Annotated in this window: 50 protein-coding genes and 2 pseudogenes; 25 read left to right on the top strand and 27 right to left on the bottom strand. The window is 43.7% G+C overall.

Going from position 1 to position 55,996, the window contains the following annotated elements; translation table 11 throughout:
* The 5 genes and pseudogenes from LYNGBM3L_RS41985 to LYNGBM3L_RS38980 all read right to left on the bottom strand — a co-directional run.
* A partial coding sequence (locus LYNGBM3L_RS41985) for a hypothetical protein (RefSeq protein WP_143764241.1) occupies positions 1 to 262 on the bottom strand: 262 nt, incomplete at its 3' end.
* Between the two features lie 25 nt (positions 263 to 287).
* Complete coding sequence (locus LYNGBM3L_RS27955) at positions 288 to 1,712, bottom strand: FAD-binding domain-containing protein (RefSeq protein ID WP_008189337.1); 1,425 nt, start codon at positions 1,710 to 1,712, stop codon at positions 288 to 290.
* A complete protein-coding gene (locus LYNGBM3L_RS27950; RefSeq protein WP_008189336.1) occupies positions 1,705 to 2,256 on the bottom strand; it encodes an NUDIX hydrolase in 552 nt (183 codons plus the stop codon). The genes LYNGBM3L_RS27955 and LYNGBM3L_RS27950 overlap by 8 nt, the downstream gene beginning before the upstream one ends.
* 100 nt (positions 2,257 to 2,356) lie before the next feature.
* Positions 2,357 to 2,542, bottom strand: coding sequence for a hypothetical protein (locus tag LYNGBM3L_RS27945; protein WP_044495103.1), 186 nt, complete (start codon positions 2,540 to 2,542; stop codon positions 2,357 to 2,359).
* Between the two features lie 172 nt (positions 2,543 to 2,714).
* Positions 2,715 to 3,848: pseudogene (locus LYNGBM3L_RS38980) on the bottom strand (IS630 family transposase).
* A 783-nt stretch (positions 3,849 to 4,631) separates the two neighbouring features.
* Here LYNGBM3L_RS38980 and LYNGBM3L_RS27930 point away from each other — a divergent pair.
* Positions 4,632 to 5,111 carry a 4-Cys prefix domain-containing protein gene (locus LYNGBM3L_RS27930; protein ID WP_008189333.1) on the top strand — a complete coding sequence of 160 codons (480 nt, stop codon included), beginning with the start codon at positions 4,632 to 4,634 and terminating at the stop codon, positions 5,109 to 5,111.
* Between the two features lie 250 nt (positions 5,112 to 5,361).
* Here the strand turns inward: LYNGBM3L_RS27930 and LYNGBM3L_RS27925 are convergent, their stop codons facing one another.
* Positions 5,362 to 6,225, bottom strand: coding sequence for a helix-turn-helix domain-containing protein (locus LYNGBM3L_RS27925; RefSeq protein WP_161603197.1), 864 nt, complete (start codon positions 6,223 to 6,225; stop codon positions 5,362 to 5,364).
* Between the two features lie 165 nt (positions 6,226 to 6,390).
* Positions 6,391 to 6,537, bottom strand: coding sequence for a hypothetical protein (locus LYNGBM3L_RS44480; protein ID WP_154659943.1), 147 nt, complete (start codon positions 6,535 to 6,537; stop codon positions 6,391 to 6,393).
* A gap of 233 nt (positions 6,538 to 6,770) precedes the next feature.
* On the opposite strand from LYNGBM3L_RS44480, the gene LYNGBM3L_RS27920 reads away from it, so the two are divergent.
* The 4 genes from LYNGBM3L_RS27920 to LYNGBM3L_RS27900 all read left to right on the top strand — a co-directional run bounded on the left by LYNGBM3L_RS27920 (position 6,771) and on the right by LYNGBM3L_RS27900 (position 13,693).
* Positions 6,771 to 7,400, top strand: coding sequence for a hypothetical protein (locus tag LYNGBM3L_RS27920; RefSeq protein WP_143764240.1), 630 nt, complete (start codon positions 6,771 to 6,773; stop codon positions 7,398 to 7,400).
* Positions 7,401 to 7,829: 429 nt separating this feature from the next.
* Positions 7,830 to 8,999 (top strand): cysteine desulfurase family protein, encoded by a 1,170-nt coding sequence (locus LYNGBM3L_RS27915; protein ID WP_044495099.1) that lies wholly within the window; start codon positions 7,830 to 7,832, stop codon positions 8,997 to 8,999.
* Between the two features lie 2,079 nt (positions 9,000 to 11,078).
* Positions 11,079 to 13,067 (top strand): ribonuclease E, encoded by a 1,989-nt coding sequence (rne, locus tag LYNGBM3L_RS27905; RefSeq protein ID WP_008189318.1) that lies wholly within the window; start codon positions 11,079 to 11,081, stop codon positions 13,065 to 13,067.
* A complete protein-coding gene (locus tag LYNGBM3L_RS27900; RefSeq protein WP_008189316.1) occupies positions 13,064 to 13,693 on the top strand; it encodes a ribonuclease HII in 630 nt (209 codons plus the stop codon). Before rne ends, LYNGBM3L_RS27900 begins: the two co-directional genes overlap by 4 nt.
* Before the next feature lie 34 nt (positions 13,694 to 13,727).
* Here the strand turns inward: LYNGBM3L_RS27900 and rppA are convergent, their stop codons facing one another.
* Complete coding sequence (rppA, locus tag LYNGBM3L_RS27895) at positions 13,728 to 14,402, bottom strand: two-component system response regulator RppA (protein ID WP_008189315.1); 675 nt, start codon at positions 14,400 to 14,402, stop codon at positions 13,728 to 13,730.
* A 296-nt stretch (positions 14,403 to 14,698) separates the two neighbouring features.
* On the opposite strand from rppA, the gene LYNGBM3L_RS27890 reads away from it, so the two are divergent.
* The 6 genes from LYNGBM3L_RS27890 to LYNGBM3L_RS27865 all read left to right on the top strand — a co-directional run bounded on the left by LYNGBM3L_RS27890 (position 14,699) and on the right by LYNGBM3L_RS27865 (position 19,082).
* Complete coding sequence (locus LYNGBM3L_RS27890; RefSeq protein WP_008189312.1) at positions 14,699 to 15,406, top strand: SDR family oxidoreductase; 708 nt, start codon at positions 14,699 to 14,701, stop codon at positions 15,404 to 15,406.
* A 171-nt stretch (positions 15,407 to 15,577) separates the two neighbouring features.
* Entirely contained in the window at positions 15,578 to 16,000 is a 423-nt protein-coding gene (locus tag LYNGBM3L_RS27885; RefSeq protein WP_008189310.1) for a FolB domain-containing protein, read from the top strand.
* A complete protein-coding gene (gene folK / locus LYNGBM3L_RS27880; protein WP_008189308.1) occupies positions 15,997 to 16,458 on the top strand; it encodes a 2-amino-4-hydroxy-6-hydroxymethyldihydropteridine diphosphokinase in 462 nt (153 codons plus the stop codon). The genes LYNGBM3L_RS27885 and folK overlap by 4 nt, the downstream gene beginning before the upstream one ends.
* Before the next feature lie 215 nt (positions 16,459 to 16,673).
* Complete coding sequence (gene hisG / locus LYNGBM3L_RS27875; RefSeq protein ID WP_008189306.1) at positions 16,674 to 17,333, top strand: ATP phosphoribosyltransferase; 660 nt, start codon at positions 16,674 to 16,676, stop codon at positions 17,331 to 17,333.
* A 431-nt stretch (positions 17,334 to 17,764) separates the two neighbouring features.
* Positions 17,765 to 18,205, top strand: coding sequence for a hypothetical protein (locus LYNGBM3L_RS27870; RefSeq protein ID WP_008189304.1), 441 nt, complete (start codon positions 17,765 to 17,767; stop codon positions 18,203 to 18,205).
* 103 nt (positions 18,206 to 18,308) lie between these two features.
* Positions 18,309 to 19,082, top strand: coding sequence for a DUF1350 family protein (locus tag LYNGBM3L_RS27865; protein WP_008189302.1), 774 nt, complete (start codon positions 18,309 to 18,311; stop codon positions 19,080 to 19,082).
* Positions 19,083 to 19,113: 31 nt separating this feature from the next.
* Here the strand turns inward: LYNGBM3L_RS27865 and LYNGBM3L_RS41975 are convergent, their stop codons facing one another.
* The 10 genes from LYNGBM3L_RS41975 to LYNGBM3L_RS27820 all read right to left on the bottom strand — a co-directional run bounded on the left by LYNGBM3L_RS41975 (position 19,114) and on the right by LYNGBM3L_RS27820 (position 33,697).
* Positions 19,114 to 19,344 (bottom strand): hypothetical protein, encoded by a 231-nt coding sequence (locus LYNGBM3L_RS41975; protein ID WP_075873598.1) that lies wholly within the window; start codon positions 19,342 to 19,344, stop codon positions 19,114 to 19,116.
* A gap of 52 nt (positions 19,345 to 19,396) precedes the next feature.
* Complete coding sequence (locus LYNGBM3L_RS27860) at positions 19,397 to 21,919, bottom strand: serine/threonine-protein kinase (RefSeq protein ID WP_008189300.1); 2,523 nt, start codon at positions 21,917 to 21,919, stop codon at positions 19,397 to 19,399.
* 586 nt (positions 21,920 to 22,505) lie between these two features.
* Positions 22,506 to 23,309: a hypothetical protein gene (locus LYNGBM3L_RS27855; RefSeq protein ID WP_008189298.1), complete on the bottom strand. Its 804-nt coding sequence runs from the start codon at positions 23,307 to 23,309 to the stop codon at positions 22,506 to 22,508.
* Between the two features lie 19 nt (positions 23,310 to 23,328).
* Positions 23,329 to 23,568 (bottom strand): group II intron maturase-specific domain-containing protein, encoded by a 240-nt coding sequence (locus tag LYNGBM3L_RS27850; protein ID WP_229414744.1) that lies wholly within the window; start codon positions 23,566 to 23,568, stop codon positions 23,329 to 23,331.
* Between the two features lie 412 nt (positions 23,569 to 23,980).
* A complete protein-coding gene (locus LYNGBM3L_RS27845) occupies positions 23,981 to 24,226 on the bottom strand; it encodes a DUF4278 domain-containing protein (protein WP_008189294.1) in 246 nt (81 codons plus the stop codon).
* 1,035 nt (positions 24,227 to 25,261) lie between these two features.
* Complete coding sequence (locus LYNGBM3L_RS27840) at positions 25,262 to 27,709, bottom strand: GH116 family glycosyl hydrolase (RefSeq protein ID WP_008189290.1); 2,448 nt, start codon at positions 27,707 to 27,709, stop codon at positions 25,262 to 25,264.
* 14 nt (positions 27,710 to 27,723) lie between these two features.
* A complete protein-coding gene (locus tag LYNGBM3L_RS27835) occupies positions 27,724 to 29,760 on the bottom strand; it encodes an ABC transporter ATP-binding protein (protein WP_008189288.1) in 2,037 nt (678 codons plus the stop codon).
* 162 nt (positions 29,761 to 29,922) lie between these two features.
* Complete coding sequence (locus LYNGBM3L_RS27830) at positions 29,923 to 31,080, bottom strand: glycosyltransferase family 4 protein (RefSeq protein WP_044495134.1); 1,158 nt, start codon at positions 31,078 to 31,080, stop codon at positions 29,923 to 29,925.
* A gap of 845 nt (positions 31,081 to 31,925) precedes the next feature.
* Complete coding sequence (gene galE / locus LYNGBM3L_RS27825; protein ID WP_044495096.1) at positions 31,926 to 32,957, bottom strand: UDP-glucose 4-epimerase GalE; 1,032 nt, start codon at positions 32,955 to 32,957, stop codon at positions 31,926 to 31,928.
* Positions 32,958 to 33,415: 458 nt separating this feature from the next.
* The gene (locus tag LYNGBM3L_RS27820; protein ID WP_008189281.1) at positions 33,416 to 33,697 is read right to left on the bottom strand and encodes a hypothetical protein; all 282 of its coding nucleotides are present in this window, start codon (positions 33,695 to 33,697) and stop codon (positions 33,416 to 33,418) included.
* A 241-nt stretch (positions 33,698 to 33,938) separates the two neighbouring features.
* On the opposite strand from LYNGBM3L_RS27820, the gene LYNGBM3L_RS27815 reads away from it, so the two are divergent.
* Both LYNGBM3L_RS27815 and LYNGBM3L_RS47960 read left to right on the top strand, forming a co-directional pair.
* Complete coding sequence (locus tag LYNGBM3L_RS27815; protein WP_008189279.1) at positions 33,939 to 35,153, top strand: DUF790 family protein; 1,215 nt, start codon at positions 33,939 to 33,941, stop codon at positions 35,151 to 35,153.
* A 479-nt stretch (positions 35,154 to 35,632) separates the two neighbouring features.
* Positions 35,633 to 35,840, top strand: a pseudogene (locus LYNGBM3L_RS47960) (helix-turn-helix domain-containing protein); the annotation flags it as partial.
* 76 nt (positions 35,841 to 35,916) lie between these two features.
* Here LYNGBM3L_RS47960 and LYNGBM3L_RS27805 read toward each other — a convergent pair.
* Positions 35,917 to 36,726, bottom strand: a complete 810-nt coding sequence (locus LYNGBM3L_RS27805; RefSeq protein ID WP_008189274.1) for a PQQ-dependent sugar dehydrogenase family protein — start codon at positions 36,724 to 36,726, stop codon at positions 35,917 to 35,919.
* A 322-nt stretch (positions 36,727 to 37,048) separates the two neighbouring features.
* On the opposite strand from LYNGBM3L_RS27805, the gene LYNGBM3L_RS27800 reads away from it, so the two are divergent.
* The gene (locus LYNGBM3L_RS27800) at positions 37,049 to 38,317 is read left to right on the top strand and encodes a GTP cyclohydrolase II (RefSeq protein WP_008189272.1); all 1,269 of its coding nucleotides are present in this window, start codon (positions 37,049 to 37,051) and stop codon (positions 38,315 to 38,317) included.
* A gap of 92 nt (positions 38,318 to 38,409) precedes the next feature.
* The gene (locus LYNGBM3L_RS47955) at positions 38,410 to 39,846 is read left to right on the top strand and encodes a URC4/urg3 family protein (protein WP_008189270.1); all 1,437 of its coding nucleotides are present in this window, start codon (positions 38,410 to 38,412) and stop codon (positions 39,844 to 39,846) included.
* A 104-nt stretch (positions 39,847 to 39,950) separates the two neighbouring features.
* Here the strand turns inward: LYNGBM3L_RS47955 and LYNGBM3L_RS27790 are convergent, their stop codons facing one another.
* On the bottom strand, positions 39,951 to 41,078 hold the full coding sequence (locus LYNGBM3L_RS27790; protein ID WP_008189269.1) for a site-2 protease family protein: 1,128 nt from the start codon (positions 41,076 to 41,078) through the stop codon (positions 39,951 to 39,953).
* A 155-nt stretch (positions 41,079 to 41,233) separates the two neighbouring features.
* Positions 41,234 to 41,500, bottom strand: coding sequence for a hypothetical protein (locus LYNGBM3L_RS27785; protein ID WP_008189267.1), 267 nt, complete (start codon positions 41,498 to 41,500; stop codon positions 41,234 to 41,236).
* Between the two features lie 34 nt (positions 41,501 to 41,534).
* On the opposite strand from LYNGBM3L_RS27785, the gene LYNGBM3L_RS27780 reads away from it, so the two are divergent.
* Positions 41,535 to 42,065: a 2TM domain-containing protein gene (locus LYNGBM3L_RS27780; RefSeq protein ID WP_008189265.1), complete on the top strand. Its 531-nt coding sequence runs from the start codon at positions 41,535 to 41,537 to the stop codon at positions 42,063 to 42,065.
* On the opposite strand, the gene LYNGBM3L_RS27775 is transcribed toward LYNGBM3L_RS27780, so the two are convergent.
* Together LYNGBM3L_RS27775 and LYNGBM3L_RS27770 are read right to left on the bottom strand one after the other, a co-directional pair.
* Positions 42,055 to 43,110 carry a tetratricopeptide repeat protein gene (locus LYNGBM3L_RS27775; protein WP_008189262.1) on the bottom strand — a complete coding sequence of 352 codons (1,056 nt, stop codon included), beginning with the start codon at positions 43,108 to 43,110 and terminating at the stop codon, positions 42,055 to 42,057. The two genes, LYNGBM3L_RS27780 and LYNGBM3L_RS27775, sit on opposite strands and share 11 nt — an antisense overlap.
* Before the next feature lie 87 nt (positions 43,111 to 43,197).
* Entirely contained in the window at positions 43,198 to 43,863 is a 666-nt protein-coding gene (locus LYNGBM3L_RS27770; protein WP_008189259.1) for a sigma-70 RNA polymerase sigma factor region 4 domain-containing protein, read from the bottom strand.
* Between the two features lie 207 nt (positions 43,864 to 44,070).
* On the opposite strand from LYNGBM3L_RS27770, the gene LYNGBM3L_RS27765 reads away from it, so the two are divergent.
* The 3 genes from LYNGBM3L_RS27765 (at position 44,071) to LYNGBM3L_RS27755 (ending at position 46,475) form a co-directional block, all read left to right on the top strand.
* Complete coding sequence (locus LYNGBM3L_RS27765) at positions 44,071 to 44,289, top strand: hypothetical protein (protein ID WP_008189258.1); 219 nt, start codon at positions 44,071 to 44,073, stop codon at positions 44,287 to 44,289.
* A 45-nt stretch (positions 44,290 to 44,334) separates the two neighbouring features.
* Complete coding sequence (locus tag LYNGBM3L_RS27760) at positions 44,335 to 44,931, top strand: hypothetical protein (protein WP_008189255.1); 597 nt, start codon at positions 44,335 to 44,337, stop codon at positions 44,929 to 44,931.
* Between the two features lie 500 nt (positions 44,932 to 45,431).
* Positions 45,432 to 46,475, top strand: a complete 1,044-nt coding sequence (locus LYNGBM3L_RS27755) for a hemolysin family protein (protein WP_008189254.1) — start codon at positions 45,432 to 45,434, stop codon at positions 46,473 to 46,475.
* Positions 46,476 to 46,659: 184 nt separating this feature from the next.
* On the opposite strand, the gene LYNGBM3L_RS27750 is transcribed toward LYNGBM3L_RS27755, so the two are convergent.
* The gene (locus tag LYNGBM3L_RS27750) at positions 46,660 to 46,938 is read right to left on the bottom strand and encodes a hypothetical protein (protein WP_008189253.1); all 279 of its coding nucleotides are present in this window, start codon (positions 46,936 to 46,938) and stop codon (positions 46,660 to 46,662) included.
* 286 nt (positions 46,939 to 47,224) lie between these two features.
* On the opposite strand from LYNGBM3L_RS27750, the gene LYNGBM3L_RS41955 reads away from it, so the two are divergent.
* The gene (locus LYNGBM3L_RS41955) at positions 47,225 to 47,470 is read left to right on the top strand and encodes a hypothetical protein (protein ID WP_131826919.1); all 246 of its coding nucleotides are present in this window, start codon (positions 47,225 to 47,227) and stop codon (positions 47,468 to 47,470) included.
* 347 nt (positions 47,471 to 47,817) lie between these two features.
* Positions 47,818 to 47,961, top strand: coding sequence for a hypothetical protein (locus tag LYNGBM3L_RS47950; protein WP_154659942.1), 144 nt, complete (start codon positions 47,818 to 47,820; stop codon positions 47,959 to 47,961).
* A gap of 562 nt (positions 47,962 to 48,523) precedes the next feature.
* Here LYNGBM3L_RS47950 and LYNGBM3L_RS27745 read toward each other — a convergent pair.
* Both LYNGBM3L_RS27745 and LYNGBM3L_RS27740 read right to left on the bottom strand, forming a co-directional pair.
* A complete protein-coding gene (locus LYNGBM3L_RS27745) occupies positions 48,524 to 49,435 on the bottom strand; it encodes an MBL fold metallo-hydrolase (protein ID WP_008189251.1) in 912 nt (303 codons plus the stop codon).
* Positions 49,436 to 50,474: 1,039 nt separating this feature from the next.
* On the bottom strand, positions 50,475 to 50,987 hold the full coding sequence (locus LYNGBM3L_RS27740; RefSeq protein ID WP_008189248.1) for an inorganic diphosphatase: 513 nt from the start codon (positions 50,985 to 50,987) through the stop codon (positions 50,475 to 50,477).
* Positions 50,988 to 51,473: 486 nt separating this feature from the next.
* Here LYNGBM3L_RS27740 and alr point away from each other — a divergent pair, with 486 nt between their 5' ends.
* The 4 genes from alr to LYNGBM3L_RS44470 all read left to right on the top strand — a co-directional run bounded on the left by alr (position 51,474) and on the right by LYNGBM3L_RS44470 (position 55,032).
* Complete coding sequence (gene alr / locus LYNGBM3L_RS27735) at positions 51,474 to 52,700, top strand: alanine racemase (RefSeq protein WP_008189245.1); 1,227 nt, start codon at positions 51,474 to 51,476, stop codon at positions 52,698 to 52,700.
* Between the two features lie 465 nt (positions 52,701 to 53,165).
* A complete protein-coding gene (rpsB, locus tag LYNGBM3L_RS27730) occupies positions 53,166 to 54,005 on the top strand; it encodes a 30S ribosomal protein S2 (protein WP_008189244.1) in 840 nt (279 codons plus the stop codon).
* 158 nt (positions 54,006 to 54,163) lie between these two features.
* Positions 54,164 to 54,820: a translation elongation factor Ts gene (tsf, locus tag LYNGBM3L_RS27725; RefSeq protein ID WP_008189236.1), complete on the top strand. Its 657-nt coding sequence runs from the start codon at positions 54,164 to 54,166 to the stop codon at positions 54,818 to 54,820.
* 14 nt (positions 54,821 to 54,834) lie between these two features.
* Positions 54,835 to 55,032 (top strand): hypothetical protein, encoded by a 198-nt coding sequence (locus tag LYNGBM3L_RS44470; protein ID WP_154659941.1) that lies wholly within the window; start codon positions 54,835 to 54,837, stop codon positions 55,030 to 55,032.
* A gap of 410 nt (positions 55,033 to 55,442) precedes the next feature.
* Here LYNGBM3L_RS44470 and LYNGBM3L_RS27715 read toward each other — a convergent pair.
* A partial coding sequence (locus tag LYNGBM3L_RS27715) for a DUF2887 domain-containing protein (RefSeq protein ID WP_131827313.1) occupies positions 55,443 to 55,996 on the bottom strand: 554 nt, incomplete at its 5' end.

Here is a 55,996-nt window from a genome sequence, read left to right as displayed (position 1 = left end):
CTGATCGGGCTTCAAGGTAAGTTCGCGAAATATTTCGCCAACAGCATCCGCCCCGTAACGCACCACCTTTGGCATTGGCATTGCTGAATCTTGGAATCAATAGGAGTAGAGTGGGCATCCTGCCCGCTCGAAAATAAGGAGGAAACTGGCAAGATGCCAGTTCTACACAAGATGCCAGTTCCACGCCTGATGCCCATTCCACAGGTGCGACCCAAGGCCGGGTTCCCCGGCCTAGGAGGCGCGCACCTACTCTTAAAATCATTCCATTATTAAGCAACGCCTTGGCATCACTGCAATTCCTTATATAATTCCTTAAACCGACGCTGCTGCTGATTATGATCGACAATTGGTGCTGGATACCCACACATTTCGCGTCCGCTTTCAGGAATCTTCCCACTCACCACATACTCCGTATCCACAGAACTCAACTCCGGTAACCATTCCCGAATATACTCACCGTCCGGGTCAAACTTTTTAGCCTGACTAGCTGGGTTAAAAATTCGCAATGGTTTAGGATCCATCCCACTAGAGGCACTCCATTGCCAACCACCATTATTAGCACTAAGGTCTCCATCCGATAACCGCTGCATAAAATACTTTTCCCCCCACTGCCAATTAATAATCAAATCCTTAGTCAGAAAACTAGCAACAATCATCCGACAGCGGTTATGCATCCATCCGGTTTGATTTAACTGCCTCATCGCAGCATCAACGATCGGGTAGCCAGTCTTGCCCTCACACCAAGCTTGAAAGAATTCTGGATTATTATCCCAGGGAAAATCTTGGAATTTCTGGCGATAAGGTCCTTGTGCTAATTCTGGGAAGAAATACATAGCATGTTGGTAAAACTCCCGCCAAGCCAGTTCCTGTTGCCAAGTTTGGATACTTTGGCGAGCTTCATCACTGCGACTCAAATTATAAGCATTCTGAGCGGCCTGCCAAACCCTGCGAATCCCAATCACACCAAACTTGAGAGCAGCACTAAGTTTCGAGGTACCATCCACCCCTGGGAAATTACGTTGTTCGTGATAATCCCCAATAGTGCGATCGCAAAATTCCTCCAGTATCTCTTGGGCTACCTTTTCCCCTGGTGGCACTAACAGTTCATTCTCCCAGACATACCCCAAATCTATAGCACTAGGTAAATCAGTCACCCCTGCTGCTAGGGCATTGTCTTGTTCTATTTCCGTCAAGGATTCAACCCTAGTCAAAGTTGCCACAGGTTCTGCCTTAGATTGACCTTGCCAATTTTTCCAGAAAGGAGTGTAGACACTATAGGGATTGCCAGACTTAGTGAAAATTTCTCCTGGTGCGTGTAATAACTGATCCCAATAGTTATAGACAGCAATACCCTTTTCCTTCAACCCTGCTGCTACATCTTGATCCCGTTCCTTAGAATAAGGTTCCACATCCCAATTCCAACAAACAGCCTTAGCCTCCAGAGCAGCAGCTAAATTAGGAATTCCTTGCCTAGGGTCTTGATGTAGGATTAATAGTTGACTACCAGCTTGCCTGTAACCCTGCTGCAATTGTTCTAAGCAGCCAATCATATAAGTTACTCTTGCTGGGGCAATATCATCCCGCTCTAGAATAGTAGGGTCAAGACAGAAAACACCGACAAGCTTGGGACTTAGCTCAAAAGCAGCAGCTAGTCCCACATTGTCAGAAATCCGTAAATCACGGCGATGCCAGAATAGAATCAGGTTAGTCATTCAAGAACGGGCGAGCCATAAAAAAGCTGGAAATAGATTTAGCATCCACTGGCTCACCCTCCAAGATAGCTTGTTCTAACTCTTTTGGTGTCATTAAAACCACCTCTATATCCTCATCATCATCTTGCTTAGGAGGGGCTTCCAATTTCTCCAAATCCTCCGCCAGAAACGCATAAATGTACTCATCGGAATAGCCAGGAGCAAGGGGAAATTTCCCCAAAGATTTCCAGCGATGAGCGCGATAGCCAGTTTCTTCTTCTATTTCCCGTTTAATAGTTTCAGCTGGGTTTTCATGGGATTCTACCGTACCAGCAGGGAATTCCAAAAGACGCCCACTAACAGCAAAGCGATATTGCCGTACTAGTACCAGTTTACCATCGGGTGTTACCGGTACCGCCAAGGAACCACCAGGGTGACGGATACATTCCCATTGCCCTTCTGATTGATTAGGAAGACGTAGATTATTCACCTCGAAACTAAATCGTCTTCCTTGGAAAAATAGGTGTTTTTTCAGGAGTTGAGGGGGTTCTTGACCAGGTAGCATAAGAAGTATGAAAGATTAAGGATTAAGCATTCAGCGGTCAGCGGTCAGCGGTCAGCGGTCAGCGGTCAGCCAAAGGCTGATAGCTGATAAGGGTCAGCGGTCAGCGGTCAGCCAAAGGCTGATAGCTGATAGCTGTTCGGTGTAGCGTGCGCGTAGCGCTAATCGCTGTTCGCTGATACGCGACACGCTGATAGCTGATAGCTGACCTGCGATCGCAAATCCCGTCACTGATTCTACCCAATCCGGGCAATTTGTGCCAGGGAAGCACCAAGGCTCTTTCCCCCATGGGCTTTCAGCTTTAGGCTAATGGTTACCAGACCTAGAGTAAGGGTGACTGCTTCCCGGATGCCAGTTTTTTAAACTCCAGTTTTTTAAGCTGTCGTCCCATCTGTGTTTAGGAATTCAGTAACTAATGTTACCAGCTGTTTAGAACTAACTGTTACTAAGCTGTTGCGCATTTAAACTGTGATAACAGCATTGCCTTTGTTTTTTATTTTTCGTACCCATTTTATAATTAACCCTCCTTCATTTAAAAGATGATTTAACAAACATTCTAATTCTTCAATTGATTTGAAAACTCGATTGGCAATATATTCTTTTGCTGAATGCCAAACCAATTCAATTAAGTTATAATCAGGACTATACTCGGGAAGATATTCTAAATAAATATTCGGCATATCTTCTTCTATTTTATGAATATATTCGGCTTTTTTGTGAAAACTAGCATTGTCTAAAATAATGACGATTTTCGGTCCTTTCTTAGCAAAGTCTTCTAGTTGATTACCCGCTTCCATCCATTCATTTTCTAGCTCTTTATAAAAGGTTTTTAAAACTTCATAAAAAGTTTGACTATTGCTTTTTTTGAGGAAATCTACAAATCTTTTTTTATCTGAATATCGCAAAGCTCCCATCACATTAACTCTCCCTTGCCTTTCGGGCAAAGCCCGACGCTGCGCGAACGGTCTCCTCTAACTTTTTTTCGCTTTCCTCTTTTACACCAGTTTTTTCTTCTGATGACTCTCAAACTAAATCCGCTTTCATCCCAAAACCATACCTGAAGACGCTCTGGGCTTTCTTTTTCTATTTTTAAATACTCATCTAGTTTCTTTTTAAATGCTTCCCTTTTTTTATGGTCTTTTTTAGAATCTAAGCTATACTTTGACCAAAGGTAAACATATTTTTTCTTGACTAGTATCCTACGAACTTGAGACCCACTTAACTTGATGCCTGTTGTATCTTCTAAATGAACGGCTAATTTTTGAGCTGTCCATCGACCAAATTCATATCCTAATTCTTCGGGTTCTTTTTCGACTAATTCTAATAATACTTCTATATATTGTTTTGTTGCTTTTTGGTGATTGCCTTTCATTCTTTTATCTTTAAGACTCTCTAAGTCATCTGGATCTCCGTGGACACACCAATAACAGACTGTGTTCTTTGAACAACCCAAAACTTCAGCAATTTCTAACTGTGTTTTTCCACTATTCAACAACAGCAAAATTAAAATACGTTCTCTAATATTTCCATTTTCTTCTATTTTTAAGGCTTTTTGAAGTATTGTTTTTTGCTGTCAGATAATTTTTTGCTGGCATATTTCCTATTATTGGGTTATTTATTAATTTTTATTATACCAATTTAAATGCCGAACAGCTTACCTTGGCTATTTTACATCCGTCTAAGGTTTAATATTAATAATTTAAGATTGATAATCTATCCTAAAAATCGTTAATAGCGATATCTTTATTATTTCATAATAATTAGATTTTTATCAGTAATTAAACGGAGTTAAAATTAGCTGTATTTGGTTATAGTAGTGATACCGTTATATAGCATTTTTAGTTGAGTTGTGAACATAGTCGCGCTTGGGTATTGGCAAAATGCAAGAGGCAAGAGGCAAGAAATTATATAGGGATTTTTGGTAAGGTAAAGAACTGTCATCCTTTTCAAGTGATCAGCAACAAATGCCAAATTGGCATGACAAACAATACCTAATAGACTAAGCTAATAATTAGATTGACATCCCCACGGGTTAAAACCCCGTGGATTCTGTGGTTATACTACAGCCAATGGGTTTAAACTACCTTGGCTTTAAGCCTATCAATAGACTACTAAATCCTTAGGCTATTATTAACAACCTGTCGATTAGTTTGGTGGTGGAAAAACCAATCAAAACATCTGTTCAAAACCTCTGTTGTTTTGGTATGAAGCAGGACTGGCAACCCAAAACTAAAGTAAAGTGCCATCGCGCTTGTGTCCCTCGAAGATTTTTGAGGTTTTGCGATCGCTTAAGTAGCTCATATCAGTAGCTCATATCAGTAGCTCATATCAGTAGCTCATATCAGTAGCTCATATCAGTAGCTCGTAGGTAGGGAACCATGACTTGGTGCATTAATCCCGATTGTTCTAAACCTTACAATACAGAAGATACCCTATTTTGCCAAGCCTGTGGCTCGGACTTACTCTTGGCAGAACGCTATCGCGTGATTGGGTTACTCAGTGACAAAGGTGCTTTCGGTAAAACCTATGAGGTACTTGATCACAACAGTGATCAAAAAAGTAATCACAACACTCTCAAAGTTCTCAAAGTCTTGACTGACTATCAATCTCGGGCAATTGAGCTGTTTGAGCAAGAAGCATGGGTGTTGAGTCAGCTGAATCATCCAGGAATTACCAAATCAGAAGGAACCTTTATCTTCTCCCCCAGAAACCACGAGATCAGCTTAAACTGCATGGTGCTCGAATACATTGAAGGACTAGATTTAGAGGAGTATCAGCACCAACACAACAAGCACCCTATTGACGAAACCTTAGCCTTGGAATGGCTATCCCAACTGTTGACACTCCCCGTCCTTTAAGGACGGGGAGTGTCAAATATATCTCCTTTGGTTTTCGGGTAGTCTGTGATTTGATCTAAACTTTAGCAAAGGGAACAGCGGATCACCGGAACAAAAATTATCACAATTCCTACACGGATTGCTATTTCAATCTAAACTTTTGATTTAAAGTGCAGCATTAACGCAATGGTTTATTTGTAGACAGTTTGCTTATCTTCAGCCTTGACAGTCAACCGTCAACCGTCAATCGTCAACCGTTAACAAAACCTGCTTAACACAGGACTGAACTAGACTTGGTACTCACTCCATTACTAATGTCTTCTAAGTTCTCAATAAAATTACTCCAAGGTTCTGTATAAGTTTCTGTGTAAGTTCTCGAAAAATCTAGAATAGGAGTTTCTTGTGCTGACCCAATCCAACCACTCACTGGAGAAATTAACGGGAAAAGCCACTCATAGTAACTCTGGGGAAACGGAGTACTAGAGAGTTCCATGATGCTCTTATAAAATAGCCCAAACGTCCCTGGGTCAATTTTGTGCTTCTCGACAGCAACTTGGATGAATTCCTCTGGACTCAAGCCTACATAACTTTGGCAGATTGTTACCCAATTCTTTAATCGTCGCCTCGCCTTTAAGCTCAGCGAAATAAATTTAACTCCCTTGAGTTCCTCAAATTTAGGAGACTGATTTAACACCTCCTCTAGGCCGGTGGTATCCGTCGAGCCACTGAATTCCCTTTGCAACCGTTTAGCGATCGCTAAATTAATCTCAACTAATTGCTCTACTGGTCGCCACTGAAGCTCTGCCAAAATTTGCTCCATGGAAATAGGTGGTGTCAAAGTAGAGGGACTCGATTTCTTGTTCCGTTCAATAGCTTCGATCGGGTTTTCCTCACTTACCAAGAAGCTGATCAACTCTTCCGTTGTCCAACCAATACCTTTAGCCAGCCTCTCTAGCTTCTCTAAGCTGGGAGTATTATCAAAATTCATCCAATTTGTCAAGGTGTTGTTAGTGACATTGACTTGCCTAGCAAGTTCCCGGACACTACCAAATTTTTGAGCCAGTACCTTAATCAATTGACTTAGCCTTTGGTGAATTTTGCTGTGTTTTAAGGAACTGTCTTTACTTGTGTCCAATTTTTTTACCACTCTGTTCTGATGAAATAATCTAACACTTCCCGATCCGGTAAGTGTGGGCTCGGGCGTGACCATTATCGGCTTTGGTAGGGAGCACCCTGATCGAAATTGACCCCAACTGGCTATGCGATCGCATAGCCAGAAGCGAAGCGCGTCCATATAGCACTACGCATTCAAATTAGGACATTTTCTTGATGCAATAGCGAGTGGGGGAAACCACGGCAATAGCGAGTGGGGGAAACCCCCAAGACCGCGCTGCCTCCCCAAGACCGTAATGGTGCGTTTTCCGCATCTAATTATTAAATTCGCCACGGGTCGCACCTCTGCATCGCTCCTAAACTCCGAAACGTGAGTCTAGCTTACTTCTGACTTCTGACTTCTGACTTCTGACGCTAAGCGTAGCGCCATACCACCATCCTGCCAAAACATGAATGGACCATCGCTAATCTTCTCCGTGAAAACTCAGTGGCAACTCCCTGGTGGGCAAAAGAGTATCTTACGTATAATCACGGTTGTACAATATTTTTAACAAAATTAGGATGGTTGTGAAAAGGGTTGAACATCGACACCATATGTTAAAGCATCAGAACTGGGATAAAAGGGTAACCGCGAAGCAAAGCAATACCCTTAATCAGGAAAATCAGCAACTCAAAATTAAGTCAGATAAGTGCTACATTCCCATGACAAGTGGCCACGCTGGTTCTTCAACGTTAGTCCGTTGGAAGCAGAAAGTCACTACACAGAAAGTCACTACACAGAAAGTCACTACACACAATCGAGTGAATTTCTCGAGCTACCCACTGTGCCCTCCCCGCTACACCAAACCGGAGAAGCCTGTAGCTCCCCAAGAACAAGTAAGTAACTTAGAAGAAACCTGTGGTAAAATCATTCATCTGCTCTGTACATCTGACTATGGGAAACTGACTCAAGATGAATTGAACAGGAAGTGCCGGTATTCAGAACAGCGACTTGCCCAAGGACTGAAACAGCTTGAGCTTGAAAAGGTAATTCAGTTCAAGTGGGGCATGTGGGTGATCATTAATCACCAACCCATCTGTCCTAAATGTGGTCTCAAAACTCGTGTAGTTAATTCTGCCTTGACACCAGGGAAAATTAAATCAATCTGTTCAACATGTCTCGAGTTAAAGCGTATTCAGTCAAAATTGCCGTTTTGATGAACTGCACTAAATTCTTAAAGGGTGGAGTGCGTTGTGAGGAGAATGAGCAGCGAAAGCTGCCAAAAAATGGAAAATGGACAAGGAACCATCCACAAGCAGCCATTGGATAATGTGATTTATGGGATTTTCACCTGTAGCCATTGGTCATCCAAGAAAACAGTCTCAAAAACTGTTGACTCGAGATCTAGGAATCTGATTTGAGTTGTCAAACCTCTTAGGTGCGCTTTCCGTTTGCTAATTTAATTCGCCACGGGTCGCACGTGATCATGGGGTGATCAGGTGATGGGGAGGAAGTTGATAATAATGTATCCCTTAGCAGTCCTATGGAAATCAGGGAAACCATTAGTTTAATGCAGCATTCCTCCCCTCCTAACTCTACGAGTGTAGGCGGAATATCCAGCTGCAATTTTTAATCAACGAAAAACCATGCATCGCCCAATTTACCTAGACTGCCATGCCACAACACCTATGGATCAACGGGTGCTTGAGGCAATGTTACCCTACTTCACTGAACATTTTGGCAATCCATCCAGTATCAGCCATACCTATGGCTGGGAAGCTGAAGCGGCGGTGAAACAAGGGCGTCAGATTCTGGCAGATGCTATTCATGCCACACCGGTCGAGATCATTTTTACCAGTGGTGCCACAGAGGCTAACAATCTAGCCATTAAAGGGGTGGCTGAGGCATATTTAAGTAAAGGACGTCACCTGATTACCGTACAAACTGAACACAATGCTGTTCTTGACCCCTGTCATTATTTAGAAACCCTAGGGTTTGAGGTGACATTTCTACCAGTAAAAGCTGATGGACTAGTGGATTTAAGCCAGCTGGAGCAGGCTTTCCGTCCTGATACCATTTTAGTGTCAGTGATGGCAGCCAATAATGAAATTGGAGTGTTGCAGCCATTGGCCGAAATTGGGGATCTTTGTCGCCAGCATAATGTACTTTTCCATACAGATGCTGCCCAGGCTATTGGCAAAATCCCCTTGGATGTGCAGTCGATGAAGATTGATTTAATGTCCTTGACAGCCCATAAAATTTATGGACCAAAGGGCATTGGGGCTCTCTATTTCCGGCGTCGTAACCCCAGAGTAAGGCTTGCACCCCAGCTCCATGGCGGTGGGCATGAACGAGGGATGCGTTCTGGTACACTTTATACCCCTCAGATTGTGGGGTTCGCTAAGGCTATAGAACTGGGGTTAGAAGAACAACCCTCAGAATCTCAACGGTTGATGGAACTGCGGGAGAGTCTGTGGAAATCTCTCTCTAGACTAGAAGGTATCCAGATCAATGGTCATCCTACCCAGCGATTGTCCGGAAACCTTAACATTAGTGTGGAGGGAGTAGATGGCGCAGCCCTGATGCTAGGATTACAGCCTGTGGCAGCCGTTTCTTCTGGCTCAGCTTGTTCCTCGGCAACTGTAGCTCCTTCCCACGTACTATTAGCCCTAGGACATCCGGAAAATCTGGCTTATGCCTCCATCCGGTTTGGAATGGGACGCTTTAATACCATGGCGGAAATTGAGCAGGTGGCTGAGCATACGATCACAACTATTCAGTCTCTGCGGCAATCTCAAACAGTCAAAATTAATTGAACAAAATTGTTGAGCGCAGTCCCTAGCCATATTTTATAATTTGGGTGGGGTAACCGAAACCAGCTTTGAAATTGCATAGGTGCGCTCTTACTTGGCGAATTAAATTCGCCACGAGTCGCACCTGAAGCCTAAGCTTCTAGGCTACGATCAGATCGGTACGGCAGTGGTGCTATCCCGGTGAGGTTCCAACGCCCACGGGAACGGGCACCAAGAGAAAGGAGATTTCGCTCCTTAGGCACAACCAATTCCTGCAAGAACTTTAATAGATATTTTCTATTAGCGAAAGAATCCCCAACTATCAATCTTTGAATTAGTTCCGGTGCGTTCAATGTGAGTTTCCCTTGAGTTATCAAAAGAATTGATCTGCTATGATGATTGAAGCTAGCTAAGGCTGTGTGAAAATTCACCGTTAGCAGTCCGGCAGGGTCGAAGCCTATTAACTTTGGTTCTAGTGTTAACCACGACAGGACAAACCAATTCGTCGTCAATCTCTCAATGGTAGGGCGGGAATCGTCGAAACCCCAGTCAGAAAGACAAGCGGGAAACCCTTGAGTAGGCGAATCAACAGGGGATCAGGACATAACACGGAAATACGCGGGAGCGTGGTAGCCCCGTCTTTTTAAAGCGGGGAGGAAACGCGACACGGCAGTTTTAACTGCCGTCAAAAAAAATGTATAATGATGATGTGAGTACAGGCAGACGCCTATGTGATGAAGCGACTCTAGTACCGGAGAGATACCGACCCTCAACGATTACATTGCGCTAATCCTCTTGTGAACGGGTAAATAATTGCAGATCGCAGAGCGTACCGAACTGGCTAAGTGGTAGTACCTGGAAAGCATAATTTTTGCAAGAAAAGTAGCGGGAACTGTTGGGATTGAACTGACTGACAGAACTCAGTAGGGGCGCTTTGACTACGCCTGTAAGATTCGTTTATGGATTCTTAACGAATCCCCGCGTCTAAAGACCGGGGAGTGTCAAATCCCCAACAAGGCAAACATGTGTGCCTGTAAACCCTAAATCTAAGCAGTAAAGCTGCTGAAACAGGGAGATTCAGGAGATATAGACAGAAACCCTGAAGAATATCTTGACCTCTAGTCAGGAAATACTCAAGCTAATAAAAAATCAGAACTTTTGGATAGATTGGTGCCAATTCGGTAGTTTGTGGTAAATCCCGAACAATGCCGATAAGGGGTCAACTGACTTGTAAGTCCTAATCAATGATTCTCCGGAAGTTTCCGGAAAGTCGTCGGATTTACCTGGTATAATTGCCGTAACAGCCACAGAAGCTTGAGATTTGGGAGTCTGCTGATAAAGACTCCAGAAGCAATAATCGAGCTGAGAGCCATTGAAGTATCAAACAATAGTTAAGTTATTCTGTAGTAAATGCATTGGCTGTAAGCAAAAGCGCTTTTGGGATTTTTTCCTGAAAGCCAAAAGAGATACCTCCTCGTCAATTAACAATTGACGTGCTATACACGGCTTCCGGCATCTGCCGAGAATTACCGGGTTAAATTTATCTGTATGAAGCAGTTGTGGAAAAACTCAAGTTAATTAGGTGCCCTTGACCTTGGCGAATTAAATTCGCTGTTTGTCCGCGCCTCCAAGGCCGCGAGGGATTGCTCGCGGCCTTGGGTCGCGCCTTCGGGTCGCACCTCAAAAATTTTCGACTTTGGGACAGAAGATCCTAGTGGAAAGCGAGTCTTAAAGTATAGAACCAATGTCGCGCCTCCAAGTGGTACAATCAACAGAGCCGCTACAATCCCATTCACCAAACCACAAAACCCCCTGTCAGCACCCCCCTCTAAACAGAAGGGGCTTCGAGACAGTTTCAGGGCCATTGACTACAGCCATTAACTACAGCCATTAACTACAGCCATTGACTACAGCCATTGACTAAAGTTGTCCCTCAAACAATGAGCAACAAAATACTCTAATTATTCATAGTATATTTATTAGTCCCTGTGGCCGATCAGTTTAATGGCAGTAAATCACCGAACATTTCAGACCTAGAAATAGAGTACGACTCCTATCGTTAACTGTAGGACTAAGCGTACTACCAAGTTTTGAGGAAATTGCATGCCAAAGCAAATTATTATTGCAGAGCAACATCAACTTGCTGCTGTATTTTGGGAAGATCAAATTCAAGAACTAGTAGTTGCCACCGGTAATCACCAGGTCGGTGATATTTATCTCGGCGTTGTAGAAAATGTCTTACCGGGTATTGATGCAGCATTTGTCAACATTGGTGATCCCGATCGCAATGGTTTTATTCATGTGACAGACTTAGGACCATTGCGCTTGAAACGCCGGTCTGGTGCGATCACCGAACTGCTGACTCCCCAGCAGAAGGTGTTGGTACAAGTGATGAAAGAACCCACTGGTAACAAAGGGCCAAGGCTCACAGGTAATATTAGCTTACCCGGTCGCTATTTGGTGCTGATGCCTTATGGCCGAGGAGTGAACTTGTCTCGGCGGATTAAGAGCGAAAGTGAACGCAATCGCCTCAGAGCTCTAGCAATTCTAATCAAACCATCGGGCATGGGAGTGCTGGTGCGCACCGAAGCTGAAGGCAGAGCCGAAGAAGCCATTATGGAAGATTTGGAAAACCTGCAAAAACAATGGGAAGCTGTCCAGCTCGAAGCAACCTCTACCAGAGCACCAGCCCTACTTAATCGGGATGATGATTTTATTCAGCGTGTCCTCCGGGATATGTACACTGCTGATGTTAATCGGATTGTGGTCGATTCTAGTACTGCAGTCAAACGGGTTAAACAACACTTGTTGAGCTGGAGCGGAGGTCAAGCACCAGAAGGGGTCTTGATTGACCATCATCGCGATCGCATGCCAATTTTGGCATACTTCCGGGTCAATGCTGCAATTCGAGAAGCCCTCAAGCCAAGAGTAGATTTACCATCTGGTGGCTACATTATCATTGAACCTACCGAAGCCCTAACTGTAATTGATGTGAACTCTGGTTCCTTTACCCGCTCAGCTACAGCACGGGAAACGGTTCTGTGGACTAACTGTGAGGCAGCAACAGAAATTGCCCGCCAGCTGCGCCTACGTAACCTAGCTGGGGTGATCGTTGTTGACTTTATTGATATGGACACTAGGCGGGATCAGTTGCAGGTTCTCGAACACTTCAATCAAGCCCTAAAAGAGGACAAAGCCCGACCACAGATTGCCCAGCTTTCGGAACTTGGCTTAGTGGAACTGACTCGCAAGCGCCAAGGGCAAAATATTTACGAGTTGTTTGGTAAAGCCTGCGCTACCTGTGGCGGGTTAGGTCATCTGGTACATCTTCCCGGTGAAGTGGAAGCAGAAGCACTAGAGACCTTAGCACCGATCCCGTCACCGACGGAGCGAAGCATTCCAGAGTTCCCCGAACCCGTAGAGTTATCTCCTGAGAATGATCAGGAGTTGGACTTGCTCAATCACCCCAGTTATCAGGAACGGGGAGCGGTAAATAATCGCCGCCGCCGCCGCCGTCGTATTGATGACCCCGTGATTAGGGAAGAACCAATTACTAGGGGAGTAAATAGGGTGATCTCTGTCTCATCCAACTTTGATGCCATCACAGAAGCCGAGGTATCCACCTCAGGAGTAGAAAAACCCCAGCTAGTCAAGTTTGCTCAAGAGAAGGAACCACCAGAATTGGTCAGGGTTGAAATGAGCCCAGAAGAACAAGATGTTTATGGGTTGATGGGCATTTCCCCTATACTACATTTAGACCGAGAGGTGAAAGATCCTAGGTCAGCAATTATCTCAGTGTTACTGCCGGGAGAAAAAATCGAGGATAATGAAGAAGAATTATCCAATACAACTACCGATTCAACTACCGATTCAACTACTGATTTAACTACCGATTCAACTACCGATTCAACTAATAGTCAATCCTCCATCGACGATCAGCTAGAGTTAGATGAATCAGAATTGGTGCAATCTACTGCTGCCACACCAATTCCAGAAACTGAATCTGATCAACTGAGTACTACCAATGGCACTATTAACAGTCCCCCCATAGTGCGCCGCCGCCGTCGCCGTTCTTCAGCATTGGATAAATGAACACGGACAAAGCCACTGAAGTGTGTGAGTTACCGGATTTATCCGGTACTCCCTCCTTAGTGGCTGGAGTAGATGAAGTAGGGCGAGGTGCCTTATTTGGTCCAGTGGTGGCAGCAGCAGTGATTTTACCTGTATCTGTCCTGCCACAACTGGCTCTAGCTGGCGTTAAAGATAGTAAAAAGTTGTCCCGGAAACGACGCCAAAGGCTGTCTGAAGAAATTCAGGGATTGGCACTGGATTGGACTATTGGTTATGCCACTAGTGCAGAAATTGACCAGCTCAATATCTTACAGGCGTCATTGTTAGCTATGAAACGGGCTGTGCTTAAATTAAAAGTTAAGCCCGATATTTGTCTGATTGATGGGTTACAGGTGTTGCCAGATTTACCGATAGCACAACGAAATCTAGTAAAGGGGGATCAGCGATCGCTTCATATTGCAGCGGCCAGTATTGTAGCCAAGGTGTGGCGTGATGATTTAATCATTCGTCTAGCTGCCAAGTATTCAGAGTATGATTTGACAGCAAACATGGGCTATGGTACCAAAAAGCATCGGTTAGCACTACAAAAATACGGACCATGTCGGCTGCATCGCATGTCCTTTAGCCCCTGTAGTATAACTTGTTAACAAGTTAAATAAGTTGTTTATTAACAAATAACAATCAACCAAACCGATAACCCTTACCATAAACTGTATGGATCAGGGGGGCGGAACCCTTAATTTCGATTTTGCGACGCAACAAACGAACTAGAGCAGCTAAATTGTTACTTTTTGGGATTTCCTCGGATGGCCACAAATGTTGATAAATTTGCTTGTGAGATAATAATAGACCAACATGGCTCATGAAGTACCCTAGCAGTTGACTTTCTTTTTCCGATAGCTCAATTGGGTGTCCGTGGCGATAAGCAATTTGATTGTTTAAGTCTAATTCTAATTGTCCAACCCGTAACCGCTGGCTGGGATGGGCATCAGTCGCAGCAGAACGCCGAAGCAGAGCCCGGACTCTAGCGAGTAACTCCCGCAGTTCAAATGGTTTAACTAGATAGTCGTCAGCACCAGCATCTAATCCCATGACTCGGTCATCTACAGTGTCCTTGGCGGTTAGAAAAAGAACTGGGGTAGTGGCGTCATGCGATCGCATTTGTTGGCAAATTTCTAACCCAGAAATGTGCGGTAGCATCCAGTCTAAGATTAACAAGTCATAAGCGCCAACGCAAGCTAATTCATTTCCTGACGCCCCATTATAAGCCACATCTACAGTGTAACCTTCACGAGTTAATACCCGAGACAGGGGGTCAGTCAGCTCAATTTCATCATCTACTAATAGGATACGCATTTTTTAGCGATTAGCAATTAATCGATTTTGTTGATAGTTGACGGTTGACGGTTCACTATCAATAGGTGCGACCCGAAGGCGCGCGCCTTGAGCTAATTTAATTCGCCAAGGTCAAGCGCACCTAAGTAAAAATTATACGACTTACGCAGGTACTCTATCTGTAGCGTGGGTTATTAACGAACTTGTAAACACCCAATTTATTGATAAATGGGATCAGCTACTTGATATACTGTCTTAGTTAAGATACAGTTAATCACAAGGTAATTATCATTTAAAGGCTAGAAAGACAAACCAGTATGGCTTGGGCATTGGTTACAGGTGGCACCAAAAGGATTGGTAAAGCGATCGCATTAGACTTAGCGAAACACGGCTATGATCTAGCGATTCATTACAACAGTTCTCGCCAAGACGCGGAAATCCTAGGGAAACAGATCCAGTCCCTAGACCGAAATTGTCGGTTTTACCAAGCTGATCTAACCTTTGACCAAGATATGCTCAATCTTTTGCCAAGGGTGAAAGCAGATGTTCCTGAGCTTGATGTGTTGGTGAATAATGCTTCTATTTTTGAACCAGCAACCCTAAAAGAAACGGAACTTGACTTGTTTGACAGTCACTTTGCTGTAAACTTTAAGGCTCCGTATTTCTTTACCCGTGATTTTGCTCGTCTTTATCAAAAAGGGAACATTATCAATATTATTGATACCAGAATCAACAAGAATGATTTTTCCTATTCTGCTTATACATTAGCTAAGAAAGCCTTGGCTAACTTAACCGAAATGGCAGCTTGGGAATTAGCTCCAAATATTCGAGTGAATGGAATTTGCCCTGGGTGGATTTTACTTCCAGCCGGGGCAAGTGAACAGTATATCGAAAAACTTAGACAAAGAGTACCCATGCATAGCCAGGGCAATGAGTCGCAGATTTGTCAGGCTGTTCGCTATTTGCTCTCTAATCAATTTGTTACCGGACAGTTATTATTTGTAGATGGTGGTCAACATTTGTAATCAACTGTAAGCCCTAAGCTTTTCAATTATAACTGATATCTGATAACTGATATCTGATTCTGCTAGCTGAAGGCACCTCAAGTAGCGTGGGCGTAGCGCATCAGCTGATGGCTGATAGCTTACGGCTGATAGCTGACAATAAACTTAATCAAGACTAGATACATCAAAGATATGACACAACTTACTGATATTACATCAATAAAAGTTAATGATTTCGGGAGCAAAAAACAACACAGTTATGTTGAAGCGCTGCTGGAGATAAAAAATTTAAGACTCAGAACGATAATTGGCTTTAATGACTGGGAAAGAAAAACTAAACAAGATGTTGTGATTAATATTAAGGCTGGCTTTACCCCAGGAAATTCTACAAAAAGCGATCGCGTTGAAGATACCCTAAATTATAAAACCCTAACTAAGCGTGTAATTAAAGCAGTGGAAGAAAGTGAGTTTAATTTACTAGAAAAGCTAACCCAGATGATTTTAGATATTGTAATGGAAAATCACCGGATAATATGGGCTAAGGTTAAAGTTGATAAACCTTTTGCTTTGCGATTTTCCGATTCTGTGTCTATAGAATTGAGTGCTAAACGATGAATGAAGTGGTAGTGAATGAAGTGGTAGTGAATGAAGTGGTAGTAAGTGTTGGCTCTAACATTGAACCTAATAAAAATGTAAAGCTAGCAAAAGATAAATTATCAAAAATTGATAATTTTGTTAATGAATCTCGATTTTACCTAACAAAACCCATAGGCTTTACTGATCAACCGGATTTTCTAAATGGTGCCTTTTTAATTCATACAGAAGACGGTTTTGAGACCTTTCGTCAAAAACTTAAACAAGTCGAAATTGACCAAGGGCGGGTTAAGCAAGAGGTGCGACCCGTGGCGAATTTAATTCGCCAACGGAAAGCGCACCTACCCAATAAAAATGGACCGCGCTGTATAGATTTAGACATTGTGGTCTGGAATCGAAGGATTGTTGATCCTGACTTTTATCAGCGGGATTTCATTAAAAAAACTGTGCTAGAGCTGATTCCTGATTTAAACGTTTAACAAATAACTAATGACTTACCCCCCGGAATCATAAGTATTCAACAGGTGCGACAATCAAGCGAATTTAATTCTTAGTGCTAAGAGCGCACCTAAGGACATGATCGGGTTGGTGATAATTTGAGGAGCACGGGCTTCTATAATTGAGCTTCTACAGGTATAGTTGATCTGATCAGTGAACTAATTGACCCCCTGCCAAAGCTCCCGAAGCTCCTTATATGATTACCATCGCATTACCCAAAGGCGCACTCCTAAAAGACAGCATCAAGCTACTGCAATCCGTTGGCTTAGACTTTAGTACCTTCCTAGACTCCGCCAACCGCCAACTCCAGATTCAAGACCCCAGTCAAACTGCTCAAGCTCTACTGGTACGAGCTCAAGATGTACCGGTTTACGTGGAATATGGTCAAGCTCAGTTGGGGATAGTTGGTTACGATGTGCTACGGGAAAAAACCCCGGCAGTGGCTACTTTAGGTGACTTACACTTTGGTTATTGTCGCATGTCATTGGCAGTTCGTGCAGCTAGCTCTTATCTAAGCCCTTTGGATTTGCCAGCTCATGGTCGCGTAGCCTCCAAGTTTGTTCACTGTGCTCGGGAATATTTCAATAACCTGGATTTGCCAGTGGAAATTATCCCACTCTATGGTTCTGTTGAACTTGGTCCGATTACTGGGATGTCGGAGGCAATTGTGGACTTGGTGTCCACAGGTCGTACCTTGAAAGAGAATGGCTTGATTGAAATTGACATTTTGTATGAGAGTACAGCACGACTGATTGCCCATCCCATCAGTTATCGCCTCAATACTGATGGTATGAACAATTTGATTGAGCAGATTCGAGACTTGACTCAGGTCAGTGCTGAGTCCTTAGTGAGTTAGTTATGAGTCTTTAATCAGTAGGGTGCCTTATTAACGCACCCTTACAACTAGAGTTATTCCGTAAGTACTGTAGAGTTGTTTAGCATAAACCTTTACAAAGTAATGCGACACTTATAATATATGATAAATGACATAAAAATAATCATAGTGATTAACTAATAAAGTCTCAATATGATTCATATTAGTTGTCAATCTATCTATCAAGAATAGCATTTTTTTATAAAATTAGTACGCCTCATCTTCTTCATCTCCCCTCTCCCTATAGTTGCCTATAGACTGTTACCTCACTAGACACTTTCGGGAATTGTATGGATAAGTGCCGCTAACCAGTTTTCCTGATACTGCCCCATAAGCAGTGCTAATTGTCATGGGCACTCAAGATGTGTTCTCAACTGTGTGCTCATAATCATCTCAACTAAACGAGACTCAAGATGAAGGTAAAAAATACGTTAATTGCTGCTGCAACTGCTATGGTTTTGGCTTTTGCTTCAGGGTTAAATGCTCAAGAACCAGTTATTGGTGATATCAACACCGGATCAGAATTGATTACCTCGGCAATTCAAGGCTTAGCTTCTAACAAGCAAATCATTAATGAGTGCGGTAAAGAGTTAATAATTGAAGATATTACTAGTGTTACTCAAGATTTACCTAATATCGAAGCCTACCCTACACTAGGAGAAATTCAATACAGGATTTCCTTCACACCTGGAGCTAATACTAATCCTAGCTACTGCGCTGGTAGCTTCAAGAGTCGCATGAAGTTAAAATTAAACGGGCGATACCTTAATCCTAGGGGTGCAGAATTATTATCTACTCCCAACACTTATGAATTTCGATTCATGATACCAGGTCAAGAAAACACTCAATTGTAAATTCAGAATGCCTAAATTTTATATGATACTACATTAATAAAGTACTCTAGGGTACTCTACAAACTTCTTTACAATAAAAGAGGTAAACCCTGTAGAGTATGGCATGGACTGGCAAGAGATATCTGGTAACTGGGTTTTAATCCCCAATCGTCCCACCGGGATTATCCATTTCCTGGGTGGGGCGTTTATTGCTACAGCACCCCACGTAACTTACCGATTGTTACTGGAAAAATTAGCAGCTCAACGGTATGCAGTGATTGCGACACCGTTTGTGAATACCCTCGACCATATTGCGATCGCACGAGATGTACTCAACCGCTTCGAGACTACTCTAAATCGCTTACAGGTAACCAATGTTTTAAGGAAACGGTATCTACCCATCTATGGTATTGGCCACAGCATGGGGTGCAAACTGCATTTGTTGATTGGCAGCCTCTTCAGTGTAGAGCGAGCTGGTAATATCTTGATTTCCTATAACAACTATTCCGCTGACCGTGCCATTCCCTTTGTGGAACAGTTAAACCTAAATCCTATCTTCCAGGTCGAGTTTACTCCCTCACCCCAAGAAACTAACTATCTGATTACTCAACGCTATCAAATCCAGCGTAATTTACTGATTAAATTCACTGATGACGAGATTGACCAAAGTGTTAGCTTGACCCAAACCTTGCAGAAACGTTTTCCAAATATGGTTGCCCTACAGCGGATACCAGGAAATCATTTAACACCTTTAGGGCAAGATGTCACGTTAAACCCAGGAGCAGTTTTTACCCCATTGGATGCCGTAGGTCAGTGGGTCAAGCAAGAAGTCTATCGCGATTTAAATCGCTTGCAACGGGAAATTTTGCGATGGTTGAATCCTCTAGCAGTGGCCTAATGTTGAAGGTTTAAGGTTGAAGGTTTAAGGTTTAAGGTTTAAGGTTAGTAGGTTCAAGGTTAGCTGGTTCAAGGTTAGTAGGTTCAAGGTTGAAGGTTAGCAGGTTGAAGGTTAGCAGGTTGTTCGCCTTTGGCGTTCGGTGTAGGGTAGGTTGTCTGTCAAAATGCAGAATGTAGAATGCAGAATGTAGAATTCTAAATTCTAAAATGTTGTTCGCCTTTGGCGTTCGGTGTAGGGTAGGTTGAATCTTGAAAGTAGACACTTAACATTCAACTGGCCTATTGACTGACTAATCACTTGACTAATCACTAGGATCAGGTTTCGTCAGACTCTAGCACTGTGGTAGATTCCGACAACGGAACAGTTTTCTGTGAACTCGAATAATCACTATCGGGCATGGTTTCCTCCTCTAGCACTGTGGTAGATTCCGACAACGGAACAGTTTTCTGTGAACTCGAACAGTCACTATCAACCATGGTTTCCTGTAGTGCTGGCACGGTGGAAGCCTCAGATTCTAGCACTACGGATGACTTAGGGCTACTAAACGAGAATGTTGGCAAGGTTGTGGTTAAAGGTTTCAGTGCTTCTAATACCTCCTGAGCCGACTGATAGCGACTTCGGAAGCTATAGCGCACCATTTTGTTGACCACTGTAGCTAATTCAGGACTGACCTGTGCCTTATCGAACCAAATTACTTCTCCAGTTATGGGATCTGTGGGTAATTTGCTAGGAGGTATGCCAGTAAGCGATCGCACAGCAATCATACCTGTGGCATAAATATCACTGTTAAATCTTGGACTACCCACAGCTTGTTCATTAGGCATATAACCTTTAGTACCAATGCCCACTGTGAAATTAGTCAGGTTTCGTCTTGGATGCAATTGATTAGTAATTTGTTTAACAGCGCCAAAGTCAATTAGCACCAGCTTGTGATCTAATTTGCGCCGAATTAGATTATCGGGTTTAATATCTCGGTGAATCACACTGTGACTGTGGACAAACTGCAATACCTGTAGAATATCTACCACTATGGCAATGACGTTGGCTTCAGGAAGAGGTTTCTGTGGTAACTCATCGCTGAGAGGATGACCATTAATGAACTCTTCAACTAGATAAAATTCTTGATTTTGATCAAAATAGGCTAACAGCTCAGGTATTTGGTGATGTTTGCCCAACTTTTCCAGAATTTCTGCTTCGGTGTGAAATAACCGTCGAGCCAGTTGCCAGTGTTGAGGATTATTGCTAGCAGGTTTGAGCTGCTTGACCACACAGGTCGGATTTCCCGGTCGTTGGGTGTCTTCAGCAATAAAGGTTTCGCCAAATCCTCCAGCACTAAGTCGTTTGATGATTTGATAGCGTCCACTTAACTTAGTAGCAAATAGTTCCTGTTCCGTTTCCTCCAGCAAATTGCGTAAATCATCCTGTCCAGAGATAATTTCTTGGACAATCGGCGCAGAAACGTAATGTTTGAGAGTTTGGCGTAGTTGCTGTTTATTCTTCAGGTCTTGCATTGCTCCCATAGCGCTACAGAAAATACCACTGAGAGTCATGCTAACTAAAGGCACTGCTGTAGGCAAAATTAGCCGCCCATACACGAAAAATAGATAACTGATTCCTCCCCAAGTGATTACCCCGAGCACTGTCCAGCCTAGGCAAACTTGCCATCGCTTAATCCGACTGAATAAGTACCTTACTACCGTAACCCCTAAGAAGATCAACACTCCTCTGTGGATAGGATTGGGAATTGCTTGGACAATGGCACGACCTTCGAGTAGTGTTGCGATCGCATTAGCATTGATTTCCACCCCAGCCATTCTGTCGGACACAGGAGTCCGATGAAAATCTGGTAATGAGCTAGCAGTTGGTCCAATTAACACAATCTTGTCTTGGAAAGACTTACCATCTTCTAGGCGAGTGTGCCAGCGATTATCGTCTAAGACATACCAGAAGGGAATAGATGGAAATACATCCGAACCGTAGAAGAAAATATTCTCTGCTTTGGGTTTCGTCCTCAGTCCTGAGTCTTGAGCAGCTGCCTTCGCGTAGCGTGGCCTTTTGGCCAAGGTAGCCTCGTTAAAGGAAGGTACTTTAAAAATCAGCTGATTAGATGTTTCTGCCAATTCTGGATTATTCTTAGCCCAAACTTTGGGATACTGATTGGCTAGACGATAGATTCTGCCATCCGGCTCAACAGGATAATTAATCGAACCTACAGATAGCTGGGGTGTCTCAAACAAAGAATTTGGCTTAACTAGCTTGATAGTCTCACCTTCAACAGTTTCGTAAGTCTCATACATAGCGGCCAGAGTAACCTTTTCGCCATAGTTTTTTAGCACCTCTCTCAACCGTTGATCATCTGCCTCACCGTAACTACTGGGACTATCTAACACAAGACTAACCGCGACAGACCTAGCTCCGGCAGCCATCAGCCGCTCAATCGCTGTAGCATAAGCAGCTCGTTTCCAAGGCCAGCTTTTGATAAGTTCTAAATCAGTTAGTGCTTGAGACTGATCATTAGAATAGGATTGATTTAAATTCAGAGACTCCTCATCAATTGCCAAAATCACTATATTGTCTGGGGGAGTCACCGGAGCCCTAAGTTGGAAAAACCAAGCTTGGGTTTGTCTTTCCATCCGTTGCACTCCCTCCCAATCACGAGCCGTTGAAATTGCTCCGAATAGGGGAAAAAAAACAGCTAGTATAAAACCTAATCTAGCTGGATTTAACCGAGTGTTATGCTGTGATGATGTATCTTTATTTGTAGAAATATCTGTATACTGAGTTGGTGTATGGGAAGGAATAATCTTCCCGAACCACCCCCTAGGATTAATAAACATTTTGAGTATTTTACTCGTTTATTATCTATAGTATCGAAGCAAATTTATTAGCTGCATAAAGATTATTAAAGCCTGTTTGAAAATTTGCTTAAGGAGTATATAGCAATTCTCATAGCTATGAGGTACAAAATTTCGGTATTTTAGGGAACAGCGGATCACCGGAACAGGGAACAGGAACCAACCCCTAACCCCTCCCAGGAGGGGAATAGGTAATAGGGAATAGGGATGCGCTGCATCAATACAGGGAATCAAAGTCAAAGAATACTGTACCTCATAACTGCGATAAACGCTATAACCTAAACAGAACTTACCCCAAACTGCGTACCCTCATCTCTACGTAGTAGTAGAGTAGAGTGCCTGATTAAGGCACCCTACAGGTAGAGTCACTGCCCAATATCATGTCCGGGAGCATCGGTATTGTAAAGGTTGGGTAATTGGTAATTGGTAATTGGTAATACCAATTTCATCTCGCCATCTTCCTACTCCCAGCTCCGAAGTCCCAGCTCCGAAGTCCCTACTCCCTACTCCCTACTCCCTACTCCCTACTCCCTAAAACCATTGAGAACTACTATCAATGAAATTGATATTACGTCATCCCAACCCGTTTGGTTCTTAGAGTAACATTAACCCCTTCAGTGGATTGCTCCAATACTAATAATGGCGTTGGTTTTGCCTTTTGATCCCAACGCATGCAAACAATACGTCCTTGAATTGTTGGTTGCCAGGTATCATTGTCCGCATCTGGACTAAGAAATGTTTCAATACAGTCAATAATTTGGCTAACGGTTGCCGAGGTGCGTTGAGTGGGTAATTTCATTAACTTAACTTGAATGCGGAAAAGCACTCCCACACTGCGTTTACCTCGAATTTCAGTCTCGTACTTAACATCAAATATTTCATTAATTTTACGACCTGACGTACTAGCAACACCGATAACATTTCTAGAGTCTTGAGTAGGTCGTAATGCTATACTGATTAACTGTTTTATTCGAATTTTAATTTGATTGATAACTCCAAAGTGGAATACCTCTTCTTCCATTCGCATTCTGAGGTAGTCCAGATTAAATTCCCGCGAGTGAACCAAATCGGGATTGGATTCCATTTTCCGGATGGTATTAAGCGCCAGCTTTAACTTTTTTCGGAGATCAGCAGTTTTATACTGCTCCAATTTGAGCTTTTTGTCCTTATCCTTGAATTGCAGCTTACCATACACTACTAATCCAATCACCACTAAAGCTAGTCCAATAGACACAAAAATCCAATGATTCAAATTCCCCAGTTGCCCAGCAGACCCAGACGTATTGGGAATGGTAGATGGAGGTGAGGATGCAATTTTCACAGGTACAGAAACCTCAGTCCGTGATTCTCTGAAGATGAGATGATGGGACATAATCACTATCGAATAAAACTCAAAACCTCTTAACTATAAGGAACCAGAGAGAGTGTCTTACACTGTCAATTTTGCCGGAGCGGTGATCATTTCGCCATCCTCTTACAATTGGTGCAAGTTTTTCTGCCTTAATCTTAGCTCCATAATTCGAGTTGTTGACGATGTTTTTGACTTTCTTTTGGAACCCTTTGTGCTTCTCCTGAGAAGGAGAGCTACGGAAATTTCCCTTGTCCGGTGCAGGGGTGGAGCTTCCAGCCATATCCATCCATCGGTTATTAGTTTCGATTAGTTAGTCTTTGGGTACTAACCTATATCATAACCTGGTGTTCGCCACCAGTTTCTAGCTATAAGGAGGCGAACTAGCTCAACCAATCATCCAGAGGTTTTCCTCAGCAGAAGCGTCCCAAGGATATAACGGGCTTTCCCCACCCCTACGGGAAGGCATCCAAAGCATCTATAGTATTGTGCCAAGTATTGTGGCAATTTGGGTAAGCCATTGAAGCCTTTTGCATGAAAGCCTTTTGCCTTAGTTTAGTAATAGTGTTGCTATCGTGGATTACCCAAAGCCCAACTTAAGGAACAATTTCAAGATACTCTATAGCTTATGTATGTAAGCATTCAGCTAAGGCCGATTGGCGCTATAGCTGATCTGGGATAAGGCAATAGCTTAGCTATTTAGAACAAGGATGCTTTGCTCCGTAACGTTGCTTAGTAAAATCAATCGGTTTACCCCAAACAACGTGGAGATAATATGCCCCACGATACTTTAATTTACCGATAGCTTCCGGTAAAAGCACACCGTTGAGCTTTGGCTGTCGCCAACGGACACCACGATACTTACCAACAATTTTTTCGGATTTCATCTCAAAATTTACCGGATCATTTTCATAGGTAATACCACGGTAAGTGAATTTCATTATTTTATCCTCTTAATTGTTTGTTATATCTGTAATTGATCACTCCAAGTCAGAGCCTATACTTAGAGAATGCCCGAAAGTTAGACTAACGGAACAGTAAGCATTCAGCCTAGAGCTATCAGCTATCCGCTGATTGAAGGTTGTCCAAGATAACTCATGTACTCGCTCCTCTCAGGAAAATTTCTAAGTTTTGCTTGATTGAAAAACTGACGGATTTTGTGCTGATAGCTCAATGCTTACAAGTAACAAATCTGGTTGACTGACTTTACTCCTAAAACCCTTGATTTTATGTAGAGAGCAGTTGAGGAGTAGCGAAACCAAAGCAAATTATTGCCAAGGTTGGTTTCACTATGTTAAAATAATCCCTGGCAGAGAAAAAATCACTCAACCAGGTAAAAAATTTACCGAAACAGCAATAAAATTGGCGTTGCTGAATTAAAGAATGAATGCGCGATTATCTGGTTTTATGACAGCCCCCTAAATCCCCCAAGCGAGCAATCCCTCGCTTGGGGGACTTTGAGAGTTTTGTTCCCCCCAAGCGAGCAATCCCTCGCTTGGGGGGCTAGGGTGTGTTTTCAAAGTTTTCCGCAAGAATAGTAGATCCAACTCACACCTTCCCTTATTAAGGGGGGAGCCATACTCAAAGTCCCCCTTTTTTAAGGGGGATTTAGGGGGATCTCGGAGTTTGAAGACACGCCCTAGGGGGGCAAAACCATACCCAGAATCAGCAACGCCATAAAATTAACTATCATCCTGACGGTGCGCTTTCCAATGGGCGAGTAAATCCCCCTTGGGTCGCACCGCAAGATCCCCAAGCTGCTGTAGCTTGGACTATCAATCAGGCTTGCTCCCTTAGCTACCTTCTTATTGCTAAGTTCATCATCAGGACATTATAAAATTTGGCTATAGGATTTTCCGTTGAAAAACCAGCGATTAGGGCATCTTGCTGATAGTGTGGCAGTACGTTCCCGTAGCGGCTCCAAAGGAGCATCGCATAACTAAGGGTACATAACCCCCGCCATTACCTGTCTTTTTCTATTTGGTATTATCCTTAAGGATTAAATAAACTGCCCAAATCCCCATGGCTCGCAAATAGTGACTAGCCCGGAATGTCCCTGCTGCTGTAATTGCTTCTGGTGTCCTAAATTGCAAGCCATGATCGTAAACCTGCCTCACCACTGCTTCAGTTATACGTAAAGCTTCATCTTTCATGCCTTGCTGAATCAGAAATGCTGCTAATCCAAAATTAATTCCTGTCCACACTTCCATCGGATGAGTGGCATCGGGATCTTCTGGTGTGCCATCGGGTCTGACTCCATTAACTGCTCCGAGTTGACCCTGATGGAACTTTAAAAAACAGGCATCATAGACAGTCTTGAGGGCTGAGAGAGTACACTCTGGTGGCACAATATCCGGTAATCCCAGTAACTGAGCATAAAATTGACCACACAACTGGTCTGCCATCACCACATCTGAGCCACTTTCACTATCTAGTTGATAGTACTGCCCATTCCACAGCTTTTCTTGATAAATTGGCATAGCTTGTGCTAACCACTGGCGATAGCAGTCAATGGTGTCTTGAATGGAATCTAGCTCAGGTACTTCTACGAATGGGGATGTTGGTGGATAATTTTTGGTCAGAATTTCTCCAATTGCGATCGCACTCTCCAAGGCCGCTAACCACAACCCCCCACAATAAGCACTTACTCCCTGCAATCGCCAATCATCAAAGGTCTGATCTGGTGCGCCATAGTTTTCTGGTATCCCATCTCCGTCTTGGTCAAACCTCTTGAGATAAGCCAGTGCCTTGACAATGGATGACCAGCACTCCCACAAAAATTCTATATCTGTAGCGCTATAGAAAACAAAATCCCGATAGACTTGTAAAACAAAGTCACTGGCTAAATCCTTCCACTGGTTACAATCCTGGTAGCTAGTATAATTAGTTTGTTGCCAAGGATGCTCATTAGGAGCTCCTAGATCATGGGGAGTAGCATCCGCAATTTTACGTACAGCTTGAGCTTGGTTGTATCCAATAATACGCAGTGTTTCATCGCTGGTCGGGATAGCTCTGGCAAAGGCTTCTAGCACCGCTTTATCCAGTTTCGGCCACAGCATTGCTAGGGCAAAAGAACCATAGAGCCGCACATCCAGGCTTTCGTACCAACGGTAATCTAGACATTCTAATACACCAAACTGTCCAATTGGGTCAAGTTCAGTTGCTGCTGTCCAGAGAGTACCGCCATCCGTGAGCAAGTACAGCTCATTAAACAAGGCCATCTTGAACCAATTCGGTAAATCTTCCTGATTTAAAATCGGTTCTTGCCATGATTCAATTTGTTCTCGCCACAGATCATGGTGCTTGAGAGCAGTGCGCACCATCGGCCAGCCATTATTACCGTTGCGTCCAAAAAAGTCCGTGTATCTCCGGTAATAGTTAATACCTAATTTAAATTCCGTCACCGGGAAGTCCCAAGCCAGGATAAAGGGAATTTTGCGGGTTTTACCTGGACGAAGAGTGAAGCGAATTGCGATCGCGCAGGCAATTTGTTCTCCTGGTGCCGCTGGGGTTTCATCTTGATGGTCTACCAAGCTACCATCCGTAGCAAAGGTATCCCAAACCTCAGCACCATCACCAACTGGATTCCAGCGACCGTGGTAGAACACCTCCATACTGGGATTAGTAACTGTAGCCAGGCACAATTGCCCTTCCCCTTCTTTAATATCATCCCCCAGTCTCACCCGGTCTAGAACAAATCCGACCCGATAGTGATCCACAATCCACTGATTCAAATTCCCGGTACTATCTCCCCACCGAGGCTGGTACTCATACACCGGACTACCATCATCCCTTACCCGCACCTCGGGATTTTTAATCCCATTGGTAAACCAACCCACCATATTCTGCCAAGTGAGCATGATGCTAACGGTAATCGGGGTATCAGTAGGGTTGTGAGCCGTCCACTCAAACACCGCCACCGGGTAACTACTTTCCTGATAACATCCTGCCCAAATCGGAGAAAACTGCTCACAGGTTAGTTCAGTCTGAAAGACATTTTGATAGGTAAACCAACTGCGAGGATACAAAGCATAGTAGTGACCAGAAACCTCTGAGCTGTTTTCCTCACTTTTGCCTTGGGTTGGATACCATTCCCAAGAGCCTAGCTTACCATCCTCTGGTGGTTGAGTGCATAAAGCATAAGCCTGGGCTAGAGAATGCTCTGGTTGCTCAAATACACTAAATTGACAAGCGGGGAGGCTTTTAAAGATGTGTTCTCCCCCATCCAAGTGCCATAAATTAAAATCTCCTCGGGGAGAGCGACCAATACAACCAGCCCCAAATCCCCCCAAGGGCATGCCGTGCCAAGGCCCATCATCAAGATTACTTGGGTAACGAACAGTATAAGGGTTATCCCAGCCTAGTCCCAGGGGACGTTGCCAGCTACACTCAGGAATTTTTGGCCGTGGTGGTTGATAGATCATTACAGGGACACAAATCAGGCTATTGATTTTATAGTTGAGCTTTCTTCTAAATACTCCAAGGTTTTAAGCAGACGAACTGCTGAGTGATAGGCTTCTTCAGTTAATTCCTGACGTTCCTGAGGGCTATCCACTAGGTCATTAACCACTAACTGCAAGCAAACAATCATTGGGGTCAGGTGAGTTCGCACTTCATGGGAGGTCTTGACTAACTCCTTTTTGATGACATTTTTAACCTCTCCATTGCTATTGTGCTCAAACTGCATCTTGTACAAACGAGAGTAGTAACCTTCCTTGTTAAGCAGTTCCTCATGGGTACCAATTTCAACCACTTTCCCTTTGTCCATAACCACGATTTGGTGAGCTTTTTGGATCGTGGACAGTCGGTGAGCAATCACTACCGTTGTGCGATCGCGACAGAGTTCATCAATAGCTTGTTGTACTAGCCGTTCGGAAACCGTATCTAAGGCACTGGTTGCTTCATCTAAAATTAAAATATCTGGATTCCGCAGCAGTGCCCGAGCAATGGCCATGCGTTGGCGTTGTCCACCGGATAACATTACACCGCGATCGCCTACTTTGGTATCAAACCCTTGGGGTAATTCCATGATAAATTCATAGGCATTAGCTCGTTTGGCTGCTGCCATAATATCTGCCTCGGTAACATTTTTCATTCCATAAGCAATATTGTTGCGCACCGAATTATTAAATAAAAACGTATCCTGACTAACAACCCCCATCGCTTGTCTGAGGGAACGGATATCGTAATCCTTCAAATCTTTGCCATCGATAGTGATTCGTCCTTCAACTGGGTCATAAAATCGTGGCAACAAATCTGCCAAGGTTGACTTACCGGCACCGGAAGCACCTACTAATGCCATAGTAGTGCCTTTAGGAATCGACAAATTAACCCCATTGAGTACCGAATCCTGATGACCAGGATAGGCAAACGAGAGATTTTCAATGCGAATTTCTTGGGATAGCTTGGTGTAGATATTTTTGCCATTGCTCATGATCGGTTTGTTGTCTCGCCGCAAAAAATCAGCCACGATTGCTGTACTAGCAGACACATTAGCAAAGCGACTTCTTTGCCCATTCAACTGACTGATTACTGGTAACAAACGGAATAGTAAGAATAAATAAATCCCCAAAACAGTAGATATCGCTTCTATTTCTTCTGCTGAACTATCTTTCAACAGGAGATTTTTCCCCACAAAGACGATGGCTAAAATTGCCAATATTCCCGAGACTTCATTAATGGGGTTAATTGCCGCAAAATTAGCTTGGGATTGAAATTCAGCCTGTTCACGTTCATCAATAAATTTTTCAATCCGTTGATATTCATCTTGTTCATTACTAACTGATTTAATTAACCGAATTCCTGTTAATATTTCTAGTAATGATCCTGAATATCCTCGGGATTTTTCTGAGAGAATTTTACCAAATTTTTTAGAGCGCTTAACAAAAAATTGATTAAAAATAAAAACGCCAAATAATAGAAGGCTTGTTGCAATAGTGAGTTGCCACGATATCGAGATTAGAAGAAAAACAAATACAAAAATGGTGATAGCCGTCGTAAATAATTGGATAGCAATTCTAATGGCATTTGCGGCTCTACCAATTTCTTGACTAATCCGATTTATAATATCACCAATTTTGGTTTTGGCATAAAAATCTAGATCCACATCCAGGAGTAATTTAATCCCTTCTTTACGAAAGGTATTAATTAATTTTTTGGATAAATGGGTAGACACTAAGATATTGACATAGTTAGCTACATTTTTCAGGACAATGGCTAAGAGCACTACCAGTACCATGAACAGCAAGCGATCGCCCCCTTCAAAGCCTTCAAAAAAAGCCATGGTTTTCTGAATGATAGGCGGGGCTTTGCTTAAATCTAGTTTCTTTTGACCTAAAAATTCCAGCACTAACGGCACAATTATGGTTGTACCGACACTATTAAACATGGCACTGGAAAATCCCAGCAGGACAGTAAAGACAATCAAGATAGGATGCCGTAGTGCGTAGCTAAGGAGTAATCGATTAGGAGACATGATTACTGTTTTTTTTATTGTTGAGTGTTGACTGTTGACTGTTGGTATAGGGGAAGACTTACGTATGCTCCATTCAAGCATAAACAGTCAACAAAAAAGCTGTTAGTTAAAAAAGCTGTTAGTTAGTGATCCAAATTATATTATGTTGAACAGCGTAGCAGATTATAAATCAGCAATAACATCTGCAAGAACTGCCGCCATGGCATCAACACTATGGTATTTTACACATAGCTCCCTGGCTTGAAGTCCTTTATGATTGGCAACATCTAGATTCTGAAATATCTGTTGAATCCCCTCAGCTAGTTGTTGTGGCGAACTAGGCTCAACCAGATAACCGGTATCACCTAAAATTGTTGGGATATCCCCAACACGGGTAGACAAAACTGGCTTAGCCATTGCCATACCATCTGTCAATTTTAAAGGAAACTGAGCTCTAGCCGCCAGAGTATCTCGCTGGGGAACCACCACAATATGAGCCGCTGACACGACCTCTGGCATTTCTTCGACTGGGGTTCTGGGCAATTTAAGAATCCAACGTCCCCATTGTTTGATCAGTTGTTGATCATAATCATCATAGGGACTGCCTCCTACAATCACCAATCTTAAGTCTGGCTGATTGAGATACTCTAGCGCTACTAAAACATCTTCAACTCCTTTGTGGGGTCGTGGCGCACCAGGAAACATTAATACCCGATACTCCGATAACCCATAACGCTTCCTGCTCAGTTCTGGGTCATAGTGCTCGGGGTCAAACAGATCGGTATCTTTACCATTGGATAGATAGACACCACCGAAGCGTTCCTTGAGAAACTGAGTATCTATAGTGATAGCGTCCGCATAATTGACCAAGTTTTCTAGCCATTTGATATAGAGGGGATGGTCTGGATATCTCAATTGACCATCTTTGGTAATAATATCCCTACCGAACTGTTTAAGGGTTGGACGATACTGCCATTGGTCCCCACCATACCAACTTAGCTCCCAATCATCCATATCTAGAATGATTGGACGACGGCTAGTAAACTTTTTCAGCACAGACAGACCAAAACTGGTGGGTTTGGGTTTTACGGCATAGATAATATCGCCATCTATCTTTTTTAACAGGTCTCGGCCAGCGGTTAAGACTCCAGGATATTTACCACCAGGGACGGAAGTAATGGTAAAACCAGAAGGAGGAGTGGCATATAACTCCTTCCCAAACATAAATCCCACAATGTCTATGGCATAGTTGAGCTTTTTCAGGACTTGTCCGAGCAAAAATGCCCGGATAGCACCACCACCGGACAAGTCACTGACAACTAGGGAAACTTTTTTGTTCATCGGATTTTGATAAAACTGGTACACGATACATGGTGATCAACCTCTCGTGTGAAAGTTATTACTCCCCTTGGGTTTAGCAAGATGTCCCAATTACCACGCACTAATGCTCAAGACAGAGGGAGTCGGGAGCTTGTAGGGTGGGCAAAAACCATTTGATTCTTTTGAGTATTCATGATTAGATTACTTTGCCCACCCTACTAATGGTCTAATGGTCAAAACAGAGGAAGTCGGGAGTCGGGAGTCGGGGTAACAAAATTGAATTTACCTCATAATTATGGAATTGTCCGATAATCTCAACTCGGGAGCTATTCGGAAGTGCTTACCAGCTAAACCCAAGCGTGCTAAGGGTCAAATCTCAGGAAGCCCTACCTAATGCTGTCGATTTAGGTGGGGTGATTGACACTTTGCTAGATAAACACTTTAATCAGTGAAATGCAAAATGGCGCATAGAATCAGTATTCCCGTTTCAACTGCTATAATCTCAGGTGTGATCAACTATCAAGCTTTCCACACCCTAATCTAATCAAACAAAAAATCGACGAACGACACTAGCCCCTAAAGCGTTGAACGTTTCAGGGGTGTGGTAGATGGAAATTTATAAAATAGGTAAGAAGGGAAAGAAAGCAAACAGAGGGAACACAGGGAAGTACAGGTTTATGATTGCGGTGCGACAATCAAGAAAATTTAATTCGACGACTGTAAGCGCACCGGTACATCCAGCCAATTGGTAAAGCTGTCCCTATGTTCCTACTCCATCGTTTGATTAGGCGATAATAGTTAATCTTTAATTATACCCTACAAATAACGCCTAAGGCGAACATTCTTAATTCTTAATCCTTTATCCTTTATGCGACGGGAACTCTAAGGCCAGCATCCTTGAACCCATGGCGCTTCTGATGCCATTGCCAGGCGTTGGATAAGATGGTGTTTATATCGGAATACTGGGGATACCAACCCAGAAGTTTTCTGGCTTTGTCACTACTACCGACCAAAGCGGGCGGATCACCAGGACGGCGATCGCATTCTATAGCTTTGATGTTTTGTTTTGTGACAAATCTGGCTGCCTCAATCACTTCTTTGACTGAGAAGCCGTTGCCATTGCCTAAGTTAAAGATTTGACTATCCCCACCCTTTAACAAATAGTCCAACCCCAAAACATGAGCAGAGGCTAAATCCTTGACGTGAATATAGTCCCGAATACAAGTTCCATCAGCTGTGGGATAATTGGCACCAAAAATGGAGATCGACTCCCGTTTACCTAAAGCAGTAAGCAGCACTAAGGGGATAAGGTGGGTTTCGGGAGTGTGATCTTCCCCTAGCCTACCCTCTGGGTCAGCACCAGCAGCATTAAAATAGCGGAAGGTTACGGATTTTAAATCATAGGCGGTATGGAAATCCGATAGAATCCGCTCTACCATTAATTTACTCGCCCCATAGGGATTAATTGGGTTTTGGGGATGATCTTCTGGAATCGGTACAGTTTTTGGTACCCCGTAGGTAGCACAGGTAGAGGAAAAGACTAATTTTTTAATTGATGCTGCTACCATAGCTTCCAGGAGTGTTAGTGTCCCGGTGACATTATTGCGGTAATATTTAGCCGGGTCAGTGACCGACTCTCCCACATAGGCATAGGCAGCAAAGTGCATTACTGCACTGATATCATAGTCTCTAAAAAGATTGTCGAGTAATACCCGGTCATTGGTATCACCGACAACTAGCTTCACCTTTAGAACATCTTCGACTATGTCTCGATGACCATAGACTAAATTGTCTAGAACCACCACGTTGTAGCCAGCTGCCAAGAGTGCTAATACAGCATGGGAGCCAATATATCCGGCTCCCCCTGTAACTAGCACAGTTGCTTTGGATTGCGACACTTGAATACCTCGCTAGTCTAGATTTTTGCTTTTACCAAATTATTCCCTGGGATTGCTTGTAATTCCGCAAATTTGGGTAAAATAGTAATCCCATATGGAGATGCCAGATTTGATTTGGTGATGCTTGAACCTAATTGTGACGCAATAGTCAAGCTGATTCATTATTCCGGTTAATTATTCTGGCTTCAAGCCCCACCTCCTAGCGGTAAGGGGGTTGTGGGATTCAATGCCTGTCAGATGCGCTTTGACAACAGTTAAAACAATGTCCCATCCATCAGGATGCTCACGGGGAAGTGCTTATCTAGTCTGGGATAAGGTAGTATTTCTGAGATAATCACAACCAAGATGGATGTCTTAAGGAAACCCTGAGGCTAATAACGGCTAATAACAAAGGCTTGGTTGTCATCCCACACTTTCGAGACCGGAAAGTGTGGGTAGTTATCACTGTGCGTCCCTAATCAAGTAACTTGACAATCAACTAATTTCACACGACCAGTCTGAACATGATCAAATATCCGATTAATCTGGTGGCGTTCTGCGTCGCTTATATTGTAATCGCAGAGGAAGGCACTCGTCAGCTGTAGATACTCTTGACGGCTCAATTGACCCCTGGTAATCATCTGGTTTACCATTGTCTCTATGTCCAGGTTGGATTGGCGTTCAGGTGTAGACGCCACAGATTTATGCTTTAGTCGGTGGGAAATCAAAAATGGCGATTCTGGGGATAGAGCGATTTTCATGATTATTTAGCACCTCTGTATAATTCAATCGAGCCAACCTGAATGGTTAGGGTCAAAGGAAGTATTGTGAGTAAAGAATAAATTTTGATGCTAGAAAAGACAGTTGACTAGGAACCTCCTTGACCATTTACTCTCTGTACCAGGCAAGCTGGCAGTGTCTTTACCCGTTGCTCTTTATCATGACACCGCCATTACAAGCAAGATATCACAGCAAAGAAAGAAAAAAAACACTTAATTATTAATGCTACCGACTGATTTGCTAATTAGTAGACAAAATGGCGAAGAAATCATTCCCAAACGGTTGCTGATTAACAATCAGACCTGTGCTATGGCAGCTGAGTTAATCCACTGCTTTATTGAGGCTACTGGTAGTACCCAAGGGGAACTAGACCGTAAGTTGTTGGATTGGGAAGGAGATAGCCCTGACTACCGGGTTAAACGAGGTTTAGCCCATATTCTTAAAACGAGCTTCAGTACCTTTGAAGTTGTTAGCCCCATAGACCCTAAGGCACTCCGCCAACGAGTTTTTGCCCTGGCGGCTCAATCTGTTCCTAGTCGCCAGGCAACTCAGACTACTCTAGAAAGCCTGAGCACTGCTTTATCTGAGGAATTAAACCAGGAAGTGTTGCCTGAGCAAATTTCTAAAGGACTTTATGCGGATTTACAAGAAAATCGTATTCTGACTCAATTCGATCACCCAGCACCAGAGGCATTACTGCATCGCTATAATTTATCTCAAGTTCAGGGTATTTTTTATCGGGCATCTGAGATGACTCTGAATGCTCATCGGAATGTTCCAGGGGAGTATAAGCTATTAATCCGCTATTTGAAGTTGTTTCAGCTGATGACTTACATTGAAGGGGATGCGGACCATGGCTTCACGATTACTATTGATGGACCGACTAGTTTATTTAAGCCGAGTACTCGCTATGGTTTAGCGATCGCAAAACTGATTCCAGCCTTACTACACGTTACTAAATGGAGTCTCAAGGCTACCTTACAAAGCCGTGACTCTTACAGCGGTACGATCAAGACGGGGCATTTTAGCCTTAATGACCGCTGTGGCTTGGTGACTCACTATCCCCCTGGTAAACCTTACGACAGTATGTTAGAGGCTTCCTTTGCTAAGCGTTGGGAATCTCAGAAAACTGAGTGGGTATTAGAGCGAGAAGTGGATTTAATTCCTATTCCTGGTAGTGTGATGGTGCCCGACTTTCGGATTGTTCATCCTGATGGGCGAAATTTCCTATTAGAAATTATTGGTTACTGGCGTCCAGAGTATTTAAAGAAGAAATTCGCTCAGGTGCGCAAGGCCGAATGTGACAATTTGATTCTGGCGATTTCGGAACGGTTAAATTTGGATAAAGCTGGGGTTACGGTGAAGAATTTGCCAGCTCAAGTTGTTTGGTTTAAGGATAAACTTTCACCGAAAGCTGTGTTGGAGCTTTTGGAATAGTTTGGGAAAATGTATTCTTGTTAAGTGCGTAGTGGAGTGACCATGTTAAATTAGTGTAATAGAGCCAGGGAGCGGTGAGAACCATGGGTAGAGGAAGACGGGACAAGATGGCACTGAGTACAGAGCATTGGCATTGACTCGAAGCAATTAGCCGGATTGACACTCCCATCACTAAATCTTTCGCGTAGCGTGGCCTTTTGGCCAAGATTATAGTGAGGGATTCTTAAGAGTATAAAACCCTTAACGGCTGAGCCAAACAGCCTCTACACCCTCCGTTCAAATCATTGGGCTTACTTTTTCAAGGTTTTTATTGGTTTATCCTTCTAGCAGAGGCTTTTCAGCTTGCCGACCGGCACCTAAAAGGTCCATTAATATACGATAATCCTAGCATAGATTATCAAAAAGCGCAACAGATCCAGTCTCCAATTCCCCTCCCGCTAACATGCGCGGGTATAACGGGAGTCCCCTTGGAGTTGAATGATGGACAGGCACCAGCCCAAAAAATCCTTCATGCACAAATCTTTTTGATGTCCGATGAAGGAGAGCTGGCAATCGAGTTCATGGACAGATAACGAAATCCCTCAAGCTCTGAATCGGCATCGCAACACAGTGGGTCGAATCCGCCAGGGATTTCTAGAGAAAGGGGAAGCGCTAGCATTGGAAAGATTTGCGAGAAGAAAGCCCCCGGTCATTGGTGACAAGTTAAGAGAAAAAGCCTTTTGTCAAGAGGGGGGATTGCCTCAGGGTTCAAGTCGTGTGAAACTCAGAACAGACAAGTAATTGAGCCATGGTGAATCCTGATGAGCGGCCACCGAAAAACCCACCGAGACCATGCCAAAAAGACCCAACGTCCGTGAGCTTCGGTATCGCTAACAGGGTAGCCATCACTACCGCCATCAGCTACAGCAATGTAGAGCAAGCCATAATCATCATCCCCTGGTTTAGCATTGGGATTAAAGCCCAATTGTCCAACATTATGATCTGGGTAAGGCTCTTCAATGCGCAAAATCTCACGGGATGTTCCGACAAAAGTATTGCTAGAAGGGTTTGTTGCCTTCCACTCGCGAATTACATCGTGGTGGGCACTTTCGATAATCTTCTTGTTACTGTCAATAATTGGTTTGGTAACGGGGAAGTCAGGAGTACTGCCAGTTTTAACTTCGCTAGTTACAGTATAAAAAATTCCATTCTGAGCAAATTCTGGATGAAAAGCAAAATAAGCGAAGCCCTGTTGAGGAGTTTCATAAGTAAAGTCTGCACAAATTAATTTTTTCAGATTCATATAAACAGTAGCAGTGCCGTCAACAATGACATACAACTTGCCACGCATATCGTTAACAAATAATCGTCCGCTACCATCTCCTGCATGGGTAAGCAGGTTCAAGCGAGCAGCTTTGTTTCTTCCAGTTCCACTATTGGGAATTTGAACAACTTCTTCCAATCCCACAGAGAGTTCTGACTTTTTAATTTGCTCGGGAATGGGATCGGTTATCTGGGCAGAAGAAATCCTGCCAACAGCAAAGATGACCAATAATAGTGATAAAATAAAACATAGAAGGCGATTTTTTTTCATAGATACATAATATTAATGCCCCTAAGTTAAGAGCGCGGACGCTAAAAATATAATAAATCCAAAAATACGAAACCCCTTGTTATAACTAGCTTGTGAGACTAGATTGTGAGCAATTTAGGTTGGAGTCATGGTGGCATAATGTGGTTTTTTGTATGTTACAGATCAAGGCACTGGTTGCATAATTCTTGCCCACTATAGCAATAGTAATAGAAACTACTGATAGTCCTGTTATAAATTGTTACTATAGTAGTTTATCCCTATTAACCAAGTCTTAGATACTAAGACCTAGACACTCGTTGGTGCATTCTACAGATTAACTATAATGGAAGATTCAAAAACTATAACCAAACCCAAGCATATTGTTTTAACCTCCCATCCTAACTCTTCTAGATGCAATTCTCCAGCAATTAACTGGGGAGAAAGTGACCCCCTCAAACGAGGACCTATTGTCGGTACCTTAGTTAACTCAGCTCATCGCAATGTTATTGGTACTCACTCAGGCTCCTATTCAGTGTATCGAGCTTTAGCCGTAGCCAGTGGCACACTCGAGCCCAATCACCGCCCGGATCTCACCAACACTGCTCCCATCGTTCCCATTGGTCCTCATCCCAGTTGGACTGACCCTAATTTGATTGTCTCTCTCGACCCCTTTGGGGCGATGGTAGGTGAGGTTTATAGCGATTTATATCAGCAGGGATATGACATTAGACCCACGATTGCCATCACCAAAGCTCATATTAATATGCCAGAACTACAGGATGCTGTAGATAAAAAGCGTTTAGCAATTGATGGCAAAATTATTAAAAACGATGGTAGTTTAGTAGTCACTAAAGTAGCAATTGACCCGGTTTGGTATCTACCGGGAATTGCCCAGCGATTGGACATTCAGGAAAGTTACCTGCGCCGTGCTCTATTCCAGCAAACCGGTGGCATGTTCCCAGAACTGATCACTCGCCCCGATTTAACGGTATTCTTACCCCCGATTGGTAGTATCACTGTTTATTTAATTGGTGATGTAGCAGCCATTACTGAACCCAATCGACTGCTGGCTGTACGAGTTCATGATGAATGTAATGGTTCTGATGTTTTCGGTTCCGACATCTGCACCTGTCGTCCGTATCTAGTCCATGGTCTAGAAGTCTGTGTCCAAACAGCCCAAGCTGGAGGTGCAGGTGTCATTGTTTATTTCCGTAAAGAAGGTCGCGCCTTAGGTGAAGTAACTAAGTTTCTAGTGTATAATGCCCGGAAACGTCAGCAAGGAGGTGATAGCGCTAATGCCTACTTCAACCGTACAGAGTGTGTCGCTGGGGTTCAAGATATGCGCTTCCAAGAACTAATGCCTGATGTGCTCAATTGGCTGGGAATTAAACGAATTGACCGTTTTGTCTCCATGAGCGATATGAAATATAACGCTATCGTTGAATCCGGTATTGAGATTATTCAGCGCATTCCCATTCCAGAACATTTAATTCCCGCTGATGCCCAAGTAGAAATCGCTGCCAAAAAAGCTGCTGGTTATTACACTGAAAATACAACTGAACAAGATGCGATCGCATTAGCTGAAATTCAAGGGCGCGGTTTAGCCGATTAGTATTTATCGTCAATAGTCACAATAGTCAATAGTCAATAGTCAATAGTGCTTAGTTAACCCCGAATTGCCTATTCCGTAATTTCCTGTTGCCTATGTCACCTGTGGATAATGCACAACAGCAGTTAATCGCTTACTTAAGAACCCCATTGGCAATTCGGGAGAGATGCGATCGCATTTTCACCTTAGCTAGTGCTGACCAGTTGCAGTACTTTCGCTGCAATTTAACCAAGCTAGAGCAAGTAGCTAACTATGTCATCGAGGTAATGCACCAGCACTACCCCGATTTCCAGATTCCATTTCATAGTCGCTGGCGGCATTTTGAGGTAGGAAATGTCCCTCGTCTTCGGGAACTAGACCAGAAATTGGCAGGATTCACTCCACTCCAAAAAGCCCAAACCAAATTCGACTTAGTCATCATTAGCGTCCTGCTCGATGCTGGAGCTGGCAGCAATTGGCAGTATCATGAACCAGAAACCGGACTAGTGTTTCGCCGTTCCGAAGGATTAGCCGTTGCTAGTTTCCGCATGTTCTGTCAGGGAGCTTTCTCCAGCGACCCAGACCTACCTTGGCAAGTCGATGCCAAAGGACTTCAATCCTTGAGTGCCCACCACTTAGCCCAGGGATTCCAGGTCAGTCAAACCAATCCACTCATAGGCATAGAGGGTAGGCTAGCCTTACTACAGCGCTTAGGGCAATCCCTAGCTATTATACCACAGATGTTTGGCAAAGTCAATCCTCGTCCTGGCAACTTAGTAAATTACTTGGTAAATGACTTGGTAAATTACCACTGGCTAGATCAGTTGCAGGTTACCAAGGGATTGCAGCTTAGCAACTTAAACCTTGAAAGTTGCCAAGACAACCAAAGCTGGGTCAAGCCACTTACAGATTCACAACCTCCCCAGGAACAACCTGCAACTTGTCAACCAGCTAACCTACAACCTGGCAACCAACAACCTGCAACCTGTGAACCTGCCAACCTTCTGAGTGCCACTAACCTATTCAGCACCGTCCTCGAAGGATTAGGGGATATTTGGCCAAAACGAGAATCAATAGCGGGGGTCAACTTAGGGGATGTGTGGCAACATTCTGCTCTCAAAGGGGATAACTATGGTTCCGAGTATGTACCATTTCACAAACTCTCCCAGTGGTTAACTTACTCCCTATTAGAGCCATTGCAGGAACTGGGTTTAGAGATTACTGAACTTGAGCAGTTGACCGGCCTAGCAGAATATCGAAATGGGGGCTTATGTTTAGATCTAGGATTACTAGAAGTCAAGGATAGCGCTATTTTACAACAGTCTCACTTACCCAGCTCCGAAGTGATTATTGAGTGGCGAGCACTCACCGTTAGTTTGCTAGATCAAATAGCAGGAACTATTCGTCAACAACTGAACCTGAGTGCTACTGAATTGCCACTAGTAAAAGTTTTACAAGGAGGAACTTGGACAGCAGGACGTAGAATTGCTGCTCAATTAAGACCAGGAGGCTCTTCCCCGATTCAGATAGAAAGTGATGGCACAGTCTTTTGACAAAATTTGACCTGCTCAATTGGGTACTCAAGTCTAGTTGGGTGATCTAGTAGTTGGTTCATTTACCCATTACCCCTTACCCATTACCCCTTACCCATTACCCCTTACCCCTTACCCTCAATAGCCTTTTTTCGTTCTTCGAGGATACTGCGAATGGAAGCTGTATCCAGAATTCCCATCACTACACCGTTGTCACTAACCACAGGTAGCTGCTCTAGCTGCTCTTTCTCCATAATTTTGACAACGTCTAACAGGGAATGGTCTGATTGAACAGTTCTCAAAGTCTTAACAGACTTAATCAGTGCTCTTACTGGAGTCACCGGCCAATTAGAGGTAGGAACAGTTTTGAGATCATCGACTATCACAACTCCTAGCAGTTGGCCCGCTTCATCAGTTACTACAAACTTGCGCCACTGATTTTTACCGATAATGTACTCGTTGGCAAACTCCCTTAGAGACAAATCAGCGAATACAATTGGGCTGTTGGCAATGACCGCATCTTCTGCTGTCAACCCATCGAGCTGGTCTTGAACCATAGCAGATTGGGCAGACATGCCAGCATTTTGCAGCAAGAACAAACCAATTAAGGCAAACCAGATGCCATTAAAGCTACCATAAAGTAGGATTGGAAGCACTCCATAAATAATTCCTCCCCAACCAAAGAACTGACCAACACGGCTAGCAAATAACACACCTTTGTGTGGGTTGTCCGTAACTTGCCAAACCAGTGCCTTCAGGATGTTACCCCCATCTAGGGGTAAGCCAGGAATTAAGTTGAACAATGCTAAAGCCAAATTGATGGAGGCGAGGAGTCCAACAATTGATGCCAATGAACTAGCTAGATTAGCATTAGCCTGAACGGCATATAGTAGAGCAAATAGTAGCAAACTAACAGCTGGACCAGCAATCGCAACTAAGAACGCCTCTAGTGGACTTTTTGATTCTTTCTCCAGGCTAGCTAGACCACCAAATAGGAAGAGAGTGATAGATTTAACCTCAATTCCCTGCTGAATCGCTACAAAACTGTGTCCTAGTTCATGAGCTAAGACAGAGGCAAATAACAAAAGTGCAGTCACAAATCCTAAAAACCATGGCAAAACACCGCTCAATCCTGAAAAATTTGTTAAGTCACCTCCGAAATCAAAGGTGACTAAAGCTAGGACTAGAAACCAGCTTGGATTCACATAAAAGGGAATCCCAAATAAATTCCCAACACGAATACTGCTGTTCATGCAGACTACCTCAAACTCTCCTAAGACGTTTTTTTATACCAAGTTGGCTTCTAAGGTAGTAGATAGGTTATGGTTCATAGTTAACATTTCATGAAAAATAGTTCATGAAAAATAGATCATGATACCATTGCCAGTTATCCTTGGCAGTAAAGGGTTTATCGCTTTTGCCAATCAACAATCAACCAAGAGCAATGAACAATTAACCTACCTGAAGGCAACTCGATAGTAGTTTCGTCTTTCATGGTTCTATCGTAACGAAATGTAAAAGATTTGCCGATTGCTAAAATGCCGTAAAATCCGTCCACGCTTAGTGCGGTTTTAGGAATGCAGGTGGTTTGACCCCTCTCTGTTTCCATCGGCATAATAAAATTAAGCACCGCTCTTAGCTCAAGCGTGTTTAGAGCAACATCTTCTTTAAGCACTACCCCCCTTCCTACTAGTAAAACTGACTAAACGATGTCCGTCTTTCAAACCAAAAGCACCCACTCTTACAACCAACAAGACATCCAGCAAATCCTCAATCTAGCCCTGGCACGTCAGGAAATGGTTGAAGAATTTTCCCGTGAACAGTTGGTGGAAATTGCTTCAGAATTAGGGATTTCAATCCACACTCTCTTGGAAGCAGAACGAGAATGGCTAGCCCAACAACAAGAACAGCAAAAACGTCATGAATTCAATAGCTACCGACGTAGCCAATTCAAAAAAAGTTTTGGAAAATTTGTAATCGTTAATAGTTTTTTATTGGCGATTAATCTAATTAACGTTGGTTTTAACTTTGCTGCCCTGTCTTGGTCTTTATATATTTTCTTGTTCTGGGGTTTGTGGATAGCACTCAGAGCCTGGAATACTTATCAAGTACAGGGCGATGACTACGAAAGAGCTTTCCAAAAATGGAAACTTCAAAACCAGGTCAAACAGATAGCCCAATCAACTTATTCTAGTCTCAAAAACTGGATTCAAGACCAAGGACTAACTACTAAGGACTAACATAAATAATTTGAGCTAAATCGCTCATCAACAATGTTTCTTCCTGAATATCTCCTAAAGCATGAGCCACTGCGATCGCTTTTTCATAAAAAGCCCGAGCTTCCAACAAGTTACCAGTGTCTTGATATAACTGGGCAAACAACTTTAGAGCAACAAGCTCTTCACGGCGATTGTTTTGTTCTTGTGCCAAAGCCAGATATTCCTTCAGTGCTTTCACCGCTTGCCGATTCTTACCTGTAGCGATATGGGTTAACGCTATACCCTTAATAGCACGAATCTGATTGAACACATTGTCAACTTTCTCAGCCAGTATCTGGGCAATGCGGTAAGAATACAAAGCATCTTTTTCCCGTCTAGCGGCGAGATAGGCATCTCCCAAGTTATTCCGGATATTCGTCTCACCCAACTTATCCCGAGAGCGACGCCGTAAAACTAGGGCAGCTTCATACCACTTAATCGCCTCGGGATAATTTCCCCCTTGAGCTGCCACTAAGCCTAAATTATTCAGACTCAACCCTTCACCGTCATCATCCTTAATAGTACGGGAAATGGTCAGTGCTTCCGTAAAAGCTTCCTGAGCCGCTTTGAGGTTTCTCGTTTGCAGCAATAATATTCCAATATTATTTATACTATAAATCTGTGGCTGAAAACTTTGTTGAGAACGGGCAGCACCCAAGCCTCGGCGCAAGGCTCGCTCTGCATCTTGATAGCGTCCCAACTTGGCGTAAGTCTGACCTAGGGAATTGTAAGTCTTACCCAATCCCTCAAAGTCACCAATTTGCTGATAAATTTCTCCCGCTTGGGACAAATACGCGATCGCTTCGTTCAAGTTACCACTCTGTTTGGCCAGCTCTGACTGTTCCAGGAAAAAATCTGCCCGATTTCTTGCTCTGCGGTCACTACGATTGTCTAAAGGGATTGCCAGTTGTTGGTCGATGCTCCGAGTCTGACCCCAAGCCATAGGGCTAGCCAACATTACCAAGGGAATAAAGGCTAGCGCTATGATTCCGGAAAGACTAGTCAGCAACCTGCTATGATTCGCCATACCAAAAGACTCCGTTTGATCAACGTTTCTGCTATTGTTGAACCTATAATCAAAGTACCCCGATCAAGGGTGCAAACTAACCGCCCCTTATTCACTCAAAACCGGTACTGCAAATAGATCAGATTCTTCTCGATTCTTGGCTTCGACCCCCAGATAGACCACCCTAATATCATCTGGTAAAGCAGCTTCCAACAGTTCATAGCCTTCTTGGAGTTCAGTTCTGACTTGAGCTGGAGTAATCATTTCTCCCTCCGCTTGCAGATAAGCCGCAATTCGCGTTTCACTCCAGTGAAAGGTCTGAGCCATGATTACCATCAACCGCACCGCTGGTGGCAGCTGTTCCAATGCCATTTCCAGATAACACCACAAGGGTGGTGGTGCTAAATTCAGGTTATAGTGAATAGATTCCACTGGTGGCAAGTCGGCCTGGTTAATACAAACCGCCGTTAGGTTTATAATCTGGTTTTGGAAGGACGTTGACTCTAGTCCATAATCCTCCCGCAAATCCATGCCACCCAGTTCGTGATAGATGTGACGCCAAGTCAGAGCAAATAGATATTCCGCCTGTACAGGCGATCGCGCTGAGTGGCGCACTAATGTATAGACAATAGGACTGTAGCGACAGAAAATTGCTGTAAAGTACTTCCCTTCAGACCGATGACGCTGAAACAAAGTCAGCAATTCCTGATCACTATGATGAAACAGTGATTTAATAAGTGGATGCTTAGATTCAGGAAAATTGGGAATTTGCACAATCTTTCAATAAAACCTGTAATTAGGAGAATTAGAGAGGTGCCCTTGACCTTAGGGAATTTAATTCGCCACAGGTCGCACCTGTAGATGCATCCTGATCTCACCACAACCCCCTCGTGTTGAGAAAGGGGAAATGCCGATGATTAACTGGCATTGGAGTTGATCAATCTCCAAACCTAGTATCCTAGGTCTGGACTAGACCTCAAGATGAAGGAGATGGATGCCGATACCAAGTCTACAACCTGTGGTGCTCCGATGCTCCTTCAGTTGAAGCTAAAATTGAGAAAAAGCGTTCGCGTAGCGTGGCCCAAAGGCCATCGCCAAGGTGCGCGCCTCCAAGGCCGTGAGGGATTGCTCACGGCCTTGGGTCGCACCTCAATGTCTGATGGTAATAATATTACCTACGATTGGACAAAAAGTTCATAAGGACCTTTAAACTAATTTATCCAGTTGCTAACTCTGTTTAAGTTTATGATTCTATCAGTTGATATTATTTCCTGGCTAACTTCGCCCCTGCCTCTTGGCGCATTTTTACCCTCTTTGCCTTTAGATAGCCTGTTTTCCACTCAAGGTATCATGGTGATGCTCCTAGGGGCCTATGCCTTTGCCATGTGGATGTTTTTGACCAGCGCTCCAAAAGTTCACACCATCATGGTGTCTGATTTGGCAATAGCGCGACAGTTTTATGAAGGCTTGCTAGAGTTATCCGCAGCAGAAGTCCCCCTACATTACTACTATAATTACGAGCAAACCATGGGGAGTACCAGCATTGACCCCCTATATATGTCAACCAATCTGGGAACCACCCAAGCGACCCAGTTCAGTGGTGCTGATGGGCTATGGTACCAGTTAAAGAAGAATACCCAGCTCCACGTGATTTCCGGAGCTAGCTTGGGCAATAAAAACCAACAACGTCACGTGTGCTTTGACCATGAGTGCTTGGATCAAGTTTTGATGCTGGTGCAGATGAGACGGCTGAAATACAAAGTGCGCACCCTCAAGCCCCTGAACTTTTTGGTCAAGGATGTGGACGATCGTGTAATTGAACTGGCAGAAGTTTCTAATTAGCGGTTAAATCAATAATGGTGAGTTAATCAGGGATTAGGCGGGTAACAATTGCGCGTAGCGCACCAGCCTAAGGTTTTACGCCTAATCACATTTACCAAAAATTTTGGGTAATCGCGCCCCGTCCTTATAGGACGGCTTTCTTTTTAAGTTAAAACTTGACAGTTTTCGCACTGCGTGTTATTATAAAAGTATAAACAAGAAACCAAAAACTAGATAAATACTATCTAATCATAAGTAGACAACGTAAAAAATATGTAAGAGATACATATTGCGTAATTTGGTCTAACGACTTAAACGTCTATGAAAAAAAATTAGATAAAAAAAGTATCTATCTATATGTAAAAAAAAGGTAAGGTACGGTGGGGCACACCGAAACCTAGATCTATAATATCTAAACTCTTATGGAGAATTGTCCTCTACCTTTCCTGGTTCCGACCTGGTTTGGCAAGACAGCTCGTTGAAGTAAGAATCCCCGTCCTTATAGGACGGGGATTGTCAACATGTTTGAAGTCATTATCGCAGTACTTATTGTTCTGTTGGGTTCAGCCATCTGTGCTATGGCAGAAACGGCTTTGTTTTCAGTGCCTATCGTTAAAGTCCGACAGTTAGCGCAGTCAAACAAGCCTACACCGTTAGCACTACTGGCGATTCGCAAAAACATGAACCGGCCCATAGCTACCATTGTTATTCTCAACAACACCTTCAACATTGTTGGCAGCATCGTAATTGGTTCCCTTGCTGCTAGGGTCTTAGGAGAGGCTTGGTTGGGGGTTTTTTCAGGTCTATTTACCTTTCTCATTATTGTATTTGGGGAAATTGTCCCGAAAACCCTTGGTCAGATCTACGCCCAAAACATCGCCCTACTCGTGGCTCTACCAGTTCGGTTCTTAACCGTTGTGTTTACCCCTCTGGTGTGGTTGATGGAAAAAATTACTGCTCCGTTTACTAAAGGTCAAAAACTTCCTACCACCAATGAGGCGGAAATCCGGTTTTTAGCGAAGGTTGGGTATCAAGAAGGGGTGATTGAAGATGATGAAGCAGAAATGATCCAACGAGTATTTCAGTTAAATGATTTGACTGCATCTGATTTAATGACGCCGCGAATCCTAACCACCTATTTACATGGTAATACCACTTTGGCTGACGCTAAACCAAGCATTATTGCTTCGCCTCACACCCGGATGCCTGTGGTTGAAGACTCTATTGATAAAGTTATTGGAATTGCTCTCAAAGATGAGTTACTCACAGCAATCATTGAAGAAAAACATAACCAACCCCTTGCTTCTCTGATTCGTAAAGTCCGCTTTGTCCCTGAAACTGTTCGGGCTGATAAGCTACTGAAAACCTTTCAGCAAACCCGTGAACATCTGATGGTTGTACTGGATGAATATGGGGGTGTTTCTGGTGTAGTCACCCTGGAGGATGTACTGGAGGTGCTAACCGGTGAAATTGTTGATGAGACCGATCGAAACATTGATCTACAAGCAATTGCTCGTAAACGGCGAGAAAAAATGTTGCAATCTTATGGTCTTGATCAGGATTAGTTTTCGGAAAAGAATAAAGAGATAATTTTTATTTGAGATGTAAACAGATGATTGATAAAAAAAGCGATGCATTGCTGCTATCCTTTTCCTGTTCCCAGATCCGCTGTTCCCAGATCCGCTGTTCCCAGATCCGCTGTTCCCAGATCCGCTGTTCCCTTTAAACCAAGCTATATAAATTAAAAAACTAGATTTTTTGACATATTTGATAAGCTTTTTCTTCTGATTCTTCAAGAATTTGAAGTTGTGAGTATAGCTTTTCAATTGTCTCTTGATCGGGACTTTCTAGCGTCAAATTAAAAACTATACTATTGAATTTATTTTGGGCTGTTTTGACAACTTCTTCAGCTTTCCTACAAGATGGATTTCTGAATAGTTGATCAAGTTGAGGAAAACACCCACTTAAGCAAAACGTTAGTATAAAGATTATTATTCTCTTAGCTTGGGCAATAGTAGCAAATTTCATCAGACAAGGGTGTACCTTAAGTTAAGTCTAATACCCACTACTTAAGGAAATCTAGAGTTTCAGGAAATTTCATCAAAACCTTGGCCGTGGGCCACCCTTCGCGAATGAACGATTCCACAACTCAAGTACCTAGGATTTCAAGTCTTTTCTAGAGCATCACTTCAGTCAACAGAGTCTTCTGTTGGTTACTAATATACAGATCCACTATACAGATCCATGCTTGTGCGCCTTTACTGAGTGATCAGTATCGACCTCAGTTTTTAGTTATCTTCCCACTGGCACAAGCTTGAGATCATCTCTGCCATTAAGCGATCGCTTATGTCAATTTGCTCTAAATCCCCTTGACCAATTCCACATCACCTTGAATTATTACGAATCTGGATTTCTGTCCGATCGGATAGCCTTTAGGACACTATTTTTGGGCTTATCCGGTGAAATTGAGGCAAAAATCAGCCAAAAGGGCAATATACTCTATATCGGACAGGTAATATCCCACAGGTATTTAGCCCATTGGTATCAGCCATTTGGCTGATTTTTGCTATGAGGGGTCACACCCCTCACCATTTGTGATAAATTTTAATTAGTAGATGCACCCTGATGATCGAGAGAGTCAAAAACGTGGCTCTCTTTTTTTTTGGGCATAGGGATTGCCTCAGACGAGGAGCGTTTTCCCCAATCACTTGCCCCAAGCCAGCTGATCAAGCTGATCAAATAGACATTTTTAATGCTTTAATATCATGATTGAGAACTATTGCGAAATATATTTACCTGACAGGACGACTATTGAACTGTAGCGCTATATATTAAAGGATTGGGCTAATCTAATAGAAAACTTAATTAGAGGGATTTCCAGTAACCGACAACCACCAGGGTGAACCATTGGGTTCAGGATCAGTACCCCGAAAGCGAGTAATAACCAACAGCATTCCCCAGAGTGCGATCGCGCATCGCCAGTGGGATAAATGCGATGCTCTCGAAGAGCCGCTACGGGAACACACTCTGGGGAATATCAACACTACGTGACATCTCCCGACGCTGCCCTAACGGGACAGGGCGGGCTTCTTACCAACTCCAGCTACTGCTTTTGGATACAAGGCCGTAGGCCACGCTACGCGAACGATAAGCTTTATTAACGACACGGTCAGAAGTTACCCCAGCGAGCAATCCCTCGCTGGGGCAGCCTTTATGGTTAGTCGGCTATGGGTAAAGGGTTAAAACTTTATGATTAAGGCAAGAGACGAAACCTTAGATCAGGTCGCCTTTATAACAATAGTTTTAAACCTTTTCTGCATAACCTACAACCCAAAAAGGCGACCTGATCTTACGGTAACTTCAAACCCTATTCTAAGGTTTCGTCTCCGGGATGCCCCGACCCGCCGGAACAATACAAAAAGTTATATTTTTATTTGGTAGGTGGCGGTTAGCTCTTTATTTATCTTCCCTACCATTTCTAGTATATCACATTGGTAAGCTTCGTTCCGGAGCTTACCCCGCGCTTCCCATACGACACTTAGCCAATGAAGGTAAAGTGCGGGGCTTCTCGCGGTTCAGCTAAAATTCCAGCACTATAGTCATACCTAATAACCTATACCCTTGAACAAACAGGCAAAACCATCCCCTCGCGAGCCAGTAAGTGATTACCATTGAAAGACTGGAGTTGCTTTTCTAGTTTGTCGAGATAATCATCATTATAGTCAGGATGATAACGAGACATAACTATGCGCTTAACACCTGCCACCTTTGCCGTTGCTATGCCAGTTTGCCAACGCTGATCTTGCCAAATCAAAGGTGAATAATTAGACAGATCATCTCCTGTGAGGGGAAAGGGAGCATCCAAAATTAGCAAATCTGCTTGACGGGATAGGTATCGTAGATTTTCATCAATGGCACCCCAACCATTGGAGTGAGTAGTGGCGTACACAACAGCATATCCTTGCCAGTTTACCCGATAGCCCATTGCTTGATGTGAGTCATTAAGAAGCACAGCCTCTACAGTTACATCATCTAGGGTTACTGTATGACCTGACCTCAGCCCGTGAAATTTCAGATCTGACTGCATGACCTGAAGGGGCACTGGAAAATTTGGAGCAATCATTTGCTGACCTAGACACTGTTCAATGGATGCCCCATCAGGTGCTGCTGCTCCATAGATATGAAAACAGTTACCAGGAATAAACGCAGGAGTAAAAAAGGGAAACCCTTGAATGCTGTCCCAATGGCTATGAGAAAAAAAAATGTGAGCTTCTATGGGCATTTGCTTAAGCCAATGATTTCCCAGCACCCGCAAACCACTGCCACCGTCAAAGATTAAGCGTTTTCTACCAACACGCATCTCTACACAAGATGTATTGCCACCATAGCGAATTGTATCTGTCCCAGGAGCCGAAATTTGACCCCTAACGCCCCAAAATCGGACGCTCAAGTCGCCTCCAGTGCCATTGTTTAGGCTGGGTTTAGCCTTATAGTTGCCTCGTGTGGGTGCTACTAGATTTTGCATCTTGAATCTGTGAATTACGTCAGCCTAAGTTATAAATTATTCCCATTGGTAGATTCCGACTAGAGGATACTCGGGTGAAAATGAGTAACCATCAGGGTTAACCACTACTTTCTGTTAAAGTGGGCGGATTTCATACATCAAATTGAATACATCAAGAGTAAATAGATGGGGGAAAGCAACCACAACAGCCCCAGTAATTTAGTCAGATCTCTAATTTGGAACCTTTCAGCCCCCCTAAACAAGTTAAGATACAGTTATGCTTTCTCTTAACTGTATCTTAAGTGTTGGTTAATTTTAACGGATTAGGAACTAAACAGTTTGTGACCTATGTCACAAACGCATCAAATTAATTCAATCAATTAGAATGGGAACTGGTAAATCATCGGTTATCCCTTGATCGGTCAGCTTTCATTTATCGGAAGTCAGCCCATTTCCTTATAGCTTAACCTCGACAGCTAAACCAAAAGCTCAGTGTATGCCCATCTCAAGTATAACTGCTCACCCCATCCCATCCTCACCTGATTATCTCCTCACCTAAAAAGGTAATATCTTTTAGCTTCATCCGCAATTCATCTCACATCTCAATGCTACGCCATGAGTGTGAGATGAATTGCGGACAGGATCGAAGACCGTGTATACTAAATCTAGTAGGGAAGACAAATGAAGAGCTAACCACCACCTACGTGCCTAAGAAAAAACTCAAACTCATTGTATGTTCCGGCGCGGAGGGGCATCCCGTGTCATTAATAAACCTTGCCGAACGCGCCCCGCGTGGCCTACGGCCTTGTATCCTAACTATTGGGTGGAGTTGGCAAGAAGCCCACACTGAACTCAAAGAGTCAGTGTGGGAGTATGTCACCTTCTGTTGGGATCACTCCCTGACCCTACTTGATTAGGGTTGGGGTATTTTTTGTTATGCTTGCCCTTAAAACAGAGAATGGCTAATCGCTTTGCTAGCTTTCTAGCATCTAACCATTAGCCTAAGAAAAGAAACTCTAGTGGAACTCATCTCACCGATGAGTCCCTACTTGATCAGTCCCTACTGCTTATAGTTGTTGATTGACTCTTCCACCAAAGGCATTACCTGATCAAGATCTTTCCATCCTAAAATTTTAGTGACTTTTTTTTCCAGATTTTTGTATGTCCTGAAAAATTCAGCAATTTCATCCAACCGATGGGGCGCGATATCTTGGAGAGTTTTTACTTCAGCGTAGCGAGGATCCTTGTCAGGAACACACAGAATTTTTTCATCCCGATCACCTCCATCGATCATTTCCAGCATCCCGATTGGTCTAGCGGTAATCACACAACCAGGGAACGTAGGTTGATCCATTATCACCATACCATCAAGAGGATCACCATCATCTGCTAGAGTGTTAGGGACAAAGCCGTAGTCATAGGGGTAGTGTACCGATGCATAAAGTACCCGGTCAAGGGCAAAGGCTTCTAGATCCTTGTCAAACTCATACTTATTTTTACTACCTGCGGGAATTTCAATTAAAACGTTGATCAGACCTGGTTTAGGTTGAGCAGGAATCTTTGATAAATCCATGAACTATATGTTTCAAAAAAACAGCAGATGTGGGTTATCTCATCTTTAGTGCTTAAGACATCCTAATAGCTGCTTTAATACTTACCCAAACAAATCCCATAGTTCAGGATTTTTTAGGTAGGTAGAATAGCCAACCGATCAGATTATCCTGAGCAGGGTGCTAAGCTATCAGCTATCAGCTATCAGCTATCAGCTATCAGCTATCAGCCAAAGGCATGTGGCCACGCTAAGCGAACAGTTTATGCGCTACGCGCACCCTACTTGAGGTGCTTTTGAATAAAATAAGCTGACGGCTGACGGCTGACTGCTGTTCGCGTAGCGTGCGCGTAGCGCATATGCTTACGCAGGGTGCCGTTCAATGGCAGCTATATTGAACTACTAGCCCCGTGGAACATTGTGACATCTCACAGCAACTTTTCAAAGCGTCATTCGACCTATAGTGTGTAATGTGTGTGTAATGTGTGAGTGATTGAGGAGTGAAGTGCTATGGGAGAGCTTCAGCAGAGGATTGGTATAACACCATTACAGTCGGAATCTGTCACACAAATCCTACGGGATGATACTGACTGCCTAACTGACTCGTTTTATCCTGGATTACGCCAAAGAGCCTGGGCCGAAATTGATCAAGTTGCTCTTCATCACAATTTACGGCAAATACAGCAGCTTTGGCGCCATCCTACCCAACTAATGGCAGTGGTGAAAGCGGATGCTTATGGCCATGGTGCTCTAACCGTTGCCCGCACAGCGATAGAGGCTGGTGCTGGGGGGTTATGTGTTGCTACTGTCTCAGAGGGCATTCAACTCAGGCAAGGGGGAATTAAGGCCACTATACTCTTGTTGGGAGCGACTAATACCCCAGAACAAGTCAAAGCGATCGCTCACTGGCAATTGGAACCAACTCTGTGTAATCCTCAACAAGCGTTAGTGTTTTCGGAAACCTTGAGTGGTCTAAACCAAAGCCTGCCAGTGCATCTGAAACTAGATACAGGAATGTCTCGCTTGGGAATGCCTTGGCAAGATGCCATCGAGTTTGTACGCTTAGTCCAACAATTACCTAACTTGGAAATAGCTAGTGTCTATTCCCATCTAGCCACTGCTGATAGTCCTGACCCCACAGTGATGAGACAGCAGCATCAAAGGTTTAAAAACGCGATCGCACAATTGCAGGCTGGTGGCATAACTCCACCCCGATTACACTTGGCAAATTCCGCTGCCACCTTAACCGACTCAGCATTGCACTACGATTGGGTGCGTGTCGGATTAGCCGTCTATGGTCTCTACCCAGCAGAGCATCTTCAAAAGGTTATTCACCTCAAGCCAGTGATGCAGGTAAAAGCGCGGATTACCCAAATTAAAACTATTCCCCCTGGCACTGGTATCAGCTATGGCCATCAATTTATTTCAAATCGACAGATGCGTCTAGCAGTAGTCGGTATTGGCTATGCTGACGGTGTTCCCCGAAATCTTTCCAATCGCATCAATGTCATCATCCGAGGGCAGCAAGTTCCTCAGATTGGCGCAATTACAATGGATCAGCTCATGCTCGATGTTAGTGATATTCCTAATATACAAGTTGGGGAAATTGTTACCTTAATTGGACAGGATGGGGAAGAGCAAATCTCAGCAGATGACTGGGCTATGGCTTTAGGCACCATTTCCTGGGAAATTATTTGTGGTTTTAAGCACCGACTACCCCGTGTAGTAGTCGGGTAAGCATTCAGCGGTCAGCGGTCAGCGGTCAGCGGTCAGCGGTCAGCGGTCAGCCGTTAGCCGTCAGCCGTTAGCCGTCAGCGGTCAGCGGTCAGCGGTCAGCGGTCAGCGGTCAGCGGTCAGCGGTCAGCCGTTGGCCACGCTAAGGGAACAGCCGTCAGCTTATTTTATTCAAAAGCACCTCAAGTACCCTGGCCTACGGCCAATGGCTGATCGCTGTTCGGTGTAGCGTGCGCGTAGCGCGTAAGCTGATCGCTGATCGCTGATCGCTGATCGCTGATCGCTTACCAATTAACAATTTTAATGTTATTAAAATAAAATTTATCCATCTAATCCCTTTGCCATTAGGGAGTCAGAATGTGTTACCCTAAAGGGGTTTTATAAACATCGCACATCCAGGGTTTCGGGTGTTTCTAAAGGGAAATCCACCTGGATGGAGGTTAAACCCGAATTAGGAGTTAAAAAATTATGCCTGTAGTTTCTTTAGCTGAAATGCTAGAGTCAGGGGTTCACTTTGGTCACCAGACTCGCCGATGGAACCCCAAGATGGATCCTTACATTTACACTGCTCGTAATGGTGTCCACATCATTGACTTGGTACAGACAGCTCAGCTGATGGAGGACGCTTATCACTATATTCGCACCTCATCAGAGCAGGGCAAAAGATTTCTGTTTGTGGGTACTAAGCGGCAAGCTGCTGGAATTATTGCCCAAGAGGCAAGCCGTTGTGGTGCCTACTATGTCAACCAGCGCTGGTTAGGTGGTATGCTCACCAACTGGGAAACAATTAAGACCAGGGTGGAGCGACTGAAAGATTTAGAGCGTCGGGAAACCAGTGGTGCCCTTGACTTACTGCCAAAAAAAGAAGGCTCTATGCTGCGTCGGGAACTAGGCAAGCTTCAGAAGTATCTAGGTGGCATCAAAATGATGCGTAAGGTCCCCGACATTGTCATAATCATAGACCAAAAGCGTGAGTACAACGCTATTTTGGAATGTGAAAAGCTAAGTCTACCGATAGTATCACTATTAGATACAAACTGTGACCCTGATTTAGCCGATATTCCGATTCCAGCTAATGACGATGCGATCCGGTCGATTAAGCTAATCATAGGTAAACTGGCTGATGCCATTTACGAAGGCCGTCATGGTGAGCTAGACACCGCAGAGGAATACGAATACGAAGAATTTGAAGAGGCATTAGAGGAGTTCCCAGACGAGGAGGAAATTCAGGAAATTCAAGAGACTGAACAAAGTGAGGAAATTGAATCCGTAGATCAAGGAGATAACCAGAATACTGAGCAAGAATAGTTAGTTGTCTTCGAGCTTGAAGCCCTACGCTGAATTTACCTTTTGATAAAAATCAACTAGTTTTCAGCGTGGGCTGGGAAGCCCATACTCACGGATCGAGTAGTGTGGGAAGATATCACGGTGTAATCAGTTTCACTAACAGTAGGAACAAAAACAACATGGCGGAAATTACAGCAAAACTTGTCAAAGAGCTACGAGAAAAAACCGGCGCTGGCATGATGGATTGCAAAAAAGCTCTCGTAGAAAGCGACGGAGACATGACCAAAGCTATGGAATGGCTGCGGAAAAAAGGCATTACCTCAGCTGAGAAAAAATCCGGTCGTGTGGCAGCAGAAGGAATTATCGGCAGCTACATCCACACTGGTGGTCGAGTCGGTGTACTCGTAGAAATTAACTGCGAGACCGATTTTGTTGCCCGCCGCGATGAGTTCCAAGCCCTAGTCAAGAACGTCGCCATGCAAGTAGCAGCTTGCCCTAACGTTGAATACGTGAAGGTCGATGACATCCCTCAAGAGATTGTTCAAAAAGAAAAAGACATTGAAATGGGTAGGGATGACTTAGGTAAGAAGCCCGAAAATATCAAAGAGAAAATTGTTCAGGGTAGGATTGAAAAACGCCTTAAAGAACTCTCGTTGATGGATCAACCTTACATTCGTGATCAAAGCATCACAGTGGAAGAATTAGTCAAGCAATGTGTTGCCCAGTTGGGTGAAAACATCCAAGTGCGTCGCTTCACTCGCTACGTCTTGGGTGAAGGTATTGAAAAGGAAGAAAGCAACTTTGCTGAAGAAGTTGCTGCCCAGATGGGTTCTTAAACCGAAGCTTACCTTTGAGCTTCATCCTTGAGCTTGATCAACACGCTTCAGTGAATCTGGGAGTAAGCATTCAGCTATCAGCCGTCAGCCGTCAGCCGTCAGCCGTCAGTCGTCAGCCGTCAGCCGTCAGCTTATTTTATTCAAAAGCACATCAAGTAGCGATGCAGCGCGGTCTTGGGGAGGCAGTGCGGTCTTGGGGGTTCCCCCCATGAGCAACTGCCGTGGTTTCCCCCACTCGCGCTTTGCATCAAGACAGCGTGGCACAGGCTTCTAGCCTGTGACCCATAAGCTGATAGCTGATAGCTGATAGCTAATAGCTGATAGCTGATAGCTAATAGCTGATAGCTGAATGCTCACATCTGGGAGATAGGGAAGATCAGCTAGTTTAGCAGGAGCCTCACACCATAATCTTTGATTTGGTGTGAGAGGAATGCGCGGTTCCACCAGGGGGTTCAATGCCCCCGTATGGAACCAATCACAACGCTTTCACAGGCAAGTCGTCAGATTGCCCTGATGGCTCCAAGGGCAGACTTGACCTAACCAGGTGTTCAAGGCATTGTAAAGTTGGGAGTTTTTTTCACAGCATTTCTAGAGTATGAGTGGTATCAACTCCATGTGAGCATTATTGGTCTAACTGTGACAACCAGCTCAAGAAATCTTCCCAACTTTTTAACTCAAAAATAATATCTGTTAACCCTTCCAAATTTGACAAAGACAAACCTTGAACTACATTGTTTATTTCCTCGGTCTTTTCTGGGAATCGTTTTTTTAGCAGACGCATCACCAAAATCTGTGCCTCAGTAATGCGACCTTCAGCATTCACTTCCTGATAAAATCTGGTCTGTTTCCATTCTGTGAGTCCAAACATCGCTTCTAATTCCCTCCAAGGACGTTCAGGAAATTTATATACTAAGGCTTGTTCTATTAATTCTATCGCATTTCTTTGCTGTGCTACTGGTAGAGCCCTCGCACATCTTTCTAGTTGTCGTACTCTGTGTTGGACATTGGCTTGAGGTTCCACTACCAGCCGTACCAGTCCCAATCCGATTGAGTCTGAGGTGTCTGGAGTTTCATCAAGGTAAAGTGAGTGCAGATATCCTGTTTGGACTTCGCCATCGTAACATCTGGGAATCCCTGTATCCAAGCTGCGCTTAGCCCAAAATACTACCGCTGCCA

Source organism: Moorena producens 3L, assembly GCF_000211815.1.
GTDB classification, from domain to species: domain Bacteria; phylum Cyanobacteriota; class Cyanobacteriia; order Cyanobacteriales; family Coleofasciculaceae; genus Moorena; species Moorena producens.
The sequence above is the reverse complement of the archived record's forward strand: the minus strand, read 5'-3'. Positions and strand labels throughout refer to the sequence as shown.

Bases quoted from the DNA above. Each gene is read 5' to 3' on its own strand.
- LYNGBM3L_RS27955 (WP_008189337.1), bottom strand. From the start codon at position 1,712: ATGACTAACCTGATTCTATTCTGGCATCGCCGTGATTTACGGATTTCT.
- LYNGBM3L_RS27950 (WP_008189336.1), bottom strand. From the start codon at position 2,256: ATGCTACCTGGTCAAGAACCCCCTCAACTCCTGAAAAAACACCTATTT.
- LYNGBM3L_RS27945 (WP_044495103.1), bottom strand. From the start codon at position 2,542: ATGGGGGAAAGAGCCTTGGTGCTTCCCTGGCACAAATTGCCCGGATTG.
- LYNGBM3L_RS27930 (WP_008189333.1), top strand. From the start codon at position 4,632: ATGACTTGGTGCATTAATCCCGATTGTTCTAAACCTTACAATACAGAA.
- LYNGBM3L_RS27915 (WP_044495099.1), top strand. From the start codon at position 7,830: ATGCATCGCCCAATTTACCTAGACTGCCATGCCACAACACCTATGGAT.
- rne (WP_008189318.1), top strand. From the start codon at position 11,079: ATGCCAAAGCAAATTATTATTGCAGAGCAACATCAACTTGCTGCTGTA.
- LYNGBM3L_RS27900 (WP_008189316.1), top strand. From the start codon at position 13,064: ATGAACACGGACAAAGCCACTGAAGTGTGTGAGTTACCGGATTTATCC.
- rppA (WP_008189315.1), bottom strand. From the start codon at position 14,402: ATGCGTATCCTATTAGTAGATGATGAAATTGAGCTGACTGACCCCCTG.
- LYNGBM3L_RS27890 (WP_008189312.1), top strand. From the start codon at position 14,699: ATGGCTTGGGCATTGGTTACAGGTGGCACCAAAAGGATTGGTAAAGCG.
- LYNGBM3L_RS27885 (WP_008189310.1), top strand. From the start codon at position 15,578: ATGACACAACTTACTGATATTACATCAATAAAAGTTAATGATTTCGGG.
- folK (WP_008189308.1), top strand. From the start codon at position 15,997: ATGAATGAAGTGGTAGTGAATGAAGTGGTAGTGAATGAAGTGGTAGTA.
- hisG (WP_008189306.1), top strand. From the start codon at position 16,674: ATGATTACCATCGCATTACCCAAAGGCGCACTCCTAAAAGACAGCATC.
- LYNGBM3L_RS27870 (WP_008189304.1), top strand. From the start codon at position 17,765: ATGAAGGTAAAAAATACGTTAATTGCTGCTGCAACTGCTATGGTTTTG.
- LYNGBM3L_RS27865 (WP_008189302.1), top strand. From the start codon at position 18,309: ATGGACTGGCAAGAGATATCTGGTAACTGGGTTTTAATCCCCAATCGT.
- LYNGBM3L_RS27860 (WP_008189300.1), bottom strand. From the start codon at position 21,919: ATGTTTATTAATCCTAGGGGGTGGTTCGGGAAGATTATTCCTTCCCAT.
- LYNGBM3L_RS27855 (WP_008189298.1), bottom strand. From the start codon at position 23,309: ATGTCCCATCATCTCATCTTCAGAGAATCACGGACTGAGGTTTCTGTA.
- LYNGBM3L_RS27850 (WP_229414744.1), bottom strand. From the start codon at position 23,568: ATGGCTGGAAGCTCCACCCCTGCACCGGACAAGGGAAATTTCCGTAGC.
- LYNGBM3L_RS27845 (WP_008189294.1), bottom strand. From the start codon at position 24,226: ATGAAATTCACTTACCGTGGTATTACCTATGAAAATGATCCGGTAAAT.
- LYNGBM3L_RS27840 (WP_008189290.1), bottom strand. From the start codon at position 27,709: ATGATCTATCAACCACCACGGCCAAAAATTCCTGAGTGTAGCTGGCAA.
- LYNGBM3L_RS27835 (WP_008189288.1), bottom strand. From the start codon at position 29,760: ATGTCTCCTAATCGATTACTCCTTAGCTACGCACTACGGCATCCTATC.
- LYNGBM3L_RS27830 (WP_044495134.1), bottom strand. From the start codon at position 31,080: ATGAACAAAAAAGTTTCCCTAGTTGTCAGTGACTTGTCCGGTGGTGGT.
- LYNGBM3L_RS27820 (WP_008189281.1), bottom strand. From the start codon at position 33,697: ATGAAAATCGCTCTATCCCCAGAATCGCCATTTTTGATTTCCCACCGA.
- LYNGBM3L_RS27815 (WP_008189279.1), top strand. From the start codon at position 33,939: ATGCTACCGACTGATTTGCTAATTAGTAGACAAAATGGCGAAGAAATC.
- LYNGBM3L_RS27805 (WP_008189274.1), bottom strand. From the start codon at position 36,726: ATGAAAAAAAATCGCCTTCTATGTTTTATTTTATCACTATTATTGGTC.
- LYNGBM3L_RS27800 (WP_008189272.1), top strand. From the start codon at position 37,049: ATGGAAGATTCAAAAACTATAACCAAACCCAAGCATATTGTTTTAACC.
- LYNGBM3L_RS47955 (WP_008189270.1), top strand. From the start codon at position 38,410: ATGTCACCTGTGGATAATGCACAACAGCAGTTAATCGCTTACTTAAGA.
- LYNGBM3L_RS27790 (WP_008189269.1), bottom strand. From the start codon at position 41,078: ATGAACAGCAGTATTCGTGTTGGGAATTTATTTGGGATTCCCTTTTAT.
- LYNGBM3L_RS27780 (WP_008189265.1), top strand. From the start codon at position 41,535: ATGTCCGTCTTTCAAACCAAAAGCACCCACTCTTACAACCAACAAGAC.
- LYNGBM3L_RS27775 (WP_008189262.1), bottom strand. From the start codon at position 43,110: ATGGCGAATCATAGCAGGTTGCTGACTAGTCTTTCCGGAATCATAGCG.
- LYNGBM3L_RS27765 (WP_008189258.1), top strand. From the start codon at position 44,071: ATGAAGGAGATGGATGCCGATACCAAGTCTACAACCTGTGGTGCTCCG.
- LYNGBM3L_RS27760 (WP_008189255.1), top strand. From the start codon at position 44,335: ATGATTCTATCAGTTGATATTATTTCCTGGCTAACTTCGCCCCTGCCT.
- LYNGBM3L_RS27755 (WP_008189254.1), top strand. From the start codon at position 45,432: ATGTTTGAAGTCATTATCGCAGTACTTATTGTTCTGTTGGGTTCAGCC.
- LYNGBM3L_RS27750 (WP_008189253.1), bottom strand. From the start codon at position 46,938: ATGAAATTTGCTACTATTGCCCAAGCTAAGAGAATAATAATCTTTATA.
- LYNGBM3L_RS27745 (WP_008189251.1), bottom strand. From the start codon at position 49,435: ATGCAAAATCTAGTAGCACCCACACGAGGCAACTATAAGGCTAAACCC.
- LYNGBM3L_RS27740 (WP_008189248.1), bottom strand. From the start codon at position 50,987: ATGGATTTATCAAAGATTCCTGCTCAACCTAAACCAGGTCTGATCAAC.
- alr (WP_008189245.1), top strand. From the start codon at position 51,474: ATGGGAGAGCTTCAGCAGAGGATTGGTATAACACCATTACAGTCGGAA.
- rpsB (WP_008189244.1), top strand. From the start codon at position 53,166: ATGCCTGTAGTTTCTTTAGCTGAAATGCTAGAGTCAGGGGTTCACTTT.
- tsf (WP_008189236.1), top strand. From the start codon at position 54,164: ATGGCGGAAATTACAGCAAAACTTGTCAAAGAGCTACGAGAAAAAACC.